The sequence below is a fragment of the Rhodococcus sp. NPDC079359 genome, from assembly GCF_040702585.1.
Taxonomy (GTDB): Bacteria; Actinomycetota; Actinomycetes; order Mycobacteriales; family Mycobacteriaceae; genus Rhodococcoides.
Map to the genome: position 1 here is coordinate 55520 of NZ_JBFBLH010000011.1, position 57671 is coordinate 113190.

The window sequence follows — 57671 nt, forward strand, 5'->3', positions numbered from 1 at the left end:
TCGGCTTGTTCGGATCCACCCCGATCTCGTCCAGAGTCGCAGTGCCGTGATCTGCGAACCACCGCTCGGTGTCGATCCCGTTGCGCACCACGTGGACTCGACTCGGGTCGAGGCGCGGATAGGCGTCGAGCACGTCTTTGGCCATGCCCTCGCTGACGGCGATGACGGCGTCGGCGTACTCCACTGCATTCTTTTCCGACCACGACGAGATGCGGTAGCCGCCGCCGAGTTGCTCGGCCTTCCATGGCCGTCGCGGTTCGAGCGAGTGCGCGGTGAGGATGTGCGGAACTCCGTACAGTTCTGCCGCGAGGTGGCCGGCGAGGCCGGTGTACCAGGTGTGCGAATGCACCACGTCCGCACCCGCTGCCGCGTTGGCCATCCGCAGCTCGGCCGACAGCGTTGTCAAGGCGGCGTTGGCACCGGCGAGTGCAGGATCGGGGTCGTGCACCTGTGCGGTGTCGCGCGGGGCTCCCATGCAGTGGATGTCGACGTCGCACAGCGACTTCAGCTGCGCGGTCAACTCCGTGACATGAACTCCTGCGCCACCGTAGATCTCCGGCGGGTATTCCTTGGTCATCATCGCTACTCGCACGTGAACGAACCTACATTCCCCGGCAGTTGTGCGTGTACTGGTAGCAAGGTTCTCTCGGTGCGGATAGGTTGAGTGGGTGAGGACACAACCGCACGTACTAGGGATTGTGCTTGCCGGCGGAGAGGGTAAGCGCCTTTACCCGATGACCGCGGACCGAGCCAAGCCAGCCGTTCCCTTCGGGGGCGCCTACCGACTCATCGACTTCGTGCTGAGCAATCTCGTCAACGCCGGTTACCTCCGGCTCTGCGTGCTCACCCAGTACAAGTCCCATTCACTGGATCGCCACATCTCGCAGACGTGGCGACTGTCCGGATTCGCCGGGGAGTACATCACTCCGGTTCCGGCACAGCAACGTCTCGGGCCCCGGTGGTACACCGGCAGCGCCGACGCCATCTTCCAGTCACTGAACCTGGTGTACGACGAGGACCCCGAGTACATCGTGGTTTTCGGAGCCGACCACGTGTACCGGATGGATCCGGAGCAGATGGTGCAGCAGCACATCGACTCCGGTGCGGGCGTCACCGTTGCCGGGATCCGCGTTCCGCGCAGCGAGGCATTTGCGTTCGGCTGCATCGACTCCGACTCCGACGGCAAGATCACCCAATTTCTCGAGAAGCCGGCTCAACCGCCCGGCACCCCCGACGACCCCGACGTCACGTACGCCTCGATGGGCAACTACGTGTTCACCACCAAGGTGCTCGTCGACGCCATCAAGGCCGATTCCGAGAACGTCGACTCCGACCACGACATGGGCGGCGACATCATTCCGGCGCTCGTCGAGGCCGGCGTCGCCTCGGTGTACGACTTCAACGACAACGTCGTTCCCGGTGCCACCGAACGCGACCGCGGCTACTGGCGAGACGTCGGCACCATCGACGCCTTCTACGACGCCCACATGGATCTGGTGTCGGTGCACCCCATCTTCAACCTCTACAACCGCCGCTGGCCCATTCGTGGATCGGCCGAGAACCTGCCGCCCGCCAAGTTCGTCCAGGGCGGCTTGGCTCAGGAATCGGTGGTCGGTGCCGGCTGCATCCTGTCGGCTGCCACCGTTCGCAACTCGGTGCTCAGCTCCAACGTCATGATCGACAGTGGCGCGACCGTCGAGGGCAGCGTCCTGATGCCCGGCGTCCGGATCGGCAAGGGTGCCGTCGTTCGGCATGCGATTCTGGACAAGAACGTCGTCGTCGGTGACGGCGAGATCGTCGGCGTCGACCATGAACGCGATCGCGAGCGCTTCAACGTCAGCGCCGGGGGAGTCGTCTCCGTCGGCAAGGGCGTCTGGATCTAGAGCAGAGCCTCCGGCATGTGAGCGGTAATTCGTAGCAGGCTACGAATTACCGCTCACATGCGGCGCAGCCGCTCACGCCCTCGACGCGCAGATCAACCCGTCACCCAGCGGCAGTAGTACCGTCGTCAGGCGCTCGTCCTCGGCGATGGCCCTGGCTGCGGATCGAACGGCCACTGCGGTCGCGTCGCGCTGAGTCGGGTCGGCCACGCGTCCACCCAGTAACGCGTTGTGCAGCACCAGAACTCCGCCGGGGCGCAGGAGTCGAACACTCTCGGCGACGAAGTGCGGATGGTCGGCAGGGCTGGCATCGATGAACACCAAGTCGTAGGTGTCATCGGCCAGTCGGGGGAGCACGTCGAGGGCCCAGCCGTTGATCAGCCGGGTACGCGAAGGCGCAATCCCCCCCGCGCGGAACGCCTCTCGGGCCGCGCGCTGATGCTCCGGCTCGGTGTCGATGGTGGTGAGAACGCCGTCCGCGCGCATCCCGTCGAGCAACCACAGACCGCTGATCCCTGCGCCGGTGCCGATTTCGACGACCGTCTTCGCGCCGAGCATCTGGGTGAAGATGGACAGAATTGCGCCGACCGACGGTGGTACCGGGGCGGCACCGAGGTCGACGGCTCGCTCTCTGGCTGCGATCAGAACCTCGTCCTCCTGAGCGGAGTCTTCGGCGTAGGCGAGCATCTTCTCGGCGTTGGTCGGCACGACCCGAGGCTATCGTGCCCCGGGCACAATCTCACGCACACATTCTCAGGTGCGCCTCAGGTGATTCATACCGGACCCACACGCGGGTCCGTCAGGCTGTGGAGGAATCGAAGGTCCGTCTCGATTGCGAAGTGTGAGCTGGAACATCCGAGGGTAGTCGTCGGTTGAATCAGAAGGACGTACGCAGTCCTGAGCAGGAGGATCCAACTATTTACAAGATCAACGGCGATCGCGACACCGCGCGTCTACCCGAGTCCGTACCCACGCCCGACGATCTCAGCGGCACCGCAGTGTTCGATGCGACCGGCGAGGACTCCACCATGCCGTCCTGGGACGAATTGGTTCGCGAACACGGCGACCGAGTCTACCGACTGGCCTACCGGCTGTCCGGCAACGCCCAGGATGCCGAGGACCTGACGCAGGACACCTTCATCCGGGTGTTCCGCTCCCTCTCCAACTACCAGCCCGGCACCTTCGAGGGCTGGCTGCACCGCATCACCACCAACTTGTTCCTGGACATGGTTCGTCGCCGCAGCCGCATCCGGATGGAAGCCCTCCCCGAGGACTACGACCGCGTCCCCTCCGACCGGCCCAACCCCGAGCAGATCTACCACGACGCGCGCCTCGACCCCGATCTGCAGTCCGCACTCGACTCGCTGGCACCGGAGTTCCGTGCCGCAATCGTGTTGTGCGACATCGAAGGACTGTCCTACGAGGAGATCGGTGCGACACTGGGCGTCAAGCTCGGAACGGTTCGCAGCCGCATTCACCGTGGACGCCAGGCGCTACGCGAGTACCTTCGAGTGCACGGGAAGGTCGACTCAGGTCACGCAAGTGTCCACTAGCTACGAGGAGGGTTGGATGACGCAGGCGCGTAAGCGAAGGCAATTCAGCTCCACCGAACATCTGGCCAGTGAAGCCGTCGCGGCGTACGTGGACGGTGAACTGCGGATGCCCGCCTACCTCCGTGCTGCTCAACACCTGTCCGAGTGCCCGGAATGCGCCGCCGAGGTCGAAGCCCAGCAGCAGGCCCGCAAAGCGTTGCGCGGGGCGGGTGAGCTGTCCATGCCACACTCGCTGCTCGGGTTGCTCAGTCAGATTCCGTCCTGCGCAGGCGAGGACCGGCCGGCCCACACGAAGCGATCGTTCATGTCGGCTGTCGCCGACGTCCGTCGTCGCCGACGCTGACTGCATCGCGATCCACGCGACGACTTCTCACCTGCATCGAGCCGAGCCGACCGCTCGAGTGATACTGAACTCTCACACCGACGTATGCGAGGGGTAACCGGACGCGTGACATCGAATTCGACCAGCACCGAGACGACCGGCACCGACCCGTCGGCGACCGAGCCCGACGGTATCGGCCCGGAAGGTCCACGGTTGCCACCTCGTCCGGTGTATCGACCGTCCGTCGATCCGGTGTCGGCATCGGTGTTCGGACGTCCCGACAACGTCGACGGTTCGTTCTCCGAGCGCAGGCCCGGTGAGGAATTACCGTCACGCGTCTCGGTGCGGCCTCCCGATCCCATTCTCGCCGAGGCATTCGGACGTCCGGACGACACCGAGGAATCGCTGCAACGTGATCCGAACGCCGAGACCGACAGCGACACCGCCCCGTCGGCTCCGGCCGATCCGTGGCGCGACCCCACCGCTCGGGTGTCCCTCGGCAGCGCTGCGCTCGACACGCCGCCCCCGCCCGTTCTCCCGCCGGGCACCAAGCTCGGTGTGCGAGATGTGCTGTTCGGCCGATCGGTGTCCGTCCGAGCCCTCGTCGTGCTCGGTGTTCTCGCTCTCGTCATCGGGTTGGTCGGCGGTCTCTTCGGTCGCCTCACCGCCGAGGTGACCGGCGCGTTGACCAGCCAGAAAGTGACACTGACCCAGTCCAGCGGCGACGACATCCCGCGCGGGCAGATCAGCAACGTCGCCGACGCCGTCCTGCCGTCCGTCGTGTCGATCCAGGTGACGCTCGGCGAGACCGGCGGCACCGGCTCGGGCGTCGTCATCGACGGTGCCGGCTACATCGTGACGAACAATCACGTGATCTCGCTGGCCGCATCCGACCCGGAGAACTCGACGTTGGAAGTGACGTTCTCCGACGGCACCAAGGTGGCGGCCGACATCGTCGGCCGCGACACCAAGACCGACCTCGCGGTCCTCAAGACCGATGTCGGCAACCTGACCGTCGCCGAACTCGGTCGTTCCGAGGACGTTCGCGTCGGGCAGGACGTGATCGCCGTCGGCTCACCGCTGGGATTGAACAAGACCGTCACCTCCGGCATCGTCAGCGCGCTCGACCGACCCGTCGCCCTGTCGGGTGAAGGCACCGACACCGACGCCGTCATCGACGCCGTGCAGACCGACGCTGCCATCAACCCCGGCAACTCCGGTGGCCCGCTCATCGACTTCGAGGGCCGTGTGATCGGCATCAACTCGGCGATCCGCAGCGAGAGCGGCGGATCGGTCGGCCTCGGCTTCGCGATTCCCGTCGACGAGGTCACCGAGGTGACGCAGAGTCTCATCCGGGACGGCGTCATGCGTCATCCCGACTTCGGCGTCAACGCCCGATCGGTCATCAACGACACCTCCGCCGGGGCGGAAGTGGCCAACGTGCGCTCGGGCGGGCCTGCTCAGGAAGCGGGCATCGTCGAGGGAGATGTCATCACGAAGGTCGGCGACCGCACCGTGGGTAACGCCGACGAACTGGTCGTCGCCGTGCAGGCCACGACGATCGGGGAGTCGGTTCCGGTGCAACTCGTCCGGTCGGGACGGCTGGTGGACCTCTCCGTCACGCCGGTTTCGGACTGACGACGTAGGCTGGCAGGCGTGTTCGGCAACATCGGTTGGGGAGAGCTCGTCATTCTCCTCGTAGCAGCTCTCGTCATCCTCGGCCCCGATCGCCTCCCCGGCGCCATCAGCTGGGTGTCCAAGTCGATCCGGCAGGTCAAGGACTACGCCAACGGCGCGAGCCAACAGCTCAAGGACGAGCTCGGCACCGACTTCGAGGACCTTCGCAAGCCGCTTGCCGATCTCAACCAGCTCCGGGGCATGACCCCGCGCGCGGTGATCACCAAACACCTGCTCGACGGTGACGACTCGGTCTTCAAGAACCCACTCGACGACACCTTCAAGGGCAAGCCCTTCGAGACCAAGCCGAAGAACGTCGGCGGACCGACGCCACAGACCGGAGCCGCTCGCAGTGGGGTGTCGATGAGCAAGAACGAGCCGAAACTGTCTGCAGGCGATACCCCGCCGATCGACGCCGACGCCACGTAAGCCTGAATCCTTCGTCGTTCGGTCTCACCCGTCTGCGTCAATGGACCACTGCACACGTCTGAGCGCGGCAATGGTTCATTCACGCAGAACCTGCTGCTGCGTGAATGTTCCATTACAGGCGTCCCGGCCGTGCAAGGGTCCATTGACGCGGCGGGGGAACCAGACGCGGCAGTGGGAAGCAGGTTCGGTCCGCTAGAGCTTGCGGGCCGAGTCGATTCCGAGTGACATGCCGACCAGTCCGCGTTCGCGGACTGCCAATTTCGCTGCCACGGCTTCGAGTGCCTGGGCAGCCGGCGATTCCGGGTTGCTCAGCACGATCGGCGTTCCGGCGTCTCCACCCTCTCGGACTGCGGTGTCGAGGGGAATCTGGCCCAGCAGCGGAACGCTCGCACCGACGGCTTTGGTCAATCTGTCGGATACGTCCTGTCCGCCACCGGATCCGAAGATGTCCATCCGGGTACCGTCGGGCAGTTCGAGCCACGACATGTTCTCCACGACGCCTGCCACGCGCTGACGCGTCTGCAATGCAATTGCGCCCGCGCGTTCGGCCACCTCGGCCGCGGCCTGCTGCGGGGTGGTGACGACGAGGATCTCGGCACTCGGAATGAGTTGGGCGACAGAAATCGCCACGTCACCGGTGCCGGGCGGGAGATCGAGCAGCAGTACGTCCAGATCGCCCCAGAAGACATCGGCGAGGAACTGCTGCAGTGCGCGGTGCAGCATCGGGCCGCGCCAGACGACGGGGGTGTTGCCCTGGGTGAACTGCGCGATCGAGATGAACTTCACTCCGTGCGCCTGCGGCGGCATGATCATCTTCTCGACCTGCGTCGGCCGCGCGTCGTTTCCGAGCATCCGGGGCACGGAGTGTCCGTAGATGTCGGCGTCGAGCACACCGACCGACAGCCCACGGGCGGTCAGTGACGCGGCGAGATTGACCGTCACGCTGGACTTGCCCACACCGCCCTTGCCCGACGCCACCGCGTACACGCGGGTCAGGGATCCGGGTTGCGCGAAGGGAATGATCGGCTCCGCGGAATCGCCGCGCAGAGACTTGCGTAGTTCGGTGCGCTGCTCGTCGTTCATGACGTCGAGTTCGACCGTCACGGTGCCCACGCCGGCGACGTCGGCGACGGCGTTCTTCACGCGATCGCTGATTTCGGTCTTCATCGGGCAGCCGGAGGTGGTCAGATAGATGCCGACGCCGACCGCGCCGTCGTCGGAGATGTCGATGCTCTTGACCATCCCGAGGTCGGTGATGGGTTTGCGGATCTCGGGGTCGATCACCTTCGTGAGCGCGGTCCGAACGTCGGATTCGGTCAGTACAGCCATTGCCTCATGCTAGGCGGTGGGTTGTGCGCCGATGGACAGCAGGGCAGGCGCGGGCGCGATGTCAGTGAATGCGGGGCAGCTGGTCCGAGGACGGGACGATGCCGGTGGCGTAACCCGCCGACCACGCGAGCACGTTCGCTACGTAGGCCATCGAATTGTTGTAGCGCAGGATCGCTTTGGTGGTCGATCCCAGATCGCGCATGTCGGTGCCGTTGTCGCACAGGTACATACCGGTGGCCAGGGCTGCGTCGAACAGGTTCTGCGGGTCGGAGACACCGTCGCCGTTGCCGTCGGCGTGATAGAGGTTCCACGTCGAGGGCAGGAACTGCATGGGTCCCACTGCGCGGTCGTATTCGGCATCGCCGTCGAGCGCCCCGCCGTCGGTGTCACGAATCACCTGGTTGCCGGCGAGGGTTCCGTTCAGCCGGGGGCCGAGGATGGGTTCGTGCAGCTCGCCCGAGTCGTCGACCTTGCCGTTGTTGGCGTGGGTGGATTCGACGCGGCCGATGCCGGCGATGACGGTCCAGCTGATACCGCAACCGGGTTGCTGCTGGGCCAGGATCCGCTCGGCGTTCTTGTACGCCGAGACGTTGACGACCGGGATGGCGATGGGGCTGACGGCGAGGTTGGTGGGTAGCTCGGGTGTGGGCGGGATCTCGGGAACCGGCGCGGGTGCGGGGACCGCGGCGGGCACCGGCTGCTCGGCCTGAGCCACCGGCTGCGCCTGCTGGTCCTGGGCGATCGGCTGCGGAGTCTCCACCACGGAGTTCGATTCCTGGGCGACCGGGGTGGTCTTGGCCGAGACGAACGGAATGTATTCCGTGGCTCCGGCGCTGGTGGCGGCGGTGACGAGTCCTGCGGGGACGAGACCTGCCAGAGCAATCACCGAATTCCGTCGGACCTTGGAAGTCGATGCTTTTCTGTGACGACCCACGCGTGCTGTACCTCCTGATTTCCCCGGATGACAACCGGGGCCCGACCGATGACCGGGATCGAGGGTACCTGATTCGAGACTGTTCCGTTATCGGGCCGTTACAGAGCGGGCCGCTACGTATCGAGGTCGGGGACCTCCGGGGTGCCCGAGTCGTCCTGCACCCTGGCGGCGGCCTTCTTCCGTGCTTTCTTCGGAGTCGCTGTGGGCTGGCCCGTCGCCTGCTCGAGGAGCGCCTTGATCTCGTCGAGTTCGCGGCGCAGGTAGTCGCGGGTGGCGACCTCGCCGACCGCGATCCGCAGCGATGCCAACTCGCGAGCGAGGAACTCGGTGTCGGCTTTCGTCTGTTGTGCGCGAGAACGGTCCTCCTCGAGCGAGACGCGGTCTCGGTCGTCCTGCCGATTCTGGGCCAGCAGAATCAGCGGAGCCGCGTACGCGGCCTGGGTCGAGAACGCGAGGTTGAGCAGGATGAAGGGATACGGGTCCCACCGAAGGTTGACCGCCACGACGTTGAGGAAGATCCAGACGATCACGATGCCCGTCTGGATCGCCAGGTAGCGGCCGGTACCGAGGAACCTCGCGGCCTTCTCGCCCGACCTGCCGAGGTCGAAATCGACGTTGACGTTGAACATCCGCGATCCGCGCGGAGTGTCCATTCTCTGGCGTGCTGTTTCTTTCACTGTCCCGCCACTTCCTGATCTCGCCAGTCCTCGGGCAGCAGGTGATCGAGGACGTCGTCCACGGTCACGGCCCCGACCAGGTGGTCCTCGTCGTCGACCACCGGGCCGCAGACGAGGTTGTACGTCGCGAAGTATCTCGTCACGGCGGTGAGGCTGTCCTCGGGCGACAAGCGCGGCAGAGCGCTGTCCACCACGCCGCCGACCAGACTCGCCGGGGGTTCTCGAAGTAACTGCTGCAGATGTACGCAGCCGAGGTACGGCCCGGTGGGAGTGGCGGTGGGCGGCCGCACCACGAACACCAGTGAGGCGAGCGCGGGCGTCAGGTCGGGGTTGCGTACCCGGGCGAGCGCTTCGGCCACCGTCGTCGACGCGGTGAGTACGACGGGTTCGGGGGTCATCAGACCACCGGCGGTGTCGGGGGAGTGTTCGAGCAGCCGTCGGACGGGTGCGGAGTCCTCCGGATCCATCAGTCGCAGAAGCGATTCCGCTTCGGTCTCGGGCAGCTCTCCGAGGAGGTCGGCGGCGTCGTCGGGGTCCATGGCCTCGAGCACGTCGGCACCGCGGTCGACGCCGAGGTAGTGCATCAGCTCCACCTGATCGTCGTCGGGCAGTTCCTGGACGACGTCGGCAAGCCGCTCGTCGTCGAGGGCCCGCGCGACTTCCATGCGTCGTTTGACGGGAAGCTCGCGCATCGCGTTGGCGACGTCGGCCGCGCGCAGGTCCTCGAACTGCATGAGCAGCTGTGCCACACCCTGATCGGGCATCGACAGTTCGTTCTGCGTGAGTCCCTGCACGTGCAGCCAGTCCACGACGTGGATGGCACCGCGGCGCGCCAGGCGCTGACGTTGCTTGCGCACCGCCACTCGCGCGACGACCCAGTCCCGCGTTCGGGTGAGCTCGATACCCAGATCGACGACGATGGAATCGGTGTCGTGCAGCTCGTCGAGTTCGGGGTCGTCGACGCGCACCTTCGAGTCGAGGATCTGGGCGAACACCAGGATCTCGTTCGCGCGCTGGGTGAATCGCCGCAGACTGACGTTGCCGGTCGTGAGTTGAACCGAGTTGGGCTCGATACTGGTGACCCTGAGCATCGGCACGAAAATTCTTCGGCGAGTTGCCAATTCGACCACGAGGCCGAGGACTCTGGGTTGCGCTCTGCCGACCCGCATCGAGATGACCACGTCGCGAACTCGGCCGATGGATTCGCCGTCGGGGCCCAGGACGCCCAGGCCGGCGAGCCTGGCCGCGAATACCTTGCTCAGTGCTGCCATGATGGCAAGGTTAGAGGTTGGGCGATACAGACGATGAATCAGACAGGGGTTGTGCTGCGGTGAATGCGTCGGGCCTACGGAGATCGGTACTGGCCGTTCCGGGCAGTTCGGACAAGATGATCGCCAAGGCCAAGGGACTGCCTGCCGATGCGATCTTCCTCGATCTCGAAGACGCCGTCGCGCCCATCGCGAAAGTCGAGGCCCGCGCGCGCATCGTCGATGCGCTGAACTCCGATGGTTGGGGCGATCAGATCAAGGTGGTGCGCGTCAACGACTGGACGACGCAGTGGACGTACGGGGACGTCATCGACGTCGTGTCCGGTGCCGGACGCAATCTCGACGCCATCCTGCTGCCGAAGGTGGAGTGCGCCGCGCACGTGCAGGCGTTGGATCTGCTGCTCACGCAGCTCGAGAAAGAGCACGGACTCGACGTCGGAGCCATCGGGATCGAGCCCCAGATCGAGAGCGCCCGCAGTCTGCGCAACATCGACGAGATCGCGACCGCGAGCCCGCGGGTGCAAACCCTGGTGTTCGGTCCCGCAGACCTGATGGCCAGCGTCAACATGCGCACCCTGGTCGTCGGTGAGCAGCCGGTCGGATACGACACGGGCGACGCCTACCACCACATTCTGATGACCATTCTGCTCGCCGCCCGAACACACGGACTGCAGGCGATCGACGGTCCGTATCTGCAGATTCGCGATCTCGACGCCTTTCGCCGGGCGGCGGGCCGGACGGCAGGCCTCGGTTTCGACGGCAAGTGGGTGCTGCACCCGACGCAGATCGAGGCCGCCAACGAGATCTTCGCGCCGCGTCAGACCGACTACGACAAGGCCGAGATGATTCTCGACGCGTACGAGTTCCACACCTCCGCGGCGGGCGGCGGTCGCGGCGCAGTGATGTTGGGCGACGAGATGATCGACGAGGCGAGCCGCAAGATGGCGCTCGTCGTCTCGGCGAAGGGTCGCGCGGCAGGAATGACGCGTACGACCGCCTTCGTGCCGCCCACGTCCTGACCGACCGTCAACCTGCTGTGAACCGCTACAACGGGTGTGCCGGTTGTCCGTTTCGGGGCACAATGGAGCCATGACAAATCCCCTCTCACAACCCGGTCGCCCAGGGCAGGGCCTGCCGACTCCGCCCTCCGGCTGGCCTATCGGTTCGTACCCCACCTACGCCGAGGCGCAGCGCGCCGTCGACTACCTCTCCGACGAAGAGTTCTCGGTGCAGGACGTGACGATCGTCGGTGTCGACCTGATGCAGGTCGAACGCGTGCTCGGCCGCCTCACCTGGCCCAAAGTCATTGGTGGAGGCATTGTTTCGGGTGCCTGGCTGGGAGTCTTCCTCGGCCTGGTCCTCGGCATCTTCAGTGAGAACATCTTCGGAGCGCTGCTCATCGGCGTCGGCGGCGGCATCATCTTCGGCCTGATCTCGGCGTCCATTCCGTACGCGGCCACCAAGGGACAGCGAGATTTCGCGTCGAGCATGCAGTTGGTCGCGGGCCGATACGACGTCATCTGCGAGCCGCGAACCGCGGAGAAAGCACGCGACCTGCTCGCCAAACTGTCGATCTGATCACACCTGGTGGACGACCAGGCAACCGACAGGTAACGGAATAGCCCCAAATCGCCCTCTATGCCAGTGAGTTCGGTTACGTTTCTTTCGTGCACGGCAGTCCCACACAATGTGCTGCGCGAGTAACTGAACGTACGGAGGCGGAAAGTGCCGAGACATCGTGGTCGTAGGCGTGGAAAAGCAACGAGGATAGGGGTGTTGGCGGCAGCGGCTCTGGTCACGAGTCCGTTGCTCGCAGCGTGTGGTTCGTCCGACAGTTCGGTTCCGGTTCTGAGTTTCTACACTGCCGCAGACGGCGCAGAGCAGTACGCCGCTGCGGCACAGGTGTGTTCCGACGCCTCCAACGGCCGCTACCGAGTGGAGCAACGGACTCTGCCCAAGAGCGCCAACGATCAGCGGCTCCAGCTCGCGCGGCGCCTCGCCGGCAACGACAGGACGCTGGATCTGATGACACTCGACGTCGTCTGGACGGCCGAGTTCGCCGAGGCCGGATGGGCATTGCCCGTCCCGGAGGACCTGTCCGAGAAGCTGCGCGACGGTGCCACGCTCGAGGGCCCACTCGCCACGGCAGAGTGGCAGGATCAGCTGTACGCGGTGCCGCTCAACTCCAACACCCAGTTGCTCTGGTACCGCCCGGACGAGGTGCCCGACGGAGTGCCGCCGCAGACGTGGGATCAGCTGATCGACGTGGCCGAGGCCAATGCGGCGGCGGGCAAGCCTGCACAGATCGGCGTTCAGGCAAAGCAGTACGAGGGCTTCATGGTCTGGTTCAACTCGCTGCTCGAGAGCGCTGGTGGTTCGGTCGTCGCCGAGGACGGAACGACGGTGACGCTGAACGACACTCCCGAGCATCGCGCCGCCACCGAGAAAGCTCTCGAGATCATCAAGCGAGTGGCCACGGCCGACGGCCGCGATCCCTCGGTCTCGCAGAGCGACGAGGCAACTGCCCGCCTCGGCATGGAATCGGGACGGATGGCATTCCAGGTCAACTACCCGTTCGTGCTGCCCGGGTTGAAGGAGAACGCCGTTGCCGGTGCCGTCTCGTTCCTCGACCTGTCGACGGTGCCCGAGGATCAGCAGGACGCACGCATCGCCGAGGTCTTCCGTAGCGCGCCGTATCCGGAGGTGAACCCGGGCGAGCCCGCGAAGGTCACCATCGGTGGCTTCAACATCGGTGTCGCGAAGACCACTCAGCACGAGGATCTCGCGTGGGAGGCCGTCGAGTGCCTCACCAACGAGGAGAACCAGCGCAACAACGCGGTCAACGGTGGTGTGCCGCCGGTGCTGAAGTCGCTGTACTCCGATCCCGAGTTCCAGGCCGTCTATCCCGCGTGGGAAGGGGTTCTCGGTTCCATCGAATCTGCGGCTGTGCGACCCGTTTCGCCTGCCTACCAGAGCATTTCGATTCTGCTGACCGATGCGCTCAACCCGCCGCAGAACATCGATCCGGTGGCCGACGTGGACAAGCTCGCAGATCTGGTCTCCAAGGCCGTCAATTCCGAAGGGTTGATTCCATGAGCGCCACCACCGAGTCACAGCCCGCATCGCAGCCTGTCGACAAGCAGGCGGCTCTGAAGAACGTCTCCGACGGCAAGAAGGCCGAACGTCGCCTGGGACTGATGCTCATCGCACCCGCCGCCCTGCTGATGATCGCGGTCACCGGGTATCCGATCATCTACGCGTTCTGGCTCAGTCTGCAGAAGTACAACCTCGCATTCCCCGAGGATCGTGAATTCGTCGGTATCTCCAACTACGTGACCGTGCTGTCCGACGGCTACTGGTGGACGGCGTTCAGTGTGACGGCAGGCATCACGATCATCTCGGTGATCATCGAGTTCATCCTCGGCCTGGCCGTGGCTCTGGTCATGCACCGCACCATCTTCGGTCGCGGACTCGTACGCACCGTGGTGCTCATCCCGTACGGCATCGTGACCGTCGCCGCCGCGTACAGCTGGTACTACGCGTGGACCCCCGGCACGGGCTATCTCGCCAATCTGCTGCCCGACGGTAGTGCTCCGCTCACCGAGCAGTTCCCGTCACTGGCGATCGTCGTACTGGCCGAGGTCTGGAAGACGACGCCGTTCATGGCGCTGCTTCTGCTGGCAGGCCTGGCGCTGGTGCCCGACGATCTGCTCAAGGCGGCCGAGGTCGACGGAGCGGGTGCGTGGACCAGGCTGATGCGCATCACGATTCCGTTGATGAAGCCGGCGATTCTCGTCGCGGTGCTCTTCCGCACCCTCGACGCGTTCCGCATCTTCGACAACATCTACGTCCTCACCCGCGGTAGCAACGAAACCGGATCGGTCTCGATTCTCGGTTACAACAACCTGTTCGGTGCGTTCAACCTCGGGCTCGGGTCGGCGATCAGCATTCTGATCTTCTTCTGCGTCGCGATCATCGCGTTCGTGTTCATCAAGTTGTTCGGTGCATCGGCACCGGGATCCGACGACGGAGGCCGCAAGTAATGACCACTGTTACGCCTCGCAAGAAGGTCGGTTGGACGGTCGTCAACGTCCTCGTCCTGCTCTACGCACTCGTTCCACTGCTGTGGATCATCAGCCTCTCGTTCAAGTCGACGGCCACCATCGCCGACGGCAACTTCATTCCTCGTTCGATCACTTTCGACAACTACAAGGGCATCTTCTCGACCAATCAGTTCACCTCGGCGTTGGTCAACTCGATCGGTATCGGACTGATCACCACCGTGATCGCCGTGGTGATCGGCACGATGGCCGCGTATGCCGTTGCGCGTCTGGACTTTCCGGGAAAGAAGGCTCTGGTCGGTGCAGCGCTGCTCATTGCGATGTTCCCCCAGATCTCCCTGGTGACACCGCTGTTCGACATCTCCCGCTCGCTGGGACTGTTCGACACCTGGCCGGGGCTGATCATTCCGTACATCACCTTCGCGTTGCCGTTGGCGATCTACACCCTGTCGGCGTTCTTCCGCGAGATTCCGTGGGAGCTGGAGAAGGCAGCGAAGATGGACGGCGCGACGCCGGCACAGGCGTTCCGCAAGGTCATCGCCCCGCTGGCCGCACCCGGCATCGTCACCGCCGCCATTCTGGTGTTCATCTTCGCCTGGAACGACCTCCTGCTCGCCATCTCGTTGACGGCGACGGAACGTTCGGTCACCGTCCCGGCGGCCATCTCGCAGTTCACCGGTAGCTCTCAGTTCGAGGAGCCAACGGGATCGATCGCGGCGGCAGCAGTCGTCATCACGATCCCGATCATCATTTTCGTGCTCTTCTTCCAACGACGTATCGTGGCGGGCTTGACGTCCGGCGCAGTGAAGGGATAACCGTCATGGCCGAAATCGTTCTCGACAAAGTCACCAAGCTCTACCCCGACGGCGCGGCTGCCGTCAGCGACGTCGACATCACCATCGCCGACGGCGAATTCATCATTCTCGTCGGCCCGTCCGGTTGCGGAAAATCCACGACGCTCAACATGATCGCCGGTCTAGAGGACATCTCGTCCGGCGAGCTGCGCATCGCGGGGGAGCGCGTCAACGAGAAGGCACCGAAGGATCGCGACATCGCGATGGTGTTCCAGTCGTACGCGCTGTATCCGCACATGACGGTGCGGCAGAACATCGCCTTCCCTCTCACGCTCGCGAAGCTCTCGAAGTCGGAGATCAACAGCAAGGTCGAAGAGGCAGCGAAGATCCTCGACCTCAGTCAGCACCTCGACCGCAAGCCGGCGAACCTCTCCGGCGGTCAGCGTCAGCGAGTTGCCATGGGCCGCGCCATCGTTCGTACCCCCAGTGCGTTCCTGATGGACGAGCCGCTGTCCAACCTCGACGCGAAGCTGCGCGTGCAGACTCGCGCCGAGATCTCACGTCTGCAGAAGCGGCTCGGCACCACCACCGTGTACGTCACGCACGACCAGACCGAGGCCATGACCCTCGGCGATCGCGTCGTGGTGCTGCGCGGCGGATTGGTGCAGCAGATCGGTTCGCCACAGGAGCTCTACGACAAGCCGCGAAACCTGTTCGTGGGCGGCTTCATCGGATCGCCCTCGATGAACTTCGTTCCCGGACAGCTCACCGCGAACGGAGTGTCGACCGCGCTCGGTGAGATCGACATCCCGCTCGAGCGGATGGACGCGATCAAGGCCAAGAACCCGGGTCGCGAGGTCGTCGTCGGCATCCGCCCCGAGCACTTCGAGGACGCAGCCCTGATCGACGGATACCAGAAGATGAGCGGTGCCACCTTCACCGCCACCGTCGACGTACTCGAGTCGATGGGTAGCGACAAGTACGTCTACTTCACGCTCAAGGGTGCCCGCGTCGAATCCAGCGAGCTGCAGGAGCTCGCAGCCGACGCTGGTATCGCCGATCTCGGTGGCGCACAGGTGGTTGCGCGCCTGGCCGCCGAATCCAAGGCCGCCGAGGGTGGTCAGGTGGAACTGTGGTTCGACCCGGCGAAGATCTCGGTGTTCGACCAGGCCTCGGGTGCGAACCTGACGCTGTAGAGCGCTGCGCGCATGTGCGCGGAAACTCGTAGTGGGCTACGAAGTTCCGCGCACATGCCGCAGGCTCAGAACGCAGAGCCGGTGCTCGGCAGCTGGTAGCCCTGGAAGAAGTTGAACGGCACCACGTTCGGTGCCGGGTTCTGCAGCTGCGGTGCCGGTGCCTGGGGGAACAGCTCGGGGAGCTCGAACTGGTTCGGCCCGTCGTTTCGGTTGTCGTCGTATCGGGTGTGATTGTCGCCCCGATCCGTCCACAGTGGATCGGCCGACGCGGTGCCTGCCATCGCCACCAGAGGAACGGCCACCAGAGCCCCGGTCACTGCTGCGCGGGTGAGAATCTTTCGGGTGTTCATGTGTTCCCTTTCGTCGGTGTTCGTACTTCTCCGACGTTAGGTCGACACGATGGGCCCGCGACAGGGAAAACTGCTACCTCCCAGCACATTACGAGCTTTCTGCCAAGGAGCGTCGCCCGAGATTTCGTGCGTCTTCCCTGGTCGCAGCACGGGCGGTGGTCAGGTCGTCGGTGCAGACCTGGCAGTACTGCCAGCCGGAACGGCCGGTTCGCTGCGGCCGCCGACCACCGATTCGCCGGTGGTCGGAGTGCTCTTGATGGCCAGGGCCGCCAGTCCGACGACGAGACAGGCCACCGCACCGGCGGCGAAGGCCGCGGTGTAGACGATTTCACGGGCGACCCCGGTCCCGTCGATGGCGAACATGGCCAGTGCGGTGGACAGTGTTGCGCTTGCGATCGACGTGCCGACGGTTCTGACGATCGAGTTGACGCTGTTGGCCACTCCGGTGTCCGCTGCATCGACCTCGGCCATGAGCAGGTTGGGCAGGGCAGCGAACGCGAGACTGACGAACACGTTGATGACCACACCGGCGGTGATCAGTTGCCAGGTGTGATCGTGAGCCAGCGCGACGAACACGAAGCCGACCAGCCCGATCACCGCACCTGCGATCAGAACTCGACGCGGCCCGAAGGACCGGATGAGACGACCGCTGAGGACGGCCGCAACCACACCGACCGCCGCACCGGGTAGCAGGTAGACCACGCTCGCCTCGAGAACGTTGGCGGTGAAGCCGTAGCCCGCCACAGCTCGTGGTGTCTGTACGAAGTACGAGCAGGCGAGGAAGTTGACGAACATCCCGATACCGACGAACACGGTGGCGACGTTGGTGGCGAGCAGCGGACCGTGGGTGAGCATTCGGGGCGCGACCAACGGTTCGGCGGTGCGCTTCTCGAGCAGCCACCAGAGCGTTCCCGTCAGTACACCGGCGAGGGCGCAGCCGATGGTGGCCACCGAACCCCAGCCCCAGGTGCGGCCTTGCGTCAGCGCGAGGAACAGGAGCAGGAGGGTCACGGCGAGTCCTGCGGCACCCCACCAGTCGACGGTGCCACCGCTTGTCTTCGGTCGCGCGGGCACGCCGAACCAGGCGATCGCGAGGGCCAGCACGACGAACACGACAGTGAGCCAGAACACGCGGTGGTAGTCGGCTCCGTTGGCGGTGAGCAACCCGGTCAGTACCAGTCCGAAGCCGCCGCCGACGCCCAGTGTCCCGGACAGGACGGCCATCGAGCCGACGAGCTTTCGTGGGGGCATCTCGTCGCGCAGTACGGCCAGCGCAATGGGGAACAGGGCATAGGACACTCCCTGCAGGACGCGACCGACGATCAACCAGAGCAGCGAGTGCGTCAGGGCTGCGAGCAAGGACCCGGCGAGGACGACGGTGAGTACACCGATGAGCACCGGACGCTTGCCGTGCAGGTCGGCGAGTCGTCCGATGACGGGGGTGGCAATGACCGCTGCGAGGAGGTTGCCCGTCAGTACCCAACCGGCGGCCGTGGTGCTGACGCCGAGTTGGGTGCCGATGGTTCCGACGATGGGGACGACCATCGTCTGCAGAACGGCGAGAGTCATGACGATGAAACAGAGTCCGGGCAGCAGTATGCGGCGGGTGGACATGGAAGAACTACCTCGTTACCTGTCGAAAATGCACTAGAACCGACGCAAATAAATTGTTGAATGCATCTAAGTGATTATCAGATATCGCCGAACGAGGGAAGCGGGCCCCGACGACGGCACCGTGTCACTGCGGGCGAGTGGGCTTGCCCAGCGCCTTCTGTCGCAGTTCGCTGACGATCTCGTCGTTCCACACGTGTTCGCGCACCAGCCGGTAACGCTCCCGGCTCATCCAGAGGTACGCCTCGGCGTCGGTGCGGTCCTCGAGGATCTCTGCTGCGCGCACCATGCGCACCACCGGGAGGTATTCCTCACCGAACCAGCGCCGCGCGACGGTACCGCGGTCGACGAATTCACCGACCTCCTGCATCAACCGGAAGCCCCATGCCTCCACCGATTCGCTCAGCTGGGCGTAATCGAACGGATCGGTCACCTGAACGGCCTCGCGTGCCTTGCCCACCAACGGGACACGACTGAGGAAGATGCGCCGGTGATCCTTGATCAGCAGATCGCCACGTCGGGTGATGCCCTCGGGGGAGATGCGCGTGATGATCTCGGTGACCACGGCGTCGATCGACGTCCGGTGCATCGCGAAGGCGATGGAGACTCGATGGTGCCCGTCGACGACGAAGTGCATGCCACCGATGCGGTACACCTGGATGGGCGGCATCGCCTCGCCGCGGCGCTGAGCAGCCGCGAGTCGCTGCCAGCGTTCGCGGATGCGCGCCGACGTCGGCCGAAAGAATCGATCGAAATCGCGCGTGCGATCGACACTGCCGACGATGGTCTCGACGCGGATGACCTGCAGGCCGAGGTGACGCTCGCCCACCTTGCCGAGGGCGGCGACCACCTCGTCGAACGGCAGGATGGTGTTGACGTCGTCGGGTTGACGACGCAGCCACCCGACCAGACGTGCGACGTCGGCGCGGCGGCGTTGGCGGGTGAAGTCGTTCTCCGCATCGGCGGCCGGAAATCCGGTGTCACGTGCCATGTCTGCGCCTCACGATCTTGGGTGTCTCGAAATCCGGTCTCTCGCCGCCCGGTTCGATCTCGAGGAGGGTGTATCCGACGGTGTTGATCACCGCCGCGCCGTGCAGGGTCAGATCGTCCGGGGTGTGACCGTGCGGATGAATGTGGCCGTGCAACAACAACTGTGGGGAGAGTCGACGCGTCACCTCGTCCAGACAGTCGAAACCGATGTGCGCCGGGTCGGTGTCGTCGCCGACGCCGAGCGGAGGACTGTGGGTGAGCAGAATGTCGACGGGCCGAAGGTCCTTGCGCACGTTGCGATGCCACGCGAACGTCCGGGTCAGGGTTCGTGATCGACGTCGCTGCTGCCGTTGGGTCCACTGATTGGGCCCACCGTTGTAGCGGATGGACCCGCCGAGACCGGCGATCCGCAGGCCTGCCGCCGACACGATGCGACGATCGACGTTGACGGCACCGACCGGTCCGGGCCAGGTGGCGGGCAGCCCGGCACGCATCCACCCGGCGCGCCCGGCCGAGTATCCGGTGAGGTCCGCGTCGTGATTGCCCGGCACGAACACACACGGTGCGTTCAGCGCGTCGGTGAGGTACTCGAGGTAATCGAACGGGAGGTCGCCCGCGCCGAGAATCAGGTCGACTCCGAGCGACTTCACCTGCGGACTCCACAGGGATTCGATCGTTTCGTCGGCAACTGCGAGAACGGAGACCACGGGTACGACGGTACCCACCTCCGGTGCGGTGGTACCTCCGAACGGACTTCTCGGGCATCGGTGGTGTTGGATGGGTCAGGTGAGCGACAGTGTCATCGAAGCGGTACGCGCACATCTGGTGACCGAGATCGGCGACGAGAATCCGTCGTCGGCGTCGGTGACGTTCCTCGGCCTCGAGTCACTGGACGTGCTGAGATTCGGCGCGGACTCCGACGTGGTCCGGTACGTCAGTCTCGGCTGTTCTCGTCACCCCATGGCCGACCCCAACGAACTCGTCGCCGATCCCTCGCGCGGCCCCCGAGCCGAACTGGTGCTGACTCTGCGCGGTGGGGCAGGCGTGGCGTCGGGCGTGCACAAGTCCCTGGCCGTGCTCGCTGCCTCTCCCGCGGTGGAGGGCGTCGTGCTCGTCGAGGACGCGCTGCTCGACCTGGGCGAGCCGCTGTGGACCAACGCGCCGTTCACCGCGGTGCTGCTGGGCGAGAGCGATATCGCCGATCTGACGCTGCCCGAGCCCTACGACCCGGTTCGCTTTCTGGCCGCCGTACCGTTGACCGGCACCGAGGCCGCGTGGGTGCGTCTACGCGGTGCAGCGGCCCTGCGGGAGGCCTGGACCGAGGCAGGGATCGACGTGCGCGATCCGAATCGATCTGCGGCCAGTCTCTGACGAGAAGTCATCGCGCGTAGGACGCCAATTCCGGTTCGGCAGTGACGGAATCGAAGATGAGGTGCAGAGGCACCTCGGCCAGGTACTTCAGTCCGGTGATCGCGGCATCTGCGTCGTAACGCAGGTTCGGCATCGTGGTGGTGAAACACAGGTCGTCCGAGATGCGTTCGCGCACAGCAGGTCCGTCGTGTTCGAGCGCGTCGAGGACGAGGTGAAAGGCGACGTTGTCGCCGATGATGTTGAAGTGTTCGACGGGCCGGAGCGGGCAGACGTCCTGGACGGCGATGTTCGCGGCCCCGGCGAGGGTGCTGGCGTGCGGTTGTGGATAGATCAATTGGTCGAATGTCGTGTAGATCGAGGTGTAACTGGGCCCCGCGGGCAACGGACGCGCCGCCAGCGCGGTGAGGAACTTCGATCCGGTGGCGATCTGCCAGTTCGCCGGCGGGCACTCCTGCGAGTCGTCGCATCCCGAGCGCGCCGAGTCGGTGCCGTTGTACGGGGTGGCGAGCGAGATGAAATCCGATACCAGCGCGGGCAGATCCGGCCAGAATTTCAACGCCCACAGCTCGTCGAGTGGACCGTGCTGGTGACCCATCAGGACGACCTGGCGACCGCTGTCGGCTGCCATGGTGCGGACCGCATGCACCACGTACTGGGCGGCGACCTGAAGGTCTCCGTAGCCCTCGTCGGGAAGCGAGAGGCTGCACACCGGTATCCCAGCGGCGGGCAGTGACTGCAGATAGTTCCAACCGAACGATTGCTGATCGGTGGCGAAGGCCGGGGTGAGCAGGACCGGATCGCGGGTGGCGTCGGGCAGATCGGGGGTGCACGTGAGGGCGTGGTCGAGGGCGGCCGGAGCGACGGTGAGCACGGGACCGAGATCGGGGTTCGACCCGGCATGCGCTGTACCCGGTGCGCAGACGGTCATGATCGCGACGGCCAGTACCAGTGAGCGGATTCTCATCGATCCCTTCCGGACGAGGATGCAGGGCTTCTGCAGTCTCATCCGGTCAGGACCGACGGGATCGTGACCCGGAAGGGGTCGGGGTAATCACCAACGACCGTCGGACTCTGTTGGACGTTGTCCAATCTCCGAAAGGTCGCTAGAGCCAGTCGTTCTTGTGGAACGTCCGCCACAGTCCGATACACACGCACAACACGACCGCGACCATCAGGTGATAGCCGTACGTCCAGTGCAACTCGGGCATGTTGTCGAAATTCATCCCGTAGATGCCCGCGACCATCGTCGGCACAGCGGCGATCGCCACCCACGACGAGATCTTGCGCATGTCCAGGTTCTGCTGCATCGTCACTCGCGCCAGCGCGGCGTCGACCAACGAGCTGAGCACCTCGTCGTACTCGGAGATACGTTCGGCGACGGTTGTGTGATGGTCCTGCACGTCGCGCAGGTAGCGTCGCACCGCCTTGGGGACGCTCGGCTCCTGCACCAGACGCGCCAACGGCGTGGACAGCGGTGTCACCGACCGGCGCAGCTCGACGACCTCCCGCTTGAGGAGGTAGATGTTCTCGATGGGCACGTGGTGGTGCGGCGAGAAGACTTCCCCTTCCATGCCGTCGACGTCTCGCTCGATCGAGTCGGTCACCGCGAGGTACTCGTCGACGACGTGGTCGGCCACCGCGTGCAGCACCGCCGAGGGGCCGAGTGCGAGCTGTTCCGGGTTCGCTTCGAGGCGCTGACGCACGCCGGCCAACCCCGAATGCTCCCCGTGCCGAACGGTGATGACGAAGTCGCGGCCGACCATCACCATGATCTCGCCGCTCTCGACGATCTCGTTGGCGGTCGTCACCGACTCGTGCTCGACGTACTTCACCGTGCGCAGCACCAGAAATGCGACGTCGTCGTAGCGCTCGAGCTTGGGCCGCTGATGGGCGTGCACGGTGTCCTCGACCATCAGCTCGTGCAGGCCGTAACACTGGGCGATCGCGCTCATCTGGTGTTCGTCGGGTGCATGCAGACCGACCCACACGAATCCCTCGCCGCGGGCACGGACCTCCGCGATGGCCGAGGTGTGCGTGAATCTCCCGGGCAGTCGAGTCCCGTCGACGTAGACCGCGCAGTCGACGATCGCCCGGGCCGTGGGCACCGGAATGCGCGGTATCGGCTCGGGACCGGCCTTGGCCGAACGTCGATGCAGCGACGGCAGCGACGGGCGTGGTGGAAGGGACGGCATGGCGGGCAATCGTACGCCAGCAAAACGACGACGGAGTGGGCCTGGAACACTGTGCAGGTGCTCATCGATCTCCACACCCACTCGACGGCGTCCGACGGCACCGACAGCCCGGCCGAGCTGGTCCGCGCCGCAGCCGAGGCGGGACTGTCGGTGGTGGCTCTGACCGATCACGACACCACCTCGGGGTGGGACGAAGCGGCCGCCGCACTGCCGTCCGGCCTCACGCTCGTGCGCGGCATGGAACTCTCCTGCACCGGGCGAGGCGAGGACGGCGAGCCGGTTCCTGTGCATCTGCTCGCGTATCTGTTCGACCCCGCGAACGAGGCGTTCGCGGGAGAGCGCGCACGGTTGCGCGGCGAGCGGGTCACTCGATTGCGTGCCATCGCCGAGAAGATGGCGGCGGACGGTCTGCCCATCGATCCCGACGCGGTGCTGGCCTCGGCCGGAGCGGCAGCCGGACGACCGCACCTGGGCCGCGCGCTGATCGATGCCGGTTACGTTCCGAACATGGACGCCGCGTTCGCCGGTCCGTTGGCGACGAGCGGCAAGTACTACGTCGAGAAGGTCGACACTCCCCTCGAGGTCGCGGTGGACATGATCGCCGCGGCAGGCGGTGTCAGTGTGCTCGCGCACGCCAGAGCTCGTGCCCGCGGTCGCATCCTCGACCTCGATCACATTCGCGAACTCGCAGCGCGCGGTCTCGGGGGAGTGGAAGTGCATCACATGGACCACTCGCCGCAGGACACCGCGGTGATGGCCGATCTCGCTGCCGAACTGGACCTGATCGTCACCGGATCCTCGGACTACCACGGCACCAACAAGACGGTGAAATTGGGCGAATACACTACGGCCCCAGAGCAATACGACCGTCTCGTAGCGGCGGCACGCCCATGACATTCGACGTGACGCTCTACCTGACGGTGCTCATCACCCTGTTCGTCATCATGGACCCACCGGGCGCGATCCCGGTGTTCCTGTCGCTGGTGGGCCGCAAGAGCAAAGAAGAACGCAACAAGGCCGCGTGGCAGGCTCCCGCCGTCTCGCTGACCGTCATCTCGGTGTTCGCGATCGGCGGCCAGGCGATCCTGAGCTACCTGCACATCGGCATTCCGGCACTGCAGGGCGCAGGTGGGTTGTTGCTGCTGCTCATCGCGTTGTCACTGCTCACCGGAAAGGGCGCGGGCGGAGACACCGCCGCGGAGGACGTCAACGTCGCGCTCGTGCCGCTCGGGACTCCGCTCATGGCCGGCCCCGGTGCCATTGCCGCGGTGATCGTCTACGTCAGCCAGGCCGACGGTGACGTCGGTTCGTTCCTGGCAATTGCGTTGGGCATCATCACCATTCACGTGCTGTTCTTCCTGGTGCTGCGGTTCTCGACGGCGCTGATCCGGCTCCTCGGAGAGGGCGGCATCTCGCTGTTGGCCCGCATCGCCGGCTTGTTGCTCGCCGCCATCGCGGTGCAGCTGATCGCGGATTCTGTTCGCGGATTCGTGGCCGGCGGATGACCGGGGGATCGTTCGGGCTCCGATTCCTGCGCGGGCTCAGCGGCATCGTCACCGCAGGACTGGTGGTGCTCGCCATCGGCGTCGCCGTCACGCAGTATCTGGGGCACTCCCGCGGATTCCCCGGTCCTGGTGGTCTCTCGGTCGCCGCACACATCGTCGCCGCGATCGTTGCCGTGTTCGCGCAGCGCGTCACCGATCACCGTCGCGGATTCTCGGCCGTTCTCGGGGCGATCGTGGTCTTCGTCGCCACCGGCCTCGTCCTGTGGACACAGTGGTGGCAGTAGAACAGTGGTGGCAGTAGAAGCAGTGCTGGCACCGAGATCTGCTCCGTTCTGACTCTGTGGTCAGGTGGGGTGGCGATGTGGCACACTGGGGCACCGACAGGGCTACAGCCCATCGCTGATCGTGCAGGCGCACCCGCCTCACATGCGAGATACGCTCTCGGCAGTTTGCAGCCAGCACTGGCGCACTCCGACGGCCCTCATTTCCACTACTCACTTCGTTGACATTTCGTCGCCTCGCCGGTCGAGGTCGACAGTGCGAGGAGCTTTCACCGTGACGGCAGTCGAAGACACCGCAGCAACACCCACAACGCCGGCCCTTCCCGCCGGAATCACCGACGAGGAGATCTTCGCCGGGCACCTCGGCGGGAAGCTGTCGGTCGAGTTGGCAGCGCCGCTCGAGACCCAGCGCGATCTCTCGATCGCCTACACTCCCGGAGTGGCCCAGGTCAGCCGCGCCATCGCCGCCGAACCCGCGCTGGCCAAGCGATACACCTGGACCGATCGCCTCGTCGCCGTCATCTCCGACGGTTCCGCAGTGCTCGGCCTGGGCGATATCGGTCCCCGCGCGTCGTTGCCGGTGATGGAAGGCAAGGCCGCACTGTTCAAGAAGTTCGCGGGTCTCGACTCCATCCCGATCGTGCTCGACACCAACGACGTCGACGAGATCGTCGAGACCATCGTGCGGATGCGGCACAGCTTCGGTGCCGTCAACCTCGAAGACATCTCGGCACCGCGCTGCTTCGAGATCGAACGCCGCGTCATCGAGGCGCTCGAATGCCCGGTGATGCACGACGACCAACACGGCACCGCCATCGTCGTCCTCGCCGCGCTCAACGGGGCTGCGAAGGTGCAGGGCCGGAGCACCTCCGAACTGAAGGTCGTCATCTCCGGAGCCGGGGCAGCAGGTGTGGCGTGCGCCAACATGCTCCTCCTGGCCGGCATCCGGGACGTGGTGGTGCTGGACTCGCGGGGGATCGTCTCTTCCGATCGCCAGGATCTCACCAGCGTCAAGGCCGACCTCGCTGCGCGCACCAACCCCCGTGCACTGGCCGGCGGAGCGGTCGACGCCCTGGCCGGAGCCGACGTGTTCCTCGGTCTGTCCGCGGGCAAGGTCGACGAGAGCTACATAGCCTCGATGGCCCCGGACTCCATCGTGTTCGCGCTGTCCAACCCGGATCCGGAGATCCATCCGGAGGTGGCGAGGAAGTACGCCGCCATCGTGGCAACCGGACGCAGCGACTTCCCGAACCAGATCAACAATGTTCTCGCCTTCCCCGGTGTGTTCAAGGGCGCGCTCGACGCAGGTGCCCGCCGCATCACCGAAGGCATGAAGCTCGCCGCTGCCGAGGCAATCCTCTCGGTTCTCGGCGACGAGTTGGCTGCGGACAAAATCGTGCCCAGCCCACTCGATCCTCGTGTCGCCCCGGCCGTTGCGGACGCAGTTGCGGCAGCAGCGCGAGCCGAGGGCGTCGCGTAGGAAAACGGAAAGAAAACACCGGCGAACCCGGCCCCCACTCGGGCCTGCGGTTCGCCGGTGTCTTTCGTCGTGGGACGAGTCAGACCTTCGCGAGTCCGGTCGGCATCCGCCGTAGGCGACCGGTTCCCGGGACGGACGTCCACACCGCGAGGGCGAGCAGACCGTCGACGATCAGGGTCAGCAGCGCCACCAGGATCGCGCCGACCAGAACGCGGCCGTAGTCGTAGAGCGCGAGCCCGTCGAAGATGTAGCGGCCGAGCCCGCCGAGGTTGACGTAGGCCGCGATGGTCGCGGTGGCGATGATCTGCAGTGTGGTGTTGCGCAACCCGCCGAGGATCAGGGGCAGAGCGTTGGGGATCTCGACGCGAAACAGCACTTGGGTTTCGGTCATCCCCATCGCGCGGGCGGCGTCGACGACGTTGGCGTCGACGTTCGCGATGCCGGAGTACGTGCCGGCCAACAGCGGAGGAATGCCCAGCAGTACCAGCGCGATGATCGGCGGGATCAGGCCCAACCCGATCACCAGAACCAGAAAGACGAGAATGCCGAGGGTCGGCAGCGACCGCAATGCGTTGACGAGCCCGACGATGACGGCTTCACCGCGGCGCAGGTGACCGATGAGCAGTCCGACCGGAACCGCGACGGCAGCCGAGAGCAACACTGCCAACAGGCTGTACCACATGTGTTCGATCAGCCGTGCGCCGATTCCCGTGGGACCGGCCCAATTTCCGCCGTCGAGAATGTACGAGAACGCCTCGGAGAAGAGATTCATGCGCGTGCCTTCTTCTTCGACGAGCCTGTGCTCAGCCGCGTCCATGGGGTGAGTCGACGCCCCAGCAGGTACAGGGCCGCGTCGAAGATCAACGCCAGGAACACGATCGAGATGATGCCCGCGAAAATTTGATCGGGATAGTCACGCTGGTAGCCCTGGGTGAACAGCTGGCCGAGGCCGCCGATGCCGATCACCGAGCCCACCGAGACCAACGAGATGTTCGTGACCGCGACGACCCTGATGTTGGCGATGAGTACCGGAAGTGCCAGTGGCAGTTCGACGGTCACTGCTCTCCGCAGTGTCGAGTAGCCCATCGCCTCGGCGGAATCGACCACGGCGAACGGCACCGAATCGAGTGCCTCGGGTACTGCGCGCACGAGCAGCGCGGTCGAGTACACCGCCAGCGCGATCACCACGTTCAACGGATCGAGAACGGGAAGACCGACGATCGCGGGGATGGTGACGAACAAGGCCAGCGACGGAAGCGTGAACGCAATACTGGCCACCGTCAGCGTGATTCGGCGAACCCAACGGGTGTTGCGAATGACGGTACCCAACGGGATGGCGATCAACAGTCCGATGAGCAGCGGGACGAGCGAGAGATACAGGTGCGTCTTCGTGTAGCCGAGAACCACATCGAAGTTGTCCAGCAGCCAGGTCACTGTTCGTTGTCCCCGGTAGCGAGGAAGTGGTGCCGGTTGCGTTCGGAGTCCTCCGACTTGCGTTGTGCGGCAAGGTTTTCGAGTATCTCCGCCCCGTCGACGCTACCCACGGCCGCCCCGGATGCATCGACCGCGACACCGATTCCCGACGGCGAGGAGATCGCCGAGTCGAGTGCCTGACGCAGATCGCCGCCCTCGAGGAACAGGGAGCCGCCCGCCGCCGTGCTCTCGTCGATGCTCCGGCCTTCGCGCACCTTCTCGACTCCGGTCGCGTCGATCCATCCGAGTGGACGGCGCTGCCCATCGACGACGAGGACCCACTGCCCCTGGTCCAGCCTCAGACCGTGGATCTCGTCCTGCGTCGCCGTATGGATGGGGTGCATGGTCACCGACTGTGCCGACCGAAACGACAGGCCGCGGTAGCCACGATCGCGACCGACGAACGACGCCACGAAAGACGTTGCCGGTGAGGCGAGTACGGTCTCCGGCTTGTCGTACTGCTGCAATCGGCCCTGGGGTCCGAACACGGCGATGCGATCACCGAGCCGTACGGCCTCGTCGATGTCGTGGGTGACGAACACGATCGTCTTCTTCAGATCGGCCTGCAGTCGCAGCATCTCGATCTGCAGTTCTTCCCGAACCACCGGGTCGACCGCGCTGAAGGGCTCGTCCATCAGCAGGATCGGCGGGTCTGCGGCAAGCGCCCGGGCGACGCCCACACGCTGTTGCTGCCCGCCGGACAGTTGCGCCGGGTAGCGCGAGGCGAATGCCGGGTCCAGGCCGACGCGCTCGAGAACGTCGAGCGCGGCTGTGCGTGCTGCGCGACGCGATTCGCCGTTGAGTACCGGCACCGTGGCGACGTTGTCGACGACGGTGCGGTGCGGCAGCAACCCGGCACTCTGGATGACGTAGCCGATGCCGCGGCGCAGCTTCACCGCGTCGATGTCGGCGATGTTGCGCCCGTCGACGGTGATGACGCCCGAGGTGGGCGTGATCATGCGATTGATCATCCGCATCGAGGTGGTCTTGCCGCAGCCGGACGGCCCCACGAACACGGTGAACGAGTGTGGCTCGATCACCAGGTCCAGCGAGTCGACGGCCGTGGTGCCGTCCGGATACGTCTTGTTGATGCTCTCGAAGGTGATCATCAGCTGACCGGCTGATCCAGACCCTTGTCCTGGACCCAATCCGCTGCTGCTGCCGCGGGCTCGACCTTCTCGTCACCGGACACTCGCGTGTTCAGCGCAATGAGCTCCTCGGTGGTGATCTGCGCCGACACGGCGTCGAGCACCTGAGTGAGCTTGTCGGACTGCTTGGCCGTACGCAGCACCGGAATGATGTTCTGGGCAGCGAAGTTGTTCTCCGGATCCTCGAGGACGACCAGATCGTTCTGTGCGATCGAGGGCGCGGTGGTGAAGATGTCCGCTGCGACGACCTGTCCGGAGACGAGGGCCTCGACCGTCGCCGGGCCGCCGCCGTCGGAGATCGGGATGTAGTTGCCGGGCGAGATGTCCAGACCGTACTTGTCTCGCAGACCGGGCAGGCCGCCGACGCGTTCCTGGAATTCCGGGGTACCGGCGAAGGTCACCTCGGAGGAGAACGGGGCGAGGTCGCCGATGGTGGTGAGGTTGCGCTCGGTGGCGGTCTGGCGCGTGACGACGACGGCGTCCTTGTCCTCGCCCGGTGCCTGCGCTGTCACGGTGAGGTCGTCGCCCAGAGCCGCGGGCAGTGCGGCCAGGACGTCCTCGGAGGACGTGGCGGTCGCGGATTCGTCCAAGTACTGCAGCAGGTTGCCGGTGTAGTCGGGGATCAGGTCGATCGACCCGTCTCGCACTGCCGGAATGTAGGCCTCACGGCTGCCGATGTTGAGCTTGGTGCTCACCTCGAAACCGTTGGCGCGCAGAGCCTCGGCGTAGATGTTCGCCACGGTCTCGGACTCGGGGAAGTTGGCCGAGCCGATGATGATCGAGTTGGTGTCGCTGTTGCTCTCGCCGCCACCGCTGGACAGTGGATCCGAATTTCCGCCGCAGGCGGTCAGAGCGGTGACCGAGAGGGCGAGTGCGGCTACGGCGGCCACTGCCCTCGGAGCGGAGAACGCGCGCGTGATTCGGGAGGTGGTCATGGTGTCCTTCCATCGGTTCGGGCACAGTCCTACCCATCTCCGATCGCCGCCACCGGGCTGCGGGGGCATCGTCGAAACCAGGACTCGGGCTGCTCGGGATGGTAGTCGAATTCAGCGTGCCCATAAGGTTGGTTCGACTACCGTCTCGTTCGCACTAGTGCCCCGCGGCCGAGATCGGTAAACCACCCGGGCAGTGAACAGGAGAAAATGACAGTGCGATCGTCGGTTCTGGCAGCAGCCCTGGTGATGTCGATCGCCGGACTGGTCGGCGGTTGCAGTGCGGGCGCGTCGACCGACCCTGCCGGCGCGGCCGTCGTCGTCGGAGCAGGCAGCTCGGATCTGTCGCGTCTGCTCGCACAGATCTACGCCGGTGGACTGCGGTCGACGGGAGCGGACGTCGAGGTGAAGGACGACCTGGGAGACCGGGCCGACTACCTCGCGGCGCTGGACCGCGGGGAGGTGACGATGGTTCCCGATCTCACCGGAGAGCTGCTGCGCACCTTCGACACTCTGTCTGCGGCAACCGAGGCCGAGGACGTGTACACCGAACTGAACCGATCACTGCCGGCCGGGTTGTCGGTGGGGGATTACGCCACCGCCGAGGATCGACTTGCCATTGCGGTGGCGTCGGACAGTGAATCGGGCGACGAGACGGTGACCGACTTCCTGGGGCGTGGGGAAAAGACCGTGGGAATCGTGGACGATCAGGTCGATCCGATGGACGTCCTTGCGCAAGGCACGAAGAGCCCCACGTTCACGGGGGCGTCGTTCACCGATTTCACTCCGTATGCCGATGGGCAGTCCGCCGTGGACGGGTTGAACGCCGGGGAGGTCGATGCACTGGCGATTCGCACCGCCTCGTTCGGCCCGTTGGCGAAGGATCTGACCACGCTGCCCGACGACGATCATGTGTATCCCGCGCAGAACGTGGTTCCGCTCTACGTCGACGGAGTGCTCAGCGAGAGTGCTCTGAGGTCGTTCTCGGTGGTGGCGGGGGAGCTGACGACTGCGGACCTCGCCGACATGATCGGCGAGGTCCGCAACGGCGTTCCGTCAGGCGAGGTCGCCGGCCGCTGGCTCGGTGAGCGCAACCTGTGACACTGTGCCGGTCTGCGTTGCCCTGACCTTGCGGCCCAGGTACGAGCCCATGTGATGGACGGCCTGAGCCGCCTCCCGCAGGATCGACGCCTGTAGATGGGCCACGTGCCAGAGCTTCTTGTACTCCACGTGCTCGAGCTCCACGCCCGACAGACGCAGCTTGTCCGCGAAGGCGGTGATCTGCGCGTACAGCACCTCGTCGGTGCCGACGTGCATGACGATCGGAGGCAGCCCGTCGAGGTTGCCCAGCAGCGGTGCGAAGCCTTGGTCCAGTGGATCGCCCGCGCCCAGATAAGCGTCGGCCGAGCTGTACGACCAGCCGGTGTTGACCACGAGATCGCGGTCCTTGGCGGCGTCGCGTGCACCGGGATCGACCCAGGGCGAGATCAGGCCGAGGGCGGCCGGGCTGGTGCCGTCGTCCACCAGACGCCTGGCGGTGGCAACCGTCAGACCTCCACCGGCGGAATCGCCTGCGATGGCGATGCGGTCCGCGGTGAATCCGTGAACACGGACCAGCTCGCGGAACGCCGCGACAGCGTCGTCCAGACCGGCCGGGTACGGGTTCTCCGGGGCCAACCGGTAATCGAGCACGTAGACGGCGCTGGCCGATTCCCGCGCCAGATGCGCCGCCAACGACCGGTGCGTGTTGATCGAACCGATCGTGTACGCGCCGCCGTGCAGGTACAGAATCGCGGTGTCGCGTTCGGTTGCCCCGACGGTGATGCGCTCCGCTCGCCGTCCGGCGAGCGTCAACTTCTGCGCGACGGTTCCGTGCGGAAGAGTCTGCGCCGGAGCCGCCGCCTCGAGCAGGGCCCGCTGCGCTCGGAACGACAGACGCGGATTCAGCGCCAGGCGATAGAAGGGCTTGAGTGCTGCCGCGACGATCGGCAGGGGAACGTAGAAGGACTTCACGGGCTCGCCTACTTCTTCGTTCGCGGCAGCGCGCGCTTGGACACCGCGGCGATCAGGCCCTGGTAGCGCGAGCCGGTGATGCGCTGCAACAGATCGAGCGCGATGGCGTCGGATCCGATGAGCACCCGGCCCTTGCCCTTCTCGACGCCCTTGAGAATGGTCTTGGCAGCGTCGATCGGGGTGGTCTTGGCGAGCTTGCTGTCGAAGAACTTGGCCACGTCGGCCTGATCGAAGTTCTCGGCGACCGTGGCGTTGCGGGCGATGGCGGTCTTGATGCCACCGGGGTGCACCACGGTCACCTTCACCGGTGCCTTGGAGATCAACATCTCCATGCGCAGCGACTCGCTGAACCCGCGGACGGCGAACTTCGCGGCGTTGTACGCCGACTGCGACGGCATGGCGAGCAGGCCGAAGAGGCTGGAGATATTGATGATGTGGCCGTCGCCGGAGGCCTGAATGTGGGGCAGAAATGCCTTGGTGCCGTTGACGACTCCCCAGAAATCGACGTCGACGATGCGCTCGATGTCCTTGAACGAGGACTTGTCGACGTCACCGTGGTACGCGATGCCCGCGTTGTTGTAGATCTGGTTGACCTTGCCGAAATGCGCAACGACGGCCTCGGCGTAATCCAGCACGGTCTCCCGCTGGGACACATCCAAGAAATCCGACTTGACCTCGGCACCCAACGCCTCGACTCGTCGAACCGTTTCGTCGAGTCCGGCGGTGTCGACGTCGGACAATGCCAACTTCGCTCCGCGGCCGGCCAGTTCGAGGGCCAGGGCGCGGCCGATTCCCGAGCCCGCGCCGGTGACGACGGCCACCTTGCCTGTGAATGTGCTCATCGTGCGGACACCTTGTCTGTGTTGTTGCCGGCGGAGTTGGTCGCCGACGGTCCGGAGGGCAGGTCTGCGGTAGCGACGCTACGGTACGCATCGAGATCGAAGTTCCTGGTGATTCTGCGGAACTCGAAGGTGAAGCCCGGCCACAGCGTCGTGTTGTTGCCGTGCTTGTCGAGGTACCAGCTGGCGCATCCGCCGTTCATCCAGACACTCTTGGAGAGTTGGTCCTGCAGCGTCACGTTGTACTCGTCCTGCACGTCCTTGCGCACCTCGATGGTGCCGATGTCGTGCTTGTCGATGGTGTTCAACGCGTCGACCAGGTAGTTGATCTGCGACTCGATCATGAACACCATCGACGTGTGGCCCAGACCGGTGTTGGGGCCCACCAGGAAGAACATGTTGGGGAAGTTCGCGACGGCCGCGCCCTTGTAGCCCTGCTGACCGCCGTCCTCGAAGGTTTCGGCCAGTGTGCGGCCGTCCTTGCCGGTGATGCCGTGGTACGCGGGGGAGTCGGTGACGTGGAAGCCGGTGGCGACGACGAGCGCGTCGATGGGGCGTTCGGTGCCGTCCTTGGTGACGATGGAGCCCTCGCGGATCTCGGCGATGCCGTCGGTGACGAGATCGACGTGGCTCTTGGCGAGCGCGGGGTAGTACGCGTTCGAGATCAGCATGCGCTTGCAGCCGATGCGGAAGTTCGGCGTGACCTTCGCGCGCAGGGCCTTGTCCTTGATCTGCGTGCGCAGGTGGTTCTCCGACGCCCACTGCAGCGGCTTCATGAAGGCCGGAGCCTTCGCCAGTCCGACGACCTGCGTCTCGCGCATCGCGTAGATGCCGGTGCGGGAGAGACGCTGGAATCCGGGAACGTGCTTGAAGGCGAAGCGCTCGAGCTTGGTGTACGGGCGGTCCGCGCGGGGAAGAATCCACGGCGCGGTGCGCTGGTACACGTCGAGGTGCTTCACCTGATCTGCGATGGCGGGCACGATCTGGATCGCCGACGCACCGGTACCGATGACGGCGACGCGCTTGCCGGCGAGCGAGACGTCGTGATTCCACTGGGCCGAATGGAAGACGTCGCCCTTGAAGTCGTGAATTCCCTTGATGTCGGGCAGGTTCGGCTCACACAGCGCGCCGACGGCGGAGACGACGATCTTCGCGGTGTAGTTGCCCGTGGTGGTCTCGACGTCCCAGCGGTTGGACTCGGCGTTCCAGCGGGCCGAGGTCACATCCGTGCCGAACACGTGCTTGTCCATCACGCCGTACTTGCGCGCCACCCCGGCGATGTACTTCTGGATCTCGGGCTGCGTGGAGAACGAACGCGTCCAGTTCGGGTTCAACGCGAACGAGTAGGAGTACAGGTGCGACGGCACGTCGCAGGCGGCACCGGGGTAGGTGTTGTCGCGCCAGGTGCCACCCACATCGTGGCCGCGTTCGATGACGACGAAGTCCTTCTTGCCTGCCTTCGTCAGCTTGATCGCGGCACCGAGGCCGGCGAATCCGCTGCCGATGATCAGCGTATCGACGTGACGCGGCGTCGTTGCACGGTCCGAAGTATCTGTTACGGGAAGACTCATGTAGGGGAGCGTAGAAGCTTATTGAGTGTGAGTCAATAGTTATTGACTAACATTCAGTAGGGTGGTTGCATGGCGTTCGTGAACAGCCCCGGCACATCGACCACGAAGAGGACCAGACTCAGTCCGCAGCAACGACGAGCGCAACTGATCGAGCTCGGCACCGAAATGCTCGCCGACCGCCCCCTCGAACAGATCTCCGTCGAGGACATCGCAGACCAAGCAGGCGTCTCCCGCGGTCTTCTGTTCCACTACTTCGCCTCCAAGCAGGAGTTCCACCTCGAAATCGTGCGTGAATCCTCGCGCGTCATGCTCGAGCGCACCGCACCCGATCCGTCGTTGCCACCGTACGAGATTTTGCGCGACTCCATCGCGAACTACGTCGATTACGTCACCGACAAGCGGCAGATGTACGTCTCGCTCCTGCGCGGCACTCCCAGTGGTGATCCGCAGATGCGCGCGGTGTTCGAGGACACCCGCTCCGCCATGGCCGAGCGAACCGTCGCGCAACTCGGGGGACTCGACATCGAGGTCACCCCCACCATCGTGCTGGCCGTCCGCGGCTGGATCGCATTCGTCGAGGAAACGACGATCAACTGGCTCACCGCGCCCGAACTGAGCCGCGACGAACTGATCGACCTCAACGTCAACGCTCTGCCCGCGGTCGCACTGGCACCAGGAATGATCACCGCACTCCTGGGAACCGACGCCGACGCCTCAGCCTGACCGACGCCCGCCCGACGCCCGCCCCGGCTGGGATCAATGTCCCTTTGTTGCAGTCCGACCGACTGAATCTCGCATTGATCCAGTAGATGGCCCCCGCCCCGTCGCCCCGCCCCCGCCCCGCCCGCACGCGTCAATGGACCCTTGCACTTCCCAGACGTATGCAGCGGTCCATTCACTCAGCCACTGACTCTGCGTGGATGGACCGTTGCACTGCTCAGACGCATGTGATGGTCCATTGACGCGGAGCGGGGAGCCCCGAAACGACAACAGCGGCCCACTTCCGAGGAAGTGGGCCGCTGTTGTTGTCGAATTTTCTAGCCTTCGCCGACTGCGTTGAAGGCCTCGTCGATGATTTCGAGTTGCTCGACGGCGTGCACCTTGCTCGATCCCGACGACGGGGCGGACATTGCGCGACGCGAGATGCGCTTGATGCCGACCAGCTTCTCGGGCACGAGCTCGGGCAACGCGAGACCGAAGAACGGCCAGGCACCCTGGTTCGCAGGCTCTTCCTGAACCCAACGGAATTCCGTTGCGTTCGGGTAGCTTTCGAGTGCTTCCCGGATGCGGCGGACCGGCACGGGGTAGAGCTGCTCGATGCGGACGATGGCGACGTCGTCGCGGTTGTCCTTCTGCTTGCGTGCGAGCAGCTCGTAGTAGAGCTTGCCGCTGACCATCAGAACTCGCTTGACCGCGCTGCGGTCACCGGTGCCGGTGTCGTAGGTGGGCTCGTCGAACACCGAGTGGAACTTGCCGTCGGTGAAGTCCTCGATGTTGCTCACCGCTGCCTTGTTGCGCAGCATCGACTTCGGGGTGAAGACGATCAGCGGGCGACGGATGCCGTCACGCGCGTGCCTGCGCAGCAGGTGGAAGTAGTTCGCGGGGGTCGAGGGGAGTGCGACGGTCATCGAGCCCTCGGCGCACAGCGTCAGGAAGCGTTCGATGCGTCCGGACGTGTGGTCGGGACCCTGGCCTTCGTGGCCGTGCGGCAGCAGTAGCACGACGTCGGAGAGCTGACCCCACTTGGCTTCACCGGACGAGATGAACTCGTCGATGATGGACTGCGCGCCGTTGACGAAGTCGCCGAACTGCGCTTCCCACATCACCAGTGCGTCCGGGTTACCCACGGAGTAGCCGTACTCGAAGCCGACTGCGGCGAACTCGCTGAGGGCGGAGTCGTAGACCATGAACTTGCCGGGGTTGTCGCTGCCGATGTTCTGCAGCGGGGTGTACTCGGCACCGGTCTTGCGGTCGATGATCACCGAGTGACGCTGGGTGAACGTGCCGCGTCGGGTGTCCTGGCCGGAGAAGCGGATGTTGCGTCCCTCGTCCACCAGCGATCCGAGCGCCAGCAGCTCGCCGAAGGCCCAGTCGACCTTGCCCTCGTGCGCCATCTCGCGACGCTTCTCGAGCACCGGCTTGACGCGCGGGTGGACGTTGAATCCGTCGGGGACGTCGAGGTGCGCATCGCCGATGCGGTGCAGCACTGCCTTGTCGACGGCCGTGGTGAGCTTGGCAGGCAACTGCTGGTCGAGTTCGACCGATTCGCTGGGTTCCGGGGTGTACTTCTCGAGTTCGCGTACCTCGTTGAAGACGCGTTCGAGCTGGCCCTGGTAGTCGCGGAGTGCGTCCTCGGCTTCCTTGAGCGAGATGTCTCCACGGCCGATGAGCGATTCGGTGTAGCTCTTGCGGACGCTGCGCTTGGTGTCGATCACGTCGTACATCGCCGGCTGCGTCATCGAGGGGTCGTCGCCCTCGTTGTGGCCGCGACGGCGGTAGCAGATCATGTCGATGACGACGTCCTTGTGGAACTTCTGACGGAAGTCCACCGCCAGCTGAGCCACCCAGGCGCAGGCCTCGGGGTCGTCGCCGTTGACGTGGAAGATCGGCGCGGCGATCATCTTCGCCACATCGGTGCAGTACTCGGACGAACGCGAGAACTCCGGTGACGTGGTGAAGCCGACCTGGTTGTTGACGACGATGTGCACGGTGCCGCCGGTGCGGTAGCCCCGCAGATCGGACAGGTTCAGCGTCTCGGCGACGACGCCCTGGCCTGCGAATGCCGCGTCTCCGTGCAGCATCAGCGGCAGAACGGAGTAACCGCCCTGGCCGGTGCCCTTGTCCAGCAGATCCTGCTTGGCGCGAACGAGGCCTTCGAGAACCGGGTCGACGGCTTCGAGGTGCGACGGGTTCGCGGTGAGCGAGACCTTGATGTCGTTGTCACCGAACATCTGGATGTACGTGCCCTCGGCACCGAGGTGGTACTTCACGTCGCCGGAGCCGTGTGCGGCGGCCGGGTTCATGTTGCCCTCGAACTCGGTGAAGATCTTCGAGTAGGGCTTGCCGACGATGTTGGCGAGCACGTTGAGGCGGCCGCGGTGCGGCATGCCGATGACGACCTCGTCGAGGGCGTACTCGGCGCTCTGGTCGATGACGGAGTCCATCATCGGGATGACCGACTCTGCACCTTCGAGCGAGAAGCGCTTCTGCCCGACGTACTTGGTCTGCAGGAACGTCTCGAACGCCTCGGCTGCGTTGAGCTTGCTCAGGATGTACTTCTGTTGCGCCACAGTCGGTTTGACGTGCTTGGCTTCGACGCGTTCCTGCAGCCAGGTGACCTGCTCGGTCTCGAGGATGTGGGTGTACTCGACGCCCACGTGGCGGCAGTACGAGTCGCGCAGAACGCTGAGCACGTCCCGCAGCTTCATCTTGTCCTTGCCGTGGAATCCACCGACCTTGAATTCGCGGTCGAGATCCCACAGCGTGAGGTCGTGGCTGATCACGTCGAGGTCCGGATGCATCCGGAACTTGTCCTTGGTGAACTGCAACGGGTCGGTGTCGGCCATCAGGTGACCGCGGTTGCGGTACGCGGCGATGAGCTCGAGCACGCGGGTGTTCTTGTCGACCGTGCCCTCGGGCAGATCCTTGCGCCAGCGAATGGGCTCGTAGGGGATCTTCAGCGAGTGGAACAGCTCGTCGTAGAACTCGTCGCTGATCAGCAGGTTGTGGATCGTCTTGAGGAAGTCACCCGACTCCGCACCCTGAATGATGCGGTGGTCGTACGTCGAGGTCAGCGTCATGAGCTTGCCGACGCCGAACTCGGCGAGACGCTCGTCGCTGGCTCCCTGGAACTCTGCCGGGTACTCCATGGCACCGGCACCGATGATGGCTCCCTGGCCGTTCATCAGACGCGGCACCGAGTGCACGGTTCCGATTCCACCGGGGTTGGTCAGCGAGATGGTGACGCCCTGGAAGTCCTCACCGGTGAGCTTGCCGTCGCGAGCGCGACGCACGATGTCCTCGTACGCGTTGTAGAACTGGGTGAACGTGAAGTCCTGCGTGTTCTTGATGGCAGCGACGACGAGGGAACGGTTGCCGTCCTTGCCGGGCAGGTCGATGGCGAGACCCAGGTTGATCGCGGCCGGAGTGACGGCGTTCGGCTTGCCGTCGACCTCGGCGAAGTGGCGGTTCATGTTCGGGAACGCCTTGACGGCCTGCACGATGGCGTAGCCGAGCAGGTGTGTGAACGAGATCTTGCCGCCGCGGGTACGAGCGAGATGGTTGTTGATGACGAGGCGGTTGTCGACCATGAGCTTGGCCGGAATCGCACGCACGCTGGTCGCGGTGGGAATCTGCAACGAGGCGGACATGTTCTTCGCCACCGCGGCAGCAGCGCCGCGCAGAATCTTGCTCGACTCTTCACCGAATTCGGCTGCGGCGGGCTTCGCGGGAGCGGACTTGGCCGGCGCTGCCTTCTTCTCGGCAGGCTTGGCAGCAGCGGCAGGCTTCGCGGCCTCGGCCTTGGGAGCGGCGGCTTTCGGAGCGGCCTTGGGTGCTGCGGCCTTCGGCGCGTCGGTCTTGTCGGGAGCAGAGGCGGCCGGCTTGGCTGGTGGCGCTGGTGCTGCGGGAGGCGCGGACTTGGTCGAGCTACCGTTCGAGGCTGCGCCGTTACCGGCAGCACCGTTGGATCCGGCGGTCTCGTCGGTTGCTGCCTCGGGGTCGTAACCGGTCAGAAACTCGTGCCAGCTCGCGTCGACGGATGAAGGGTCCTGCTTGAATCGCTGGTACATCTCGTCGACCAGCCATTGGTTTTGTCCGAATTGGGTAGTAGAGCTGCTGCTCACGGCAGTAGTTCGCCTCGTTTCTGTCTTCGTTCCCGTTCAGCGCGCGTACGTGTCCAGGCTAGACCGTTGGTCCAGCTCACGTGCGTCCGGGACGTAGCTGTGATATGTACTCACCGGTAACCATCGGCCTCGTTGTCGATGACACCTTCGATTATCGAATTATTCCCTCGGTTCGTTTCGGCTGCAGTCCACAGCTGCGCGTAGAAGCCGCCCTGCGTGCGGAGCTCCGAATGTCGACCTACTTCCACGATACGGCCGCCGTCGACCACCACGATCAGATCTGCCCGCGCGGCGGTCGCCAAGCGGTGCGCGACGACAACTGCGGTGCGGGTCCGCGCGACGGCACTGCCGGCTGCGAGCACGGTGCGTTCGGTCGCGGGATCGAGCGTGGCGGTGGCTTCGTCGAGGAGCAGCAGGTCGGGGTCGACCAGCTCGGCCCTGGCCAGTGCGATCAGCTGTCGTTGACCTGCGGACAGCCCTTGGCCGCGCTCACCGACGGGTTGGTGCATGCCGCCGCGAAGTGCGGCGATGGTGCTCAGAGCACCCACCGAGCGTGCCGCGTTCTCGATGTCGGTGCGGCTGGCATCGGGTCTGCCGTAGGCGATGTTCGACGCCACGGTTCCGGTGAACAGGTGCGCTTCCTGCGGTACGACGCCGAGTCGGTGGCGGTAGTCCGAGAGGCGATAGTCGCGTAGATCGTGGCCGCCGACCCGCACCGATCCGGAGGTCGGATCGTAGAAGCGGGCCAGCAGTTTCACCACTGTTGATTTGCCCGCGCCGGTGCGTCCGACCAAGGCGACGGTGGTGCCGGCGGGGATGGTGAGATTTACCTCACTCAGGGCGTCGGAGTGGGCCCCGGCATACCGGAAACCGACATCGACGAGTTCTATGTCGGCGCGAAGGCGTCCGCCGGGAAGTGCGGTGGTGTTCGCGTCGGCGGAGGTTTCGATCGAACTCGTGGTGCGCAGGAGATCCCCGATGCGGCCGACACCGACACGTGCCTGCTGGTAACCGTCGAACACCTGCGAGAGCTGCTGGATGGGTCCGAAGAGCAGCCCGAGATAGAGCACGAACGCCACGAGGGTGCCCGCTGTGGTGGTGCCGGTGGCGATCTGATGCGCGCCGACGAACACGACGACGGCGAGGGCGATGTCGGAGAGCAACGTGATGAGGGGGAAGAACACCGAGATCGCGGTCTGCGATCGCATTCGACTCGCGCGGTAGCGGTCGGAGCGTTCGGCGAATCGGGATGCGGCGTACTCCTCGCGCCGGTAGGCCTGTGCCGCGCGCAAGCCGGTGACGTTCTCCTGGAAATCGGCGTTGACGATGGAGATTCGCTCGCGGGACGTCGAGTACGCCGCCGAGGAGATGCGCCGGAAGATCACGGTGGCCACGGCGAGCGGTGGCACGACGGCCAGCGCCACCAGCCCGAGAGTGGGGTCGGTGACGAGAAGAGCGGCGGCGATACCGACGACGGTCAACACACTCACCACCGCCGTCGATGCCCCGGTCTGAATGAACGACGACAGTGCGTCGACGTCGGTGGTCATGCGGGTCATGATGCGGCCCGACAGCTCACGTTCGTAGTAGTCGAGGCCGAGCCGCTGAATGTGCGCGTAGCTGCGGACGCGGAGTCCGAAGAGCACTCGCTCGCCCGCCCGCGCGGTGATCACCGTCGTCCAGCAGACGACGAACCAACTCGCCGCTGCCAACACGACGCCGATCGAGGTGGCGATCCACAGGGTGTTCGAGTCTCCACTCGCCACTCCGTTGTCCACCGCGTAGCGAACGAGCGAGGGGAAGGCGATCGAGGCCAGTGAGTCCAGCGCGAGAAGCACCACCACGACGGCGAGCAACGAGCGCACGGGGCTCAGCAGTCTCGACAGCCGGGCCTCCGGGTCGGGTCGACGCAGCTGCGATCCGGATGTGCCCGGATCCTCGGTCGCAGGCGGCAGGGCCGCGACTGCCCGGGATATGGCGGGTGTGGGTGCGAGCGAGCCGAAAGCCCCGGCCATCGCAGTTCCGTGACCACCGCCGCCTCCGGGCGCGGGTGTCGAGACTGCGCCGGGCTCGACCGTCGACTCCGGATCCGTGTCCGGCCAGAGCGTGTCGGCGGAGGGGTCGACGGTCTGCTCCGCACCGGGATCGTCGTTCTCCTCGCCGTCTCCACCGGCCAGGAGGGCCCGGAACAACGGACAACGCCGATCGAGTTCGTCGACGGTTCCGGTGTCGATGATGCGGCCGTTGTCGAGCACGGCGACGCGGTCGGCCAGGGTCAGGGTCGAGCGGCGATGAGCGAGAACGAGGGTCGCGCGCGTCCGGACGCCACGTAACGCGTCGAAGATGGAGGCCTCGGTCTCGGCGTCGACTGCGGAGGTGGCGTCGTCCAGGATCAGAATTCGCGGCTCGACGAGAAGAGCACGGGCCAGTGCGATGCGTTGGCGCTGGCCGCCGGACAGGGTGAGTCCGCGTTCGCCGACGAGGCTGTCGTATCCCTCGGGCAGCGCGTCGATGAAGGTCGATGCCTGTGCCAGCCGCGCCGCATGCTCGATCTCCTCCGCTGTGGCGTCGGGCCTGCCGAGGGCGATGTTGGCGGCGATGGTGTCCGAGAAGAGAAACGGCTCGTCGAACACGAGCGAGACCGCCTCGCGGAGCGACGTCGAGTCGAGGTCGTCGATATCGAACGACGTTCCGTCGGATGTCAGCGCAATCTGTCCCTCGGAGGGGCGATAGAAACGGGGGAGCAGCAGGGCGAGAGCGGTCTTTCCCGAGCCCGCGTGGCCGACGACGGCCACCGTCTCACCCGGCGAGATGGTCAGATTCAGGCCGGTCAGCACATCGCGTTCGGGCTCGAACCCGAAGGTCACCTCGGAGATGCGGACTCCGAGCGGACCGTCGGGCAATGCGACGGGGGCGGCCGGTTCCGGGTCGGACGGCTGGGTATCGACCACCTCGTAGACGCGCTCGACGGCCGCGCGGGAGAGCTGAGCCATGATCACCACCGACGAGACGGTGCGGGTCACGGCGGACAAGGTTGCGACGTAGGTGGCGAAGGCCAGGAACGTGCCGATCGTGATGTGGCCCTGCAGGGCCAGATAGCCGCCCAGGGCGATGACTCCGACGAGTCCGAGTTGCGGAATGGTGGCCAGCGACGGTGCGAACCGCGAGTTGATCTTCGCCGATCGCATGCGCTCGGCGAAGAGCGTGCGACCGAGCGTCTCGATGCGATCCACCGCACGGGCTTCCTGGCCGAAGCCCTTGACGACTCGAACGCCGGTGACGGTTTCCTCGACGTGCTGAGCCAGATCGGCGGCGCGTTGTTGCGCCGACCAGGTGGCCGCGAAGAGAGTGGGCCGCATTCGGTAGACCACGATGCTGACCGCAGGAACGATGAGTACCGCGACAACGGTGAGCAGCGGCGACAGATACGCCATCACCGCCAGCGCCAGTACGAACTGCAGGACGGCTCCCGCGGACAGCGGCACCATGGCCAGCAGACCCTGCACGAGTTGCAGGTCGGTGATCGATCTCGACACCACCTGGCCGGTGCGGATCTCGTCCTGCTTCCGACCGTCGAGCCGCTGCAGCGACGCGAGCAGGTCCAGGCGCAGATCGTGCTGAACGTCGATCGAGAGCCGGCCGGCGAGCATGCGTCGACCGAATTGGCAGGCGAACCGGACCAGACCCAACAGTGCGATGGCGGCGGCGACGGTGGCGATCTTCTCGCCGTTGCCTGCGGTCGCGTCGTCGATCGCTGCTCTGGTGAGCAGCGGGAACGAGATGTCGATGACCGCGGCGATCATCGTCACGCCCAGGGCTCCGAGTGCCGTCCGTCGATGCAGCAGGCACTGCGCGATCAGACGTCTGATCCACCCACGCCGGATACTCGGCGCGGGTTCTGCGCTGTCGAGTGTCGACGAGCCGCGTCGGGGTGCCGCTGCACGGTCTTTCACCGCATTACTGTGTGCCATCGATTCACCACGGTAGACCCGGGCACCGACAGCGTCGGCCTGCGAATGTGGGGACCGGTTGTCTGGGTCGTTCCGCAGGCTGCACTCCCGGTACCGACCTCAGTCGATGTCGCGAGTGCGGGCCAGGAACCAACCGACGCCGGTGAGAATCGCCGCCCACAGCGCGAGGCCAAGCGGTGCCCACGGCCACGACGCCAGGTCGCCCGCGTCGTCGAGTTGCGTCGCGGCCATGGTCGGCAGGGTCAGGTTCGACGGAAGCGCCACGGCGACCGATCCGAGCCCGAGTCCGAACAGAATCAGCGAGAGCAGACCCTCGCCGAACGGGAGCCAGGCGACGAGCACGACGGCGGCCCACGTCGGAGATTTGAGCAGCAGACCGAGGCCGGCACCGATGATCGACCACAGCATGACTGCGAGGAGGCACGACGCCACCACGCCGATGAACGCGCCGTCGAGCAGAACGGTCCGCTCGTTGAAGATCAGCAGGCAGATCAGGCTGGCCAGCAGCACCACCATGCCGTATCCGAGGCCGAACAAAGCAGTGACGACGAGCTTGGCGGCGATCACTCCGTCTCGGCCGCGAGCGGTGAGGAAGCTGGTGGTGATGGTCTGGTGGCGGAACTCGGTTCCGGTGTTGACGGCACCGAAGATGCCGGCGAACAGAATCGCGGCACCGGCGGCGACGTAGAGACCGATGGAGGCGACCCCGCCGGAGATGTCCAGGTCCTCCTCGAACTCGCCCAGCTGGTTCGCGATCACCGACGTGATGACGGATGCGAAGACTCCGACGACAATCGGTGCGATCGCCAGTCCCCACCAGAACTTCAGTGTCGTGACCTTGCGGATCTCCGACGTCAGCAACGCGTTCATCGCTGGCCCCCGTTCCAGTTCTGCGGCGGAGCGTAACTCTGCGGCGGCGGGCCGTAACCCGGCGGCGGGCCGTAACCCTGCTGCGGCCCGCCGTATGGGTTCTGTTGGACGGGTGCGGCGTTGTACTGACCCGCGGTCATGGACAGGAACACCTGCTCGAGGTCGACGTGTTCACTCGTGGTCCCGAAAATCGTCACCTGGGCGTCGGCTGCGATGCGGGCGATCGTGGCCGCGTCGGTCCCGGCAACACCGATGCGTCCGTCGGGCAGCAGTTGGGAATCGTTGAAGCCGTTCGACGCCAACGCGAGCGCCAGTTTCGCCGGATCCGAGGCGGCGACGAGCACGCGGCTGGGGCGGGTGGACCGCAGTTGTGCGATGGAACCCTGGTATTTCAGCGAGCCGGCGCTGACGATCACCAGGTTGTCGACGGTCTGCTCGATCTCGCGCAGAATGTGACTCGATATCAGGACCGTTCGCCCCGATGCGGCGTATGCCTTGAGGAAGTCCCTCAGCCAGGCGATTCCCTCGGGGTCCAGACCGTTCGCGGGTTCGTCGAGCACGAGGATTTCCGGATCCCCCAGCAGCGCTGTCGCCAACGTGAGGCGTTGACGCATGCCGAGGGAGAAGCCGCCTGCGGCGCGGTCGGCAACGTCACCGAGGCCGACGAGTCGCAGCACGTCGAGGGCGCGGCTGTCGGGTACGCCGATCGCGGCGGTGTAGATCTTCAGGTGATGGGCAGCGCTGCGCTTGGGGTGCACGCTCAACGAGTCGAGGACGGCCCCCACCGTGCGGGCCGGGTGTTCGGTCGTGCGGAACGGCGCGCCGTTGACGAGGCCGACGCCCGAGGTGGGTGCAACGAGTCCGAGGAGCATGCGCAGCGTCGTCGACTTACCCGAGCCGTTGGGGCCGAGGAATCCGGTGACGGTGCCGCGCGGGACGACGAAGCTCAGATCCGACACTGCGCGAACGGTGCCGAACTGCTTGGTCAGTGCCTGCGCTTCGAGCGCTGCTCCCGGATAGCTGGTCATCTGCGCGCAATCCCCCTGGCCGTTGGTCACCTCGTGTACCGGCTGCTCGCGGCAACCGGTACCCGAGGCTACGGGGTGCACCCGACATCGCCCTCGAGAGCGCCGTCTTCGGTCAGCGATGCAGCGCGGCGGCGATCTCTCGGTACGTCTCGAGCGGATCGGCCAGGTCGGGTAGCGAGTGCAGTGTCACGTGCGACGCACCCGCGTCGAGGTGCTCGTTCAACCGTGCTGCGATCGCATCGGCGGTGCCGTGCGCCACCAACGCGTCGATCAGTCGGTCGCTGCCGCCGTCGCCGATCTCCTCGTCGGAGTAGCCGAGTCGGTTCAGATTGTTGGTGTAGTTCCGCAGGTGCAGGTACGGGTTGTTGACCGGTGGTCGGCCGATCGAGCGCGCCTTCTCCGGATCCGACTCGAGGACCACCTTGTGCTCGGGTGCCAGAATCTTGCTCGGGCCCAATGCTTCTCGCGCTTCACGGGTGTGCTCGGGGGTCGTCAGGTACGGATGCGCACCCGCGGTGCGGTCGGCTGCCAGCGCGAGCACCCTCGGTCCGAGGGCTGCGAGGACGCGTCGTTCCACCGGAACTCCGGCCTCGTCGAGAGCGTCGAGGTAGGCCACCAAGGCGTCGTACGGCTTGGTGTATTCCTGCGTCGCCTCCGGGTGGCCTGCACCGATCCCGAGCACGAAACGGCCCGGGTGCTTGCTCTCCAACCGGTGATACGACGCGGCGACGTCGGCCGCTGCGTCCGACCAGATGTTGACGATGCCGGTGGCGACGACGACCGTCTCGGTGGCGTCGAGGATCTCCTCGGTGGTGGTCAGATCCGCAGGCGGTGAGCCGCCGAGCCAGATCGTGCCGTAGCCGAAGGATTCGATCGCGCGCGACAGTTCAGGGGTGAACGCCGAATGCAGTCGCCAGACGCCGTACTTGCCGAGTTCAGGTGTGGAAGTCATATCGGGTTCAACGCCGTCCTCGCGTGATGATTCCGCGGATGCCCCATCGGTTCAGGCATCCGGCTCGATGATGCGGTTCTCCGGGAACCGGGCAGGCGGAGGACCGAACGCGTCGCGGGCGTTCTTGATGACGCCCTTGCCGACGGCGCGGTTTCCCGCCCCGCCGATCGCCGCGCCGATGCCGGCGGGAAGCAACTTGCCGACCAACAACGCGCTGCGTTTGGCGAGGTACTTGGTGATGAACTTCTTCACCAAGGACTTGTTCATGCTGGTCATCGATCCACCGGGAATTCGAGACGTGATCAGCGGTCCCCAGTTCTTGGCAGTCTTTCCGACGGTTCGCTGCACGATCTGCATGCCCGATTCGCCCAGCGCGACCGAGAGCACCAGGGCGCGTCGCTGCTGGTGGTTTTCGACGGGTATGCCGTGGACGGCCGCGACCGACAGCGTCAGCAATGCCGAGGACTCGATGAAGAACGCGGTTTCGGCACCCACCGCGGCGATCGAGGCGACGGTCCCGACGCCGGGGATCGCCGCCGCCCCGCCCACCGCGGAGCCGCTGCCGGTGACCGCGAGCAGAAATCGCTTCTCCAGCCGTTCGATGATCTGCGCCGGGGTGTCGTACGGGTGTGCTCGACGCACGTGCGCGACGTATTTGTCGACGGCGGGTCCCTGGAGGCGGCTGGCGTTGTCGAGGATGTTGACGAGCGCGCGTTCGAGCTTGCCTCCGTTCGAGACCTCGACCTGTGCGTCGTCCTTCTTGCCTGCCATCGATGTCTCTTTCGGTCGCGTGTGTGGTTGCCGGTCGAACCTGGGGTTCAACGCACCCAGTGATCGGGCGGAACGAGCTCGTCGGGCTTCGGCGGCGAGGGAGCGGTGCCGTCGCCGAAGGGTGATCCTCTCAGGGCTTCGCGGCCGTGGGGTTCGAGCCACCCGGTCAGGTCCGGTCCGTTCGGCACGATGCCCGACGGATTGATGTCGGTGTGCACCTCGTAGTAGTGCCGCTTGATGTGGTCGAAGTCGACGGTGTCGCCGAATCCGGGGGTCTGGAACAGGTCGCGTGCGTAGTTCCACAGCACCGGGATCTCGCTGAGCTTGCTGCGGTTGCACTTGAAGTGGCCGTGGTAGACGGGATCGAAGCGCACCAATGTGGTGAACAGGCGCACGTCGGCCTCGGTGATGTGGTCGCCGACCAGGTATCGCTGCGTGGAGAGGCGTTCGACGAGCCAGTCGAGGCGGGCGAACAGTCGGTCGTAGGCCTTGTCGTATGCCTCCTGCGATCCAGCGAATCCGCAGCGGTAGACGCCGTTGTTGACGTCCTCGAACACCAGCTGGGCCACTTCGTCGATCTCGGTGCGCAGGGCCTCCGGGTACAGATCGGGTGCGCCGTCGCGGTGATACTGCGTCCACTCGGTCGAGAAATCGAGGGTGATCTGCGGGTAGTCGTTGGTGACTACTTGGCCGGAGGGAACGTCGACGATGGCGGGGACGGTGATGCCGCGCTCGTAATCGGGGAAGCGGGCGAAGAACGCGTCCTGAAGTCGAGGGATCTGCAGTACCGAGTCGACGCCGCCGGGCTCCTCCTGGAAGTTCCAACTCCGGGGATCATGGGTCGGACCCGGAATGCCGAGCGAGAGAACATCTTCGAGGCCGAGCAGCCGTCGGACGATGATGGATCGATGGGCCCATGGGCAGGCGCGCGCGGCGATCAGTCGGTACCGTCCCGGCTCCACCGGATACCCGTCCCGGCCGTCGGCGGTGATCCGCGTCGGGATGTAGTTGGTGTCGCGCTTGAATTCCTTGCCCGGTTCCACATATGCGGCATCGTCGGCCATGCTCTCGAACTCCTCACATCGATCGGTCTCATCTCGACGCTACCCAGTTCGTTGCCGGCTCAACCGGGTCACGGTCGGAGCACTGCGGTGTGGCACGCGCCGATTTCCACATATCCCAGCCGCGCGGCGAGGCGTCGAGCAACGGCGTTCTCGGGTCGCGATCGCCACTGCGGAATCAGGCCGTCGTCGATGGCGTCGTTGGTGGCCAGCCTGCCGACCACCTGGGCGTGGCCCCGTCGGCGATGGTTCGGGTCGGTCAGCACGCGCATGTCGGCCAGAATCAGCTGCTCCTCCGAGTAGCCGGCCGATGCGAGCGAATGGGCCGAGTCGGCAGGTCGGTCGTCGCCGAGCAGCGTGAACCAGTTCCGCGAGACCGGCTCGCCGAATGCTTCGGCGACGTCGGCGTCGCTGCAGTGCGCGGCAAGGTTGCGTGCGTGCTGCGCATCGTGGGAGATCAGCGGGTCGTGTACGTCGATGGTGTGGCCGATGTCCGAGCCGTACGCCAGCGTGTGGGTGCCGATCTCGTAGTGCGCCGAACGGTCGCCGAGCAGTGCCGAGATCCAGGTTCGGTCCGCGCTCGCCGGGCCGCTGATCGCGCGAGAGGCATCAACGGCCCAGGACGGTCCGACGATCACGGTGGTCTCGGCCAGTCGCAGCACGGTGACGTCGTCGGTGGCACCGACATGTTCGACGCGCTCGGCGTCGGTGTCGAGGGCTCGATCGTCCATCTGCAGTCGGCGACACCAGGCCAGACGGACGATGTCGAGTCGATGGGGATCGAAAGGGCCGGCATCGAGAAGGGGGAGATCCACGTCTGAAACCCTAGCCACCGAGGCGCTGAGCGACGTTCCGGTTTCACCGTCCAAAAGCAATCTTTCGAACTTTTTCGCCCCCGGTGTTTCGCTCAGCGCCGATAGATGGCAGACTCACTTTTGAGATTAGAGCTTCGACGTGAAGATCTAGCTCGCTTACAGAAGGTTTACAGAATGACGCAGGGCAGTGTGAAGTGGTTCAACGGCGAAAAGGGCTTCGGCTTCATCGAGCAGGATGGTGGCGGACCGGACGTTTTCGTTCATTACTCGGAGATTCAGGGTAGCGGCTTCAAGTCGCTCGACGAGGGCCAGCGCGTGGAGTTCGAGGTGGGCCAGGGTCAGAAGGGCCCCCAGGCTACCGGCGTCCGCGCCATCTGATTCAAGCTTCGTAACCCGACTTCTCCTGGTGGAGTGACCTTTTCGAAGTAAATTCCACCAGAAACTCGGTGACAAGACCGGATACACGGAAGAAATTCCGAGTATCCGGTCTTCGTCTGTTTCGAAGTGCCTGCGGCAGTGGTGCGGTTTGGTGCCTTCCAGGGCACTTGTTCACACCACTGCCGCAGGCACTCACAGCCCCAGATCGCGTCCGATCAGTTCCTTCATGATCTCGTTCGATCCGGCCCAGATCTTCGTCACGCGAGCGTCTTTCCACGCCCGAGCGGCGCGGTATTCGTTCATGAATCCGTAGCCGCCGTGTAGCTGGACGCAGTGGTCGAGGATTTCGTTCTGCACCTGCGAGCTCCACCACTTCGCCTTGGCGGCGTCGATGGCGGTCAGTTCACCGATCCCGTGTGCGGCAATGCAGTTGTCGATGTACGCCTGTGCCACATCGAATTTGGTGACGAGCTCGGCGAGCAGAAACTTGTTCCATTGCAGTGAGCCGATCTGCTGGCCGAAGGCCTTGCGATCCTTGGCGTACTGCAGCGTCTCCTCGAGAATGGGACGGACGTGTCCGAGGTTGGCCACCGAGCAGCTGATGCGTTCCTGGGGGAGTAGCTGCATCATGTGGATGAAGCCGCCGTCGAACTCGCCGATCATGTTCGAGCTCGGGACTCGTACGTTCTCGAAGAACAGCTCGGCCGTGTCGGATTCGGGCTGACCGACCTTGTCGAGCTTGCGGCCGCGGGAAAACCCTTCGGTGCCGTTCTCGACGGCGAACAGCGTGATGCCCTTGGCCTTCTTCTCCGGCGTGGTGCGGGTGGCGACGATGACCAGGTCTGCGGAGTTGCCGTTGGTGATGAAGGTCTTCGAACCGTTGATGATGAAGTCGTCTCCGTCCTTGACAGCAGTGGTCTTCAGCGCGGCCAGGTCGGAGCCACCGGACGGTTCGGTCATCGCGATCGCCGTGAGGATCTCGCCGCTGCAGAAGCCGGGCAGCCAGCGCTTCTTCTGCTCTTCGGTGGTGAGCTTGACCAAGTAGGGCGCGACGATGTCCACGTGGATACCGAAGCACGACGCCACCGCGGCGCTCGAGCGGGCGAGTTCCTCGGCGAGGACGGCGTTGAATCGGTAGTCCTCGGCTCCGCTGCCGCCGTATTCTTCCGGTACTTCCAGTCCCAGGAAGCCGTTGCGTCCGGCTTCGAGCCAGATCTCGCGGTCGATGTATCGCTGCTCGACGAGCTTTTCCTCGACCGGTGTGATGGTCCGGGTGACGAATTCGCGTACCGACGCGCGGAAGTCCTCGTGATCGGCCTCGAACAAGCTGCGCTTCATCTATCTGTTCCTCTCGGTAACGGTGAGCTATCAGCGAACAATACTCGTTGGTAACAACCGTCCCGGACCGGTGTGGCACTATGCGAACCATGGCTGACGCACCCACTTCGCTCGTTCGATCGACCACCGCGGCAGGCGCCGAGCTCGCCGTCCTCACCTTCGACCACGGTCCGCTCAACCTCTTCGATCAGGCCATGTTCGACGCGGTTGCCGCGAACGTTGCCGATCTCGTCGCACGCCCCCCGCGGGCGGTGTTGTTGCGCGCCGAGGGCAAGGTGAACTCTGCGGGCGTCGACGTGCACGTCTTCGATGGTCTGTCCGCCGCGCAGGGTGCCGATCTGTGGCGTGGATTGTTCGCACAGATTGCCCATCCGCTCGAGGCGCTGCCCTGCCCGGTGATCTACGCCGCGCACGGTTTGACGCTCACGGCGGCGTTCGAGATCTCGCTGGCGTGCGACATCATTCTCGCCGGTCCCAAGGCCAAGTTCGGTCTGGTCGAGACCGTCGTCGGTCTGACACCGTCGATGGGTGGACCGCAGCGCCTCGCCGAGCGGGCCGGTTCGGGTCGAGCTCGCGAGCTCGTCATGACCGGTGATCTGTACGACGCGCAGACGCTGAAGGAGTGGGGCGTGGTCAATCAGATCCACGACGACGTCGATGCCGCGGCGCTCGCGCTGACGCATCGCCTGGCCGACGGCCCCACCGTCGCGCATGCGGCAACCAAACAGATTGTGGCAGCGTGGCGTTCGGGCGGCGTGGCCCACGCGGACGAGATCACCTCGGAGGTCTCCGGAGCACTGTTCGAGACCGAGGATCTGCGGGGTGCGGTGAAGAGCTTCCTCGAGGTCGGCCCGGGGAAGGCTACGTACACGGGCAAGTAGCATCGGGTGAGTGAGTACCGATCAGCTGGCCGAACTGCACCTGCACATCGAAGGGTCGCTCGAGCCTCCGCTGATATTCGATCTCGCCGAGCGCAACGGATTGTCACTGCCGTACAACGACATCGATGAATTGCGGGCGAAGTACGAGTTCAGCGACCTGCAGTCGTTCCTGGATCTGTACTACGCGAACATGGCCGTGCTGCGCACTGCCGAGGATTTCGCCGATCTCGCCCGGGCCTACTTCCGCCGCACCGCGCAGGCCGGGGTGACGCACGCGGAGATCTTCTTCGATCCGCAGGCGCACACCGAGCGTGGTGTCCCGCTCGAGGCCGTCGTCGACGGTTTGGCCGACGCCTGCGCATCCAGCGAGCGCGAATTCGGTGTCTCCAGTGGGTTGATCGCGTCGATCCTGCGGGACAAGCCCGTGCTGCATGCCAATCAGCTGTTGGACGATCTGTTGGCCATGCGGGCCCCGATCATCGGTCTCGGCCTCGATTCCGCAGAGGTGGGCTACCCGCCATCGCTGTTCGTCGACGTGTTCGCCAAGGCCCGCGCCGAGGGTCTGCACGTCGTCGCCCACGCCGGTGAGGAAGGTCCACCCGACTACATCTGGCAGGCATTGGATCTGCTGAAGGTCGAGCGCATCGACCACGGGGTGCGGTGCCTCGAAGACGAGGCGCTGGTGAATCGTCTTGTCGAGGAACAGATTCCGCTCACGGTATGCCCGCTGTCCAACGTCCGGCTCAAGGTGATCGACGATGTAGAGCAGCTGCCGCTGCGACAGATGCTCGAGCGGGGCCTGTCGGTGTCGATCAACTCGGACGATCCCGCCTACTTCGGCGGCTACGTCGACGATAATTTCTCTGCCCTCGAAGCGGGAATGGGTCTCACCACGGCCGAGCGAAAGCAGCTGGCCGAGAACTCGATTCGCGCGAGCTTCGCGACTGTCTAGATCAGCGCGACTGTCTGGATCAGCTCGCCGTCACCGAGATCCTGGGGTAGCCGGTCGCTCCGTCGGGAACGGTGTCCGCGGTTCTGTTGGTCTGCAGTTCTTCGGCGGAGTTGGTGGCGCGGGCGCGGATCGAATGCTGCCCCGCGGATAGGTCGAGCTCGACCGTCCATTGCCGCCAGGTGTCCTTGGAGTACTCCTCCGACAGCGTGGCCGGCACCCAGTTGCCCTCGTCCACTTGCACTTCCACGCCGTCGATTCCGGTGTGCTGGTCCCACGCCACTCCGGCGATCACCGTTTGCCCGGCCGGCACGGAACTGCCCGATCGCGGGGTGTCGATCCGCGAGGCCGTCTTGATCGGTCCGCGTTCGCCCCAACCTCGGTCGGTCCAGTACGCCGTCGCGCGGTCGAAGCGGGTGATCTCGATGTCGGTGACCCACTTGGTCGCCGAGACGTATCCGTACAGGCCGGGGACGACGAGCCGGGCCGGGTAGCCGTGCTCGACGGGCAGCGGTGCACCGTTCATCCCGACGGCCAGGAGGGCGTCGCGACCGTCGAGCAGAACCTCGAGGGGAGTGCCCGCGGTGAAGGCATCGCTGCTCGACGACAGGGCCATGTCGGCGTCGGGGGAGATGCCCGCTTCCTCGAGAATGTCCCTGAGCGGGTAGCCGATCCACGTCGCATTGCCCACGAGGTCGCCGCCGACGATATTGGACACGCAGGTCAACGTGACCGTCTTTTCCACTGCCTGGCGTTCGGCGAGGTCGGCGAACGTCAGCTCGATCTCGCGGTCGACCATGCCGTGGATGCGCAGCGACCAGTCCTCCGACGCCACGCGCGGCACGACCAACGCGGTGTCGATGCGATAGAAGTCGTCGTTCGGGGTGATGTACGACGCGAGGCCGTCGATCTGTAGGTCAGCCCCGGCCGGTATCGGGGGTTGCGGCGTCGGCGTGGGCAGCATGAAGCCGAGTCGATCGGCGGTGACGGCGCGGGCGGAGGTGAGCATCCGTCCGGCTGTTCCGGCGACGACGCCGAGTACCGCGGCACCGGCGGCGAGAGTGAGGAAGCTGCGTCGGTTCATTCCTTCGGTCGCAGGCGCGGCGGCACCGATGAGGGCGTGCAGCACGACGATGCCGACGATGACGCCGCCGATGGTCGGGACTGCGGACAAGGCCGTCGCGTCGGGTCGGGTCACTGCGGCGAGTACGCCCACGACGCCCAGCGCGGCGAACACCACGGCACCGATCGGCTTGCGGGCGATGCCTGCTGCCGCGGCGATCGCTCCGATCACCACTGCCATGCCGATGAACAGGGCGAGCTTGTCGGAGGTGCCGAACGTGTCGATGGCCCATTCACGGATCGGGGCCGGACTGTTGTCGACGGCCGAGGAGCCGACGGCGGTCAGCGGTGACGAGTTGGGTCCGATGGGGACGGTGATCAATTCACCGACGCCGAGGACCACCCCGGCGGCGACGATGCCGGACAGCGCGCGTTTTCCTGTGCTCACTCGTTCCAATGTAAGCGTGCGGGGAGTGGCTACGTGCACAGGACACTCCACTCGACGCGTTCACCTGGGGAAACCCACTCGACGGTCACAGGAGTGGAGCAAAAATTGCGCGCAGCGCTACACCGGTCGGCCACTCAGGACAGTAGGTGTTCGAGGTATCTGCTGCCGAACAGCTTGATCGGGTCCATCGCATCCCGAACACGCAGGAAGTCGTCGAAGTGTTCGTATATATCGCGCAGCTCGTCGCCGCCGAGGGAGTGCAGTTTGCCCCAGTGTGGCCTGCCGCCGACGCTGCGACAGATGGCCTCGACGGCGTCGAAGTACTCGCGGTGATCGCGTCGGTGGTACTGGTGCACGGCGATATAGGCCGTCGGGCGCCCGCACGCGGTGGAGAGCCAGATGTCGTCGGCCGCGGCGAACCGCACTTCGACGGGGAACGCGATGGACACGGCAGACCGCTCGAGCCAGCGATCCACCTCCCGCAGCACCCGGCCGATCTCGGCTGCAGGCACGGCATATTCCATCTCGACGAACTTGACGGTCCGCGACGACGCGAACACCCGGTACGAACGATCGGTGTACTCGCGGGCTGACAGCGCTCTCGCCGAGACCGCGTTGATGCGTGGAATCAGGGCAGGCACCCGCGTCACCACGCGGTTGAGGCCCTCGAAGACCGTGTTGGACAGCAATTCGTCGTCGAGATACGACCGCACCTTTCCCAGCGGACGCAGCGCAGCGTCGCCGGGCAGTCGGGTGTTGCGTTTGGTCAGCACTCGGTCGGTGTGCGGAAACCAGTAGAACTCGAAATGGTCGACGCCTGCCACGATCGCATCGAGATCGACGAGCGTCGCCCGCAGCGTCGACGGCTCCTCGACGGCCCGGAGGGCGAAGGCCGGAACGCACTCGAGCGTGACTCGGGTGATGACACCGAGCACACCGAGCCCGACGCGGGCCGCGTCGAACAGTTCCGTGTTCTCCTCGCGAGAGCACTGCACGAGCCGGCCGTCCGAGGTCATCAGTTCCAGTGCGCGCACCTGGGTGGCGATGCCGCCGAACCGGGCTCCGGTTCCGTGAGTGCCCGTGGAGATGGCTCCGGCAATCGATTGTTCGTCGATGTCGCCGAGGTTGGTCATGGCCAGGCCGAGGTCCCACAACTGCGCGGTCAGCTCGCGCAGCCGGGTGCCTGCGAGCACCGTCACCCGGGCGGAACCGTCGTCCTCGCGCACCACCGATTCGATCCCGCGCAGCGAATCCAGGCTGATCTGCACGCCGTCGGTGACCGCGATCGGGGTGAAGGAGTGGCCTGCTCCGACGCACCGCACCGTCCGAAATCGTTCGACGGCGTCCCGCAGAATCGCACGCAACTCGTCCACCGATGAGGGCTCGGCTCGATGCACCGGATACGCATGCTGGTTCCCCGCCCAGTTCTGCCACGACCGCTCGATCATCGAATCACTATCGCACTGCTCGAACGGCGGGTCATTCCGCAGGCTCCACTGCTGCAACCTCCGGGTCATTCCGCAGGCTCCACTCCCGTGGGTCAATCGGAGGCACAGAACTCGTCCGCGCCCTAGGATCGGGTGATGCAATCGAGGCTGCCCGCTGATGTGCGGCGCGCACAACTGGTGCAGTCTGCGATCGATGTCGCGGAGCGGGTCGGCATCGAGTCTCTGACCGTGCGTGCTCTCTCGGAGCACGCCGATGTCACCAAGGGCATCGTGCAGTACCACTTCGAGACCAAGCAGGATCTGGTGATCGCGATGGGGGAGCACCTCATCGTCGACGTCACCGAGATTCTGCATGCCGCGTTGGACAGCGCGGTGGGCACGCGCGAACTTCCGGGTGTCCGTGGTCTGCGAGAGCTGGTGCACGGCGGTCTGAGCGCGGTGTGGTTGCTGATCGAGAAGTCACCGGGTCGGCAGTTGCTCGCGTACGAGATCAAGACCTATCTGCTGCGCCATCGTGCGCTCGGGTCCGCCACGGCCGCCGAGATCGCCAGTGGGCAGTACCGAATCCGGGACTCCGAGGCCCGGTTGTTCTTCGAGAAGTGTTCCGCCCACACCGGGACGCGCTGGCTGGAACCGGTGGCGTCGATCGCGCGTTTCGGGATGGCCACCCTCGACGGCCTGGTGCTGCGATGGTTGGTCGACGGCGACGATCTCGAGGTGCTGGCGCAGATCGACGACCTGTCGGGTCTGATAGCGGCCAAGGCTCAGGACCGCTGACTGCTCGCCGGGACTTCTCGGCTGTGGAGTGTTTGACTGTTCGGACCTGGCAACGACAAAGGAATGAGCCGCATGAGTTCGATCGCCGGTGTCGCAACCACCGACACGACACCACTGTCCCGTATCGCCGCTGCCACCGAAGGGTTCGAATCACTCTTGGCTGCAGTCGATCTGGCGGCCCTCGATGCCAATGCTGCGGCGCTGCGAGCACGGGCGGACGGAGTGCCGATCAGGATCGCGAGCAAATCGGTTCGGTCCCGGGCGGTGCTGGAGCGGGTGCTCGCGGCCGACGGCGTGAGCGGGGTCATGGCGTACTCCTTGCGTGAGGCGATCTGGTTGGCACGCCACGGCGTCGAGGACATCCTGATGGGGTACCCGACGGTCGACCGCACCGCCCTCGCCGAGGTCGTCAACGATCATGTTCTGTCGGGGCGCATCACGCTGATGGTCGACGACGTCGCACAGCTGGACATCGTGCGCGACGCCACCGCCAGCGATCTTCTCAAGCCACGTATCTGTCTCGACGTCGATGCCTCGCTGCGGATCGGGCCGCTGCACATCGGTGTCAGACGTTCGCCGCTGCGCGAACCCGAGCAGGTCGCAGCCTTCGCGCGGGCGGCGCATGCGCGGGGGTTCCGAGTAGTCGGGTTGATGTTCTACGAGGCGCAGATCGCCGGTGTGCCCGATGCCAATCTTGCGGTGGAATGGATGAAGTCGCTGTCGTCTCGTGAGATCTCCACGCGCAGAACGGTGGTGGTCGAGGCAGTGACTGCGGCAGTCGGCCGGATCGAGATCGTCAACAGTGGCGGTACCGGGTCGATCGAGTTCTCGGCGGCCGATCCCGTCGTCACCGAGGTGACCGCGGGATCGGGTTTGTTCGCGCCGACGCTCTTCGATCGGTATCGCGCGTTCTCGGCCGAGCCGTCGCTGTTCTTCGCGCTGCCCGCGGTGCGCAAGCCGACGCCACAGATCGCGACGTTGTTCGGCGGCGGCTACATTGCGTCGGGTCCGGCGTCGGTGTCGAGGTCCCCGCGGCCGATCGCGTGGTCGAGAAAGGCCAGGGGCGTGGTGACGTCGAGTCTGAAGTTGCTGCGCAACGAAGGTGCGGGCGAGGTCCAGACTCCGGTGAGCGGAGCGGCAGAGATCAGGATCGGTGATCGCGTCTGGTTCCGGCATGCCAAGGCCGGCGAGCTGTGCGAGCGATTCGACACCCTGCATCTGGTACACGCCGACGGGTCCGTCGAGGCGGTCCCCACCTATCGTGGTGAGGGCATGGCGTTCGGCTGAATTCCGTTCTCGCACAGGCTCATGAAAGTGCCGAGGGTGACCAGTCCGGCCGGGGTCGACGGCAGGTACCGGGTCAGTGCCCGCGACCGGACCAGTATCGCGGCCCACTGGCCTCGCGAGACGGCGACGTTGAGTCTGTTGCGGGACAACAGGAATCCCATGCCTCGTGGCACGTCTTCGATTGCCGACGCGGCCATCGAGATCAACACCACCGGTGCCTGCCGTCCTTGGAACTTGTCGACGGTGCCCACCGAGACCTCGTCGAGTCCGGCGGCCGCGAGTCGCAGGGCGATGACGGCCACCTGCGCGTTGTAGGCCGCGACGACCAGGAAGTCGCCCTGGTCCATGGGCCGCGCACCCTCGAAGGATTGCGGGTCGCTCCACAGTCGGCCCAGCAGCTTCTGGACGTGAGTGACGATCTCGTCGGCTTCCTCCATCGAGTCGGTGGAGTTGCCGTGGTGGTCGAGGTTGACGAGGTGCAGGCCGGGTTCGAGCGACTCCAGTGAACGTGCTTGTGTCACAGCACGGTTGGACTCGAGCTTGCCCTCGTACGACAGTGCCGAGACCGGCGCGCACAGATCGGGATGCATCCGCCACGTCGTGGCCAGGAAGTACCCGCGGTCGGCGGGCAGCGTGGGGTGACCGCTGGTGATCCAACCCAGAGCCGACTCGTCGACGGGTTCGGGGTGGGTGCCCTGGCTGACCTGCGGCAACTGTGCCGGATCGCCGAGCAGCAGCAGGTTGCGTGCGGACACCGAGACGGCGATGGTGTTGGCCAGCGAGAATTGCCCGGCCTCGTCGATGACCAGCAGATCGAGCGACTCGGGCGGAATGCGGCCGGGGTTGGAGAAGTCCCAGGCGGTACCGCCGATGACGCAGCCGTCCTCGGCCTCGGTGACGAAGCGCGAGTACTCC

At 65.4% G+C, this 57671-nt stretch carries 54 protein-coding genes (2 of these 54 running past the window's edge); 23 read left to right on the plus strand and 31 right to left on the minus strand.

Annotation, left to right across the window (positions count from 1 at the left end):
• A protein-coding gene (gene glgA, locus AB0362_RS21985) for a glycogen synthase (protein ID WP_243596848.1) crosses the window boundary here: on the minus strand, window positions 1–592 show its 5' portion. The gene continues 572 nt to the left of window position 1, outside the view; only the first 592 of its 1164 coding nucleotides appear in the window; it begins with the start codon at window positions 590–592; its stop codon lies off the left edge, out of view.
• A 76-nt stretch (window positions 593–668) separates the two neighbouring features.
• On the opposite strand from glgA, the gene glgC reads away from it, so the two are divergent.
• Window positions 669–1883 (plus strand): glucose-1-phosphate adenylyltransferase, encoded by a 1215-nt coding sequence (gene glgC / locus AB0362_RS21990; protein ID WP_243596849.1) that lies wholly within the window; start codon window positions 669–671, stop codon window positions 1881–1883.
• A gap of 72 nt (window positions 1884–1955) precedes the next feature.
• On the opposite strand, the gene AB0362_RS21995 is transcribed toward glgC, so the two are convergent.
• Complete coding sequence (locus AB0362_RS21995; RefSeq protein ID WP_032365496.1) at window positions 1956–2567, minus strand: O-methyltransferase; 612 nt, start codon at window positions 2565–2567, stop codon at window positions 1956–1958.
• Between the two features lie 239 nt (window positions 2568–2806).
• On the opposite strand from AB0362_RS21995, the gene sigE reads away from it, so the two are divergent.
• The 4 genes from sigE to tatB all read left to right on the plus strand — a co-directional run bounded on the left by sigE (window position 2807) and on the right by tatB (window position 5861).
• Window positions 2807–3433, plus strand: coding sequence for an RNA polymerase sigma factor SigE (gene sigE / locus AB0362_RS22000; RefSeq protein WP_243596927.1), 627 nt, complete (start codon window positions 2807–2809; stop codon window positions 3431–3433).
• 16 nt (window positions 3434–3449) lie between these two features.
• Window positions 3450–3776, plus strand: a complete 327-nt coding sequence (locus tag AB0362_RS22005; RefSeq protein WP_243596850.1) for a zf-HC2 domain-containing protein — start codon at window positions 3450–3452, stop codon at window positions 3774–3776.
• A gap of 171 nt (window positions 3777–3947) precedes the next feature.
• The gene (locus tag AB0362_RS22010) at window positions 3948–5393 is read left to right on the plus strand and encodes a trypsin-like peptidase domain-containing protein (RefSeq protein ID WP_317534056.1); all 1446 of its coding nucleotides are present in this window, start codon (window positions 3948–3950) and stop codon (window positions 5391–5393) included.
• A gap of 18 nt (window positions 5394–5411) precedes the next feature.
• Window positions 5412–5861 carry a Sec-independent protein translocase protein TatB gene (gene tatB / locus AB0362_RS22015; RefSeq protein ID WP_317534028.1) on the plus strand — a complete coding sequence of 150 codons (450 nt, stop codon included), beginning with the start codon at window positions 5412–5414 and terminating at the stop codon, window positions 5859–5861.
• Between the two features lie 192 nt (window positions 5862–6053).
• Here the strand turns inward: tatB and AB0362_RS22020 are convergent, their stop codons facing one another.
• From AB0362_RS22020 to AB0362_RS22035, 4 genes are all read right to left on the minus strand, one after another.
• Window positions 6054–7190, minus strand: coding sequence for an Mrp/NBP35 family ATP-binding protein (locus tag AB0362_RS22020; protein ID WP_068053099.1), 1137 nt, complete (start codon window positions 7188–7190; stop codon window positions 6054–6056).
• A gap of 61 nt (window positions 7191–7251) precedes the next feature.
• Complete coding sequence (locus tag AB0362_RS22025) at window positions 7252–8124, minus strand: murein transglycosylase (protein ID WP_317810594.1); 873 nt, start codon at window positions 8122–8124, stop codon at window positions 7252–7254.
• 113 nt (window positions 8125–8237) lie between these two features.
• Window positions 8238–8777, minus strand: coding sequence for a DUF1003 domain-containing protein (locus AB0362_RS22030; RefSeq protein ID WP_149407932.1), 540 nt, complete (start codon window positions 8775–8777; stop codon window positions 8238–8240).
• A gap of 20 nt (window positions 8778–8797) precedes the next feature.
• On the minus strand, window positions 8798–10072 hold the full coding sequence (locus AB0362_RS22035) for a CBS domain-containing protein (RefSeq protein WP_317534029.1): 1275 nt from the start codon (window positions 10070–10072) through the stop codon (window positions 8798–8800).
• A 59-nt stretch (window positions 10073–10131) separates the two neighbouring features.
• On the opposite strand from AB0362_RS22035, the gene AB0362_RS22040 reads away from it, so the two are divergent.
• From AB0362_RS22040 to ugpC, 6 genes are all read left to right on the plus strand, one after another.
• Window positions 10132–11088, plus strand: a complete 957-nt coding sequence (locus AB0362_RS22040) for a CoA ester lyase (protein WP_317810592.1) — start codon at window positions 10132–10134, stop codon at window positions 11086–11088.
• A gap of 70 nt (window positions 11089–11158) precedes the next feature.
• Window positions 11159–11647: a general stress protein gene (locus tag AB0362_RS22045; protein ID WP_057475533.1), complete on the plus strand. Its 489-nt coding sequence runs from the start codon at window positions 11159–11161 to the stop codon at window positions 11645–11647.
• A gap of 195 nt (window positions 11648–11842) precedes the next feature.
• A complete protein-coding gene (locus AB0362_RS22050) occupies window positions 11843–13165 on the plus strand; it encodes an ABC transporter substrate-binding protein (protein ID WP_094688034.1) in 1323 nt (440 codons plus the stop codon).
• Window positions 13162–14112: a sugar ABC transporter permease gene (locus AB0362_RS22055; RefSeq protein ID WP_094670643.1), complete on the plus strand. Its 951-nt coding sequence runs from the start codon at window positions 13162–13164 to the stop codon at window positions 14110–14112. The genes AB0362_RS22050 and AB0362_RS22055 overlap by 4 nt, the downstream gene beginning before the upstream one ends.
• Entirely contained in the window at window positions 14112–14945 is an 834-nt protein-coding gene (locus tag AB0362_RS22060) for a carbohydrate ABC transporter permease (protein ID WP_032375916.1), read from the plus strand. The genes AB0362_RS22055 and AB0362_RS22060 overlap by 1 nt, the downstream gene beginning before the upstream one ends.
• Before the next feature lie 5 nt (window positions 14946–14950).
• Entirely contained in the window at window positions 14951–16120 is a 1170-nt protein-coding gene (gene ugpC / locus AB0362_RS22065; RefSeq protein ID WP_094641297.1) for a sn-glycerol-3-phosphate ABC transporter ATP-binding protein UgpC, read from the plus strand.
• Between the two features lie 65 nt (window positions 16121–16185).
• On the opposite strand, the gene AB0362_RS22070 is transcribed toward ugpC, so the two are convergent.
• The 4 genes from AB0362_RS22070 to AB0362_RS22085 all read right to left on the minus strand — a co-directional run bounded on the left by AB0362_RS22070 (window position 16186) and on the right by AB0362_RS22085 (window position 19778).
• Window positions 16186–16470 carry a hypothetical protein gene (locus AB0362_RS22070; RefSeq protein ID WP_317534030.1) on the minus strand — a complete coding sequence of 95 codons (285 nt, stop codon included), beginning with the start codon at window positions 16468–16470 and terminating at the stop codon, window positions 16186–16188.
• Window positions 16471–16629: 159 nt separating this feature from the next.
• Window positions 16630–18084 carry an MFS transporter gene (locus AB0362_RS22075; protein ID WP_317548501.1) on the minus strand — a complete coding sequence of 485 codons (1455 nt, stop codon included), beginning with the start codon at window positions 18082–18084 and terminating at the stop codon, window positions 16630–16632.
• A gap of 124 nt (window positions 18085–18208) precedes the next feature.
• On the minus strand, window positions 18209–19072 hold the full coding sequence (locus AB0362_RS22080) for a chromosome partitioning protein ParB (protein ID WP_094641301.1): 864 nt from the start codon (window positions 19070–19072) through the stop codon (window positions 18209–18211).
• Window positions 19062–19778, minus strand: a complete 717-nt coding sequence (locus AB0362_RS22085) for a metallophosphoesterase (RefSeq protein WP_149407938.1) — start codon at window positions 19776–19778, stop codon at window positions 19062–19064. Before AB0362_RS22085 ends, AB0362_RS22080 begins: the two co-directional genes overlap by 11 nt.
• Window positions 19779–19848: 70 nt before the next feature.
• On the opposite strand from AB0362_RS22085, the gene AB0362_RS22090 reads away from it, so the two are divergent.
• Window positions 19849–20442: a suppressor of fused domain protein gene (locus AB0362_RS22090; RefSeq protein WP_094641303.1), complete on the plus strand. Its 594-nt coding sequence runs from the start codon at window positions 19849–19851 to the stop codon at window positions 20440–20442.
• Window positions 20443–20449: 7 nt separating this feature from the next.
• Here AB0362_RS22090 and AB0362_RS22095 read toward each other — a convergent pair whose 3' ends face one another.
• Window positions 20450–21406, minus strand: coding sequence for a lipase (locus tag AB0362_RS22095; protein ID WP_317534032.1), 957 nt, complete (start codon window positions 21404–21406; stop codon window positions 20450–20452).
• Between the two features lie 139 nt (window positions 21407–21545).
• A complete protein-coding gene (locus AB0362_RS22100) occupies window positions 21546–22634 on the minus strand; it encodes a magnesium and cobalt transport protein CorA (protein WP_317785210.1) in 1089 nt (362 codons plus the stop codon).
• Between the two features lie 57 nt (window positions 22635–22691).
• On the opposite strand from AB0362_RS22100, the gene AB0362_RS22105 reads away from it, so the two are divergent.
• The 4 genes from AB0362_RS22105 (at window position 22692) to AB0362_RS22120 (ending at window position 25900) form a co-directional block, all read left to right on the plus strand.
• On the plus strand, window positions 22692–23528 hold the full coding sequence (locus AB0362_RS22105; protein WP_317534033.1) for a PHP domain-containing protein: 837 nt from the start codon (window positions 22692–22694) through the stop codon (window positions 23526–23528).
• Window positions 23525–24139 (plus strand): MarC family protein, encoded by a 615-nt coding sequence (locus AB0362_RS22110; RefSeq protein ID WP_149407942.1) that lies wholly within the window; start codon window positions 23525–23527, stop codon window positions 24137–24139. Before AB0362_RS22105 ends, AB0362_RS22110 begins: the two co-directional genes overlap by 4 nt.
• A complete protein-coding gene (locus AB0362_RS22115) occupies window positions 24136–24423 on the plus strand; it encodes a hypothetical protein (RefSeq protein ID WP_068053146.1) in 288 nt (95 codons plus the stop codon). The genes AB0362_RS22110 and AB0362_RS22115 overlap by 4 nt, the downstream gene beginning before the upstream one ends.
• A gap of 271 nt (window positions 24424–24694) precedes the next feature.
• Window positions 24695–25900: an NADP-dependent malic enzyme gene (locus AB0362_RS22120; protein WP_269596195.1), complete on the plus strand. Its 1206-nt coding sequence runs from the start codon at window positions 24695–24697 to the stop codon at window positions 25898–25900.
• Window positions 25901–25979: 79 nt separating this feature from the next.
• Here AB0362_RS22120 and AB0362_RS22125 read toward each other — a convergent pair whose 3' ends face one another.
• Genes AB0362_RS22125 through AB0362_RS22140 form a run of 4 tightly spaced genes read right to left on the minus strand, consistent with a single transcriptional unit; the run spans window position 25980 to window position 29456 of the window.
• The gene (locus tag AB0362_RS22125; protein ID WP_149407944.1) at window positions 25980–26672 is read right to left on the minus strand and encodes an ABC transporter permease; all 693 of its coding nucleotides are present in this window, start codon (window positions 26670–26672) and stop codon (window positions 25980–25982) included.
• A complete protein-coding gene (locus tag AB0362_RS22130; RefSeq protein WP_068053154.1) occupies window positions 26669–27334 on the minus strand; it encodes an ABC transporter permease in 666 nt (221 codons plus the stop codon). Before AB0362_RS22130 ends, AB0362_RS22125 begins: the two co-directional genes overlap by 4 nt.
• Window positions 27331–28482: an ATP-binding cassette domain-containing protein gene (locus AB0362_RS22135; RefSeq protein ID WP_317810591.1), complete on the minus strand. Its 1152-nt coding sequence runs from the start codon at window positions 28480–28482 to the stop codon at window positions 27331–27333. Before AB0362_RS22135 ends, AB0362_RS22130 begins: the two co-directional genes overlap by 4 nt.
• Window positions 28482–29456 (minus strand): ABC transporter substrate-binding protein, encoded by a 975-nt coding sequence (locus tag AB0362_RS22140; RefSeq protein ID WP_149407946.1) that lies wholly within the window; start codon window positions 29454–29456, stop codon window positions 28482–28484. Before AB0362_RS22140 ends, AB0362_RS22135 begins: the two co-directional genes overlap by 1 nt.
• Window positions 29457–29663: 207 nt before the next feature.
• On the opposite strand from AB0362_RS22140, the gene AB0362_RS22145 reads away from it, so the two are divergent.
• On the plus strand, window positions 29664–30554 hold the full coding sequence (locus AB0362_RS22145; RefSeq protein ID WP_317810590.1) for a glycine betaine ABC transporter substrate-binding protein: 891 nt from the start codon (window positions 29664–29666) through the stop codon (window positions 30552–30554).
• On the opposite strand, the gene AB0362_RS22150 is transcribed toward AB0362_RS22145, so the two are convergent.
• The 3 genes from AB0362_RS22150 to AB0362_RS22160 are packed head-to-tail and all read right to left on the minus strand — an operon-like array spanning window position 30510 to window position 33876.
• The gene (locus AB0362_RS22150) at window positions 30510–31466 is read right to left on the minus strand and encodes an alpha/beta hydrolase (protein ID WP_269596198.1); all 957 of its coding nucleotides are present in this window, start codon (window positions 31464–31466) and stop codon (window positions 30510–30512) included. The genes AB0362_RS22145 and AB0362_RS22150 overlap by 45 nt on opposite strands.
• Window positions 31467–31474: 8 nt before the next feature.
• Window positions 31475–32308, minus strand: a complete 834-nt coding sequence (locus AB0362_RS22155; protein WP_068053168.1) for an SDR family NAD(P)-dependent oxidoreductase — start codon at window positions 32306–32308, stop codon at window positions 31475–31477.
• Window positions 32305–33876, minus strand: a complete 1572-nt coding sequence (locus tag AB0362_RS22160; RefSeq protein ID WP_094688038.1) for an NAD(P)/FAD-dependent oxidoreductase — start codon at window positions 33874–33876, stop codon at window positions 32305–32307. Before AB0362_RS22160 ends, AB0362_RS22155 begins: the two co-directional genes overlap by 4 nt.
• Window positions 33877–33945: 69 nt before the next feature.
• On the opposite strand from AB0362_RS22160, the gene AB0362_RS22165 reads away from it, so the two are divergent.
• Window positions 33946–34599, plus strand: coding sequence for a TetR/AcrR family transcriptional regulator (locus AB0362_RS22165; protein ID WP_149407950.1), 654 nt, complete (start codon window positions 33946–33948; stop codon window positions 34597–34599).
• A 314-nt stretch (window positions 34600–34913) separates the two neighbouring features.
• Here AB0362_RS22165 and AB0362_RS22170 read toward each other — a convergent pair whose 3' ends face one another.
• From AB0362_RS22170 to AB0362_RS22205, 8 genes are all read right to left on the minus strand, one after another.
• Window positions 34914–38720, minus strand: a complete 3807-nt coding sequence (locus tag AB0362_RS22170; protein WP_094641319.1) for a multifunctional oxoglutarate decarboxylase/oxoglutarate dehydrogenase thiamine pyrophosphate-binding subunit/dihydrolipoyllysine-residue succinyltransferase subunit — start codon at window positions 38718–38720, stop codon at window positions 34914–34916.
• A gap of 110 nt (window positions 38721–38830) precedes the next feature.
• Window positions 38831–42604, minus strand: coding sequence for an ABC transporter ATP-binding protein (locus AB0362_RS22175; RefSeq protein ID WP_317810608.1), 3774 nt, complete (start codon window positions 42602–42604; stop codon window positions 38831–38833).
• A 186-nt stretch (window positions 42605–42790) separates the two neighbouring features.
• Window positions 42791–43561 carry a hypothetical protein gene (locus tag AB0362_RS22180; protein WP_317534041.1) on the minus strand — a complete coding sequence of 257 codons (771 nt, stop codon included), beginning with the start codon at window positions 43559–43561 and terminating at the stop codon, window positions 42791–42793.
• Window positions 43558–44589, minus strand: a complete 1032-nt coding sequence (locus AB0362_RS22185; RefSeq protein WP_317534058.1) for an ATP-binding cassette domain-containing protein — start codon at window positions 44587–44589, stop codon at window positions 43558–43560. The genes AB0362_RS22180 and AB0362_RS22185 overlap by 4 nt, the downstream gene beginning before the upstream one ends.
• 112 nt (window positions 44590–44701) lie before the next feature.
• On the minus strand, window positions 44702–45541 hold the full coding sequence (locus AB0362_RS22190) for an LLM class F420-dependent oxidoreductase (RefSeq protein ID WP_149407952.1): 840 nt from the start codon (window positions 45539–45541) through the stop codon (window positions 44702–44704).
• A gap of 51 nt (window positions 45542–45592) precedes the next feature.
• On the minus strand, window positions 45593–46312 hold the full coding sequence (locus AB0362_RS22195; RefSeq protein ID WP_094668546.1) for a hypothetical protein: 720 nt from the start codon (window positions 46310–46312) through the stop codon (window positions 45593–45595).
• Window positions 46313–46359: 47 nt separating this feature from the next.
• The gene (locus AB0362_RS22200) at window positions 46360–47376 is read right to left on the minus strand and encodes a glutathione S-transferase C-terminal domain-containing protein (protein WP_188078853.1); all 1017 of its coding nucleotides are present in this window, start codon (window positions 47374–47376) and stop codon (window positions 46360–46362) included.
• 68 nt (window positions 47377–47444) lie between these two features.
• Window positions 47445–48188, minus strand: a complete 744-nt coding sequence (locus tag AB0362_RS22205) for a GNAT family N-acetyltransferase (RefSeq protein WP_317534042.1) — start codon at window positions 48186–48188, stop codon at window positions 47445–47447.
• Window positions 48189–48362: 174 nt separating this feature from the next.
• Between AB0362_RS22205 and AB0362_RS22210 the strand changes: the two genes are divergently transcribed.
• The gene (locus AB0362_RS22210) at window positions 48363–48566 is read left to right on the plus strand and encodes a cold-shock protein (RefSeq protein WP_008714360.1); all 204 of its coding nucleotides are present in this window, start codon (window positions 48363–48365) and stop codon (window positions 48564–48566) included.
• Between the two features lie 192 nt (window positions 48567–48758).
• On the opposite strand, the gene AB0362_RS22215 is transcribed toward AB0362_RS22210, so the two are convergent.
• Window positions 48759–49904 (minus strand): acyl-CoA dehydrogenase family protein, encoded by a 1146-nt coding sequence (locus AB0362_RS22215; RefSeq protein WP_317534043.1) that lies wholly within the window; start codon window positions 49902–49904, stop codon window positions 48759–48761.
• Between the two features lie 89 nt (window positions 49905–49993).
• Here AB0362_RS22215 and AB0362_RS22220 point away from each other — a divergent pair, with 89 nt between their 5' ends.
• Window positions 49994–50785 (plus strand): enoyl-CoA hydratase/isomerase family protein, encoded by a 792-nt coding sequence (locus tag AB0362_RS22220; protein ID WP_068053232.1) that lies wholly within the window; start codon window positions 49994–49996, stop codon window positions 50783–50785.
• 10 nt (window positions 50786–50795) lie between these two features.
• A complete protein-coding gene (locus AB0362_RS22225) occupies window positions 50796–51737 on the plus strand; it encodes an adenosine deaminase (protein WP_149407955.1) in 942 nt (313 codons plus the stop codon).
• 19 nt (window positions 51738–51756) lie between these two features.
• On the opposite strand, the gene AB0362_RS22230 is transcribed toward AB0362_RS22225, so the two are convergent.
• A complete protein-coding gene (locus tag AB0362_RS22230) occupies window positions 51757–53244 on the minus strand; it encodes a molybdopterin-dependent oxidoreductase (RefSeq protein ID WP_317810588.1) in 1488 nt (495 codons plus the stop codon).
• Window positions 53245–53378: 134 nt separating this feature from the next.
• Entirely contained in the window at window positions 53379–54692 is a 1314-nt protein-coding gene (locus tag AB0362_RS22235) for a D-arabinono-1,4-lactone oxidase (protein ID WP_317810587.1), read from the minus strand.
• A gap of 135 nt (window positions 54693–54827) precedes the next feature.
• Between AB0362_RS22235 and AB0362_RS22240 the strand changes: the two genes are divergently transcribed.
• Entirely contained in the window at window positions 54828–55469 is a 642-nt protein-coding gene (locus tag AB0362_RS22240; RefSeq protein ID WP_068053247.1) for a helix-turn-helix domain-containing protein, read from the plus strand.
• Between the two features lie 72 nt (window positions 55470–55541).
• Window positions 55542–56756, plus strand: a complete 1215-nt coding sequence (locus AB0362_RS22245; protein WP_317810586.1) for an alanine racemase — start codon at window positions 55542–55544, stop codon at window positions 56754–56756.
• On the opposite strand, the gene AB0362_RS22250 is transcribed toward AB0362_RS22245, so the two are convergent.
• A protein-coding gene (locus AB0362_RS22250; RefSeq protein WP_317810585.1) for a TM0106 family RecB-like putative nuclease crosses the window boundary here: on the minus strand, window positions 56726–57671 show its 3' end. The gene runs 2504 nt beyond the window's last position; the window shows 946 of its 3450 coding nt (coding positions 2505–3450); the start codon falls outside the window, past its right edge — the gene reads right to left on this strand; its stop codon occupies window positions 56726–56728. The two genes, AB0362_RS22245 and AB0362_RS22250, sit on opposite strands and share 31 nt — an antisense overlap.

Coding starts and splice junctions, on each gene's coding strand:
- AB0362_RS21995 (WP_032365496.1), bottom strand. CDS start 2,567: ATGCTCGCCTACGCCGAAGACTCCGCTCAGGAGGACGAGGTTCTGATC.
- AB0362_RS22005 (WP_243596850.1), top strand. CDS start 3,450: ATGACGCAGGCGCGTAAGCGAAGGCAATTCAGCTCCACCGAACATCTG.
- AB0362_RS22020 (WP_068053099.1), bottom strand. CDS start 7,190: ATGGCTGTACTGACCGAATCCGACGTTCGGACCGCGCTCACGAAGGTG.
- AB0362_RS22030 (WP_149407932.1), bottom strand. CDS start 8,777: ATGGACACTCCGCGCGGATCGCGGATGTTCAACGTCAACGTCGATTTC.
- AB0362_RS22035 (WP_317534029.1), bottom strand. CDS start 10,072: ATGGCAGCACTGAGCAAGGTATTCGCGGCCAGGCTCGCCGGCCTGGGC.
- AB0362_RS22045 (WP_057475533.1), top strand. CDS start 11,159: ATGACAAATCCCCTCTCACAACCCGGTCGCCCAGGGCAGGGCCTGCCG.
- AB0362_RS22055 (WP_094670643.1), top strand. CDS start 13,162: ATGAGCGCCACCACCGAGTCACAGCCCGCATCGCAGCCTGTCGACAAG.
- AB0362_RS22060 (WP_032375916.1), top strand. CDS start 14,112: ATGACCACTGTTACGCCTCGCAAGAAGGTCGGTTGGACGGTCGTCAAC.
- ugpC (WP_094641297.1), top strand. CDS start 14,951: ATGGCCGAAATCGTTCTCGACAAAGTCACCAAGCTCTACCCCGACGGC.
- AB0362_RS22070 (WP_317534030.1), bottom strand. CDS start 16,470: ATGAACACCCGAAAGATTCTCACCCGCGCAGCAGTGACCGGGGCTCTG.
- AB0362_RS22075 (WP_317548501.1), bottom strand. CDS start 18,084: ATGTCCACCCGCCGCATACTGCTGCCCGGACTCTGTTTCATCGTCATG.
- AB0362_RS22080 (WP_094641301.1), bottom strand. CDS start 19,072: ATGGCACGTGACACCGGATTTCCGGCCGCCGATGCGGAGAACGACTTC.
- AB0362_RS22090 (WP_094641303.1), top strand. CDS start 19,849: ATGGGTCAGGTGAGCGACAGTGTCATCGAAGCGGTACGCGCACATCTG.
- AB0362_RS22095 (WP_317534032.1), bottom strand. CDS start 21,406: ATGAGAATCCGCTCACTGGTACTGGCCGTCGCGATCATGACCGTCTGC.
- AB0362_RS22100 (WP_317785210.1), bottom strand. CDS start 22,634: ATGCCGTCCCTTCCACCACGCCCGTCGCTGCCGTCGCTGCATCGACGT.
- AB0362_RS22110 (WP_149407942.1), top strand. CDS start 23,525: ATGACATTCGACGTGACGCTCTACCTGACGGTGCTCATCACCCTGTTC.
- AB0362_RS22115 (WP_068053146.1), top strand. CDS start 24,136: ATGACCGGGGGATCGTTCGGGCTCCGATTCCTGCGCGGGCTCAGCGGC.
- AB0362_RS22125 (WP_149407944.1), bottom strand. CDS start 26,672: ATGAATCTCTTCTCCGAGGCGTTCTCGTACATTCTCGACGGCGGAAAT.
- AB0362_RS22135 (WP_317810591.1), bottom strand. CDS start 28,482: ATGATCACCTTCGAGAGCATCAACAAGACGTATCCGGACGGCACCACG.
- AB0362_RS22140 (WP_149407946.1), bottom strand. CDS start 29,456: ATGACCACCTCCCGAATCACGCGCGCGTTCTCCGCTCCGAGGGCAGTG.
- AB0362_RS22145 (WP_317810590.1), top strand. CDS start 29,664: ATGACAGTGCGATCGTCGGTTCTGGCAGCAGCCCTGGTGATGTCGATC.
- AB0362_RS22155 (WP_068053168.1), bottom strand. CDS start 32,308: ATGAGCACATTCACAGGCAAGGTGGCCGTCGTCACCGGCGCGGGCTCG.
- AB0362_RS22160 (WP_094688038.1), bottom strand. CDS start 33,876: ATGAGTCTTCCCGTAACAGATACTTCGGACCGTGCAACGACGCCGCGT.
- AB0362_RS22165 (WP_149407950.1), top strand. CDS start 33,946: ATGGCGTTCGTGAACAGCCCCGGCACATCGACCACGAAGAGGACCAGA.
- AB0362_RS22180 (WP_317534041.1), bottom strand. CDS start 43,561: ATGAACGCGTTGCTGACGTCGGAGATCCGCAAGGTCACGACACTGAAG.
- AB0362_RS22185 (WP_317534058.1), bottom strand. CDS start 44,589: ATGACCAGCTATCCGGGAGCAGCGCTCGAAGCGCAGGCACTGACCAAG.
- AB0362_RS22190 (WP_149407952.1), bottom strand. CDS start 45,541: ATGACTTCCACACCTGAACTCGGCAAGTACGGCGTCTGGCGACTGCAT.
- AB0362_RS22195 (WP_094668546.1), bottom strand. CDS start 46,312: ATGGCAGGCAAGAAGGACGACGCACAGGTCGAGGTCTCGAACGGAGGC.
- AB0362_RS22200 (WP_188078853.1), bottom strand. CDS start 47,376: ATGGCCGACGATGCCGCATATGTGGAACCGGGCAAGGAATTCAAGCGC.
- AB0362_RS22210 (WP_008714360.1), top strand. CDS start 48,363: ATGACGCAGGGCAGTGTGAAGTGGTTCAACGGCGAAAAGGGCTTCGGC.
- AB0362_RS22215 (WP_317534043.1), bottom strand. CDS start 49,904: ATGAAGCGCAGCTTGTTCGAGGCCGATCACGAGGACTTCCGCGCGTCG.
- AB0362_RS22220 (WP_068053232.1), top strand. CDS start 49,994: ATGGCTGACGCACCCACTTCGCTCGTTCGATCGACCACCGCGGCAGGC.
- AB0362_RS22235 (WP_317810587.1), bottom strand. CDS start 54,692: ATGATCGAGCGGTCGTGGCAGAACTGGGCGGGGAACCAGCATGCGTAT.
- AB0362_RS22240 (WP_068053247.1), top strand. CDS start 54,828: ATGCAATCGAGGCTGCCCGCTGATGTGCGGCGCGCACAACTGGTGCAG.
- AB0362_RS22245 (WP_317810586.1), top strand. CDS start 55,542: ATGAGTTCGATCGCCGGTGTCGCAACCACCGACACGACACCACTGTCC.